We start from the raw sequence: 55,984 nt of genomic DNA, 5'->3' as shown, positions 1-55,984 counted from the left end.
GCCGCGCTCGAGCGCACGGACGCCGACAGCGTCGACGTCGTCGGCTACTCCGCCGGCGGCGTCGTCGCGCGGCTGTGGGTCACCGGCGACGGCGCGGAGGTGGCCCGCCGGGTGGTGACGCTCGGCTCGCCGCACCACGGGACCACGCTGGCCGACCTCGCCGCCGGCGTCGCGCCGGGCCAGTGCCCCGAGGCGTGCCGGCAGCTGGCCACCGACAGCGACCTGCTCGCCGGCCTCAACGCCGGCGACGAGACGCCCGCCGGACCGACCTGGGTGTCGGTGTGGACGACGCAGGACGAGACGGTGACCCCGCCGGACTCCGCCCGCCTCGACGGCGCGCTCAACCTGACCGTGCAGTCGGTGTGCGCGCAGGCCCGCGTCGGCCACGGCGACCTGCCGCGCGACCCGCTGGTGCAGGGCATCGTGCTGGCCGAGCTCGCGCCGGGCGACCCCGTGCCGCTGGGCCCCGCCGACTGCGCCCGCCTCGGCGGCTAGCTGGTCACGTCCTTGGTGGTGAAGTTCGCCCACGCCGCGGTCAGCAGCACGCCCACGTACACGCCCTGCAGCGCCAGCCCGCGGACGACGTCGCGCCACAGGACCGGGTCGCGGAACAGGTCGACGAACGCCAGCCAGTAGCGCGTCGGCAGGTAGGGCGCGATCGGCGAGGCGGCGTCGAGGGTGAACAGCAGCGACGAGGCGACCAGCACCGCCAGCGCGCCGAGCGCGGCGGCCAGCGGCGAGTCGGTGAGCGTGGAGAAGAACAGCCCGAACGCCGCGACGCCGAGCATCGACACCGCGACGTAGCCGATCGCCACCAGCGTCCGGCCGGCCAGCTCCTCCGGCGTCAGCGAGGTCCCCGACACCGACGTCCCGGCCGCGACCGGCTGCGCGTCGAACAGCAGCGTGCCCACCAGGTAGCCGACGGCGGCGACCACCACGACGGTCACGACGACGAACGCCAGCACCGCGACCAGCTTGGCCACCAGCAGCCGGGTCCGGCCGGCCGGGCGGGCGAGCAGGTAGCGCAGCGTCCCGGCCTGCGCCTCCCCCGCGACGGCGTCGCCGCTGACCACCGCGACCGCGATCGGCAGGAACAGCGGCAGCACGATCGCCAGCGCCGCGAGCGGGAACAGCTGCCCGTTGGTGAGGACGGCGGACAGGAACGGCGGGCCCTCGCCCGGCCGCGGCGCGAGGTCGGTCACCTGCAGCAGCACCGCGACCAGCACCGGCAGCGCGTTGAGGACGGCGATCGTCGCCCAGGTCCGCGGCCGGCCGAAGGTCTTGCGCAGCTCGGTGCCGATCACGCCCGCTCCACCCGGTCGGCGCTGGCGCCCGCGGCGGCGAGCACGACCTCCTCGAGCGTGGGCCGCTGCAGCGCCAGCCCCGCCACCGGGACGCCGGCGCCGACCAGCAGCGCGTTGACCTCCGCCGGGTCCGCCCCGCGCACCACGACCCGGCCGCCGTCGGTGCCCAGGACCCGCCCGTCGAGCACCGCGCGCACCCGCTCGGGCGCCGGGGTGTCGACGACGGTGGCGCCGGTGGGCGCGGTGAGGTGCGCGATCCGGTCCTGCAGCACGAGCCGGCCGCGGTCGAGGACGCCGACCCGGGTGCACAGCTGCTCGACCTCGGCCAGCAGGTGGCTGGAGAGGAACACCGTCGTCCCGCCGCGGTGCAGCTCGAGCAGCAGCTCGCGGATCTCGTGGATGCCCTGCGGGTCCAGGCCGTTGGTGGGCTCGTCGAGGACCAGCAGCTCCGGCCGGCGCAGCAGCGCCCCGGCCAGGCCCAGCCGCTGCCGCATGCCGAGCGAGTAGGCGCCGACCTTCCGCCGGCCCACCCCGCCCAGGCCGACCTGGTCGAGCACCTCGGCGATCCGCCGCCGCCGCGTGCGGCGCGAGCCGCCCGGGCCGGCGGCGTCGAGCAGCGCCAGGTTGGCCGCGCCGGACAGGTGCCGGTGGTGCGCCGGGCCCTCGATGAGCGCGCCCACGCGGGGCAGCACCCGGCGCCCGGCGCGCGGCATCCGCTCGCCCAGCAGCTCGACCTCGCCGCGGGTGGGCAGCACCAGGCCCAGCAGCATGCGCACCGTCGTCGTCTTGCCCGAGCCGTTGGCGCCGAGGAAGCCGTAGACGTCCCCGGCGCGGACGTCGAGGTCGATGCCGTCCACCGCGCGCACCCGGCCGTACTGCTTGACCAGCCCCCGCGTGGTGATCACCGAGGTCACGACGGCGCCCCGGGGAGCCCGGCCGCGGCGTCGGCCAGCGCGTCGAGGGTGACGGTCCCGGTCAGCAGGTAGGTGCCGGCGGCCCGGGTGTCGACCAGCATCAGCCCGAGCGGGCCGACGGCGACCCGGGTGCCGCGCTCGTCGCGCACGGCGTCGGGGGCGGCGTCCAGCGCGGAGCGGACGGCTGCGGCCAACCGGCCGGGGACCGGCGCCACGGCCAGCAGCGTCACGCCGCTGCCGTACAGGCCCACGGTCTCCGGCGCCCCGGCCAGCGCCCGCTGCGGCAGGCCGGCCAGCTCGCGGGGCAGCGGGACGAGCCGCAGCCGGCGGTCGGCCTCGCGCAGCAGCCCCTCGGCGTCCTGGCCGGCCCGGGCGCGGACGTCGGCCGGAGGGACGAACGCGACGACGCCCGCCGGCGGGGCGGTGGGGTGGAGGTCGAGGAAGCGGGTGTCGAGCGCGGGGACCGACGCGCCGTCGGCGACGACCTCCACGGCCAGCGGCAGGCCGGTCGCCGCGTCGGCCCAGACGTCGACGCGCGCCACCGAGGCCGCCGGCGCCGCGGGCACCAGGCGCAGGCCGAGCGCGTCGCGCCCGGCGACCCGCCGGGCGCCGATGCGGGCGAGCTCGTCGTCGGCGGCCTCCGACAGCAGCCGCCGGCCCAGGGTCGCCGGCACCAGGTCCGGCGGGGCGGGCAGGGCGAGCGGGGCCGGGGCGGTGCGGGTGGCGGTCGCGGACTCGTACTCCCAGGTCCACGTGCCGCCGGTGTCGACGTGCACGCCGGTCTCCCCCGTCGCCGACACGACGTCGACCCGGTGTTCCTCGGGGCCGCGCCACCAGACGCGCATCGCGGTGCGGTCGCTGAGCAGGTCGGCGACGGCAGGCAGCTGGTCGGCCACCGGCAGCGCGAGCCCGCCGGCCGAGACGGCGTAGCCGGAGAAGCCGACACCCGCGCTGGCGAGGACGGCGTCCCGCAGGTCGGCGGCGGCGACGTCGGCGTCGTCGGCCGGCAGCGCGCCCACGAGCGCGGGCAGCGACGCGAGGACGGCGACCAGCCCGACCACGACCGTCCAGCGGCGGGCGCGCCCGTACCCGCGTGCGGCCATGACGGCCACGGTACGAGCGCCGCGCCACGGGTAGCTCACGGACATGGCACCTCCGTTGAGCGACGCCGTCGTCGTCGACGTCCTGCGCCGGCTGGACCGGCTCACCACCCCGCTCGTGCGGCGGCTGGCCCGTCCACCGGGCCTCCCGACCTCCCAGCGCGACGCCTGGTGGGGCGAGCAGGCCGCCCAGGTGGGCGCGGTCGCGAGCAGCCTGCCGCGGCTGGCCGGCCGGCTGGCCGACCTCCTGCCGCTGCAGAACACCGTCGGGACGGCGGTCCAGTCGCTCGTGGTGCTCGGCGTGGCCAACGAGCACGGCGTCACCGACCCCGCCGAGCGGGTCTCCCTGCTGTCGGAGGTGCTGCTCGACCGCTACCTGCCGCCCGGCCGGGTCCGCCCACTGCTGGAACGGGTGCGCGGCGCCTACACCGAGACCGCGATCGGCGCGAAGGAGGAGCGGGCCGGCCTGCGCGGCGTCGTCCGCACGATCTGGCGGGCCTCCCGGCTGCTCGGCCGCATCGACGAGGCGCTCGACGCGCGCCCCAAGGGGCGCATCGGCGCGCGGGCGCTGTCCCAGCTGCCGGTGGTCGGCGTCCTCGGCGGGTACGCGGCCGAGCGCGAGGCGCTGCGCCAGGCCGCCCGGATGACCGCCGAGCTGCTCGAGCCCGGCCGCCGCGTCAGCGTGCAGTGAGGTCGATGGGTCGGCCGCCCCACCGGTAGGAGCACAGCAGCGCGCGGAGCATGCCGGCGACGTCCTCGAGGACGCCGTCGAGGTCCGTCAGGTCGCCTCACTCCCGCCGGACGGGTCGGTCGCGACGCCGCCGCGGGCGGCTCCGGAGCCGGGAGGTCGGGCACGGCGTGATGCTGTGTCCGCCATCGGTCCCCGACGACTCGTCGACTCGGACCACACCCTGCTGCCGGACTCGACTTGCAGTCATCCCGTTCAGCCGGATGCCCCACTGACCTGCGGGAACTGTCGTACCCCGGCCGTAGCGTGCGGGGTGTGCAGGAGGTCGCGGAGTACGTGTCGCCGGTGGAGCGGGCGCTCGTCGGCGTGCTCCTCGACCAGCCGGTCACGATCCCCCGGCTGCCGGTCTCCCTGCTGTCGCGGGAGCAGAAGGCCGCCGAAGTGCAACGGGTCGCGGCGATGGAGGCGATGACCGCCGCGTACAAGGCCGAGCTGGTCCTCGGCCTCGCCGACGACACCCCCGATGACGCCGACCCCGCACCCGGGGACCCCGGTGCCCGCTCCCGGTCGTGGGCGCCGGACACCGAGCTGCCCGGGGTGTCGGAGTTCTTCACCGCCGAACTCGCGGTGGTGCTCAACGTCGGCCGGGGCACCGCCGCCCACCTGGCGCACCGGGCGTGGACCTACCGGGAGAAGCTGCCCGCCACCTGGGCCGCACTGGCCACCGGCACCCTGGACGAGGCCCGCGCCAAGGCCCTGGTCGACGTCCTCGAACACACGAGCGCAGTCACCGCCCGCGCGATCGAGGCGGCGCTGCTGCCGGAGGCCACGCAGCTGACGGTGCGCAAGCTCAAGGACCGCGCCCTGGCGCTGCTGCTCGACGCCGACGCCGACGCCATCGACGGCCGCCGCCAGCAGGCCGAACGGCACGCCGACGTGCGGCTGTACGACTGCCCGTTCGACGGCATGGCCACCCTCGCCGCCGACCTGCCCGCCGACGTCGCCGCCGCCTGCCACGCCGTCGTCGACGCACTCGCCCGGATGCGCAAGGCCGACGGTGATCCCCGCCCGATCGGGCAGCTGCGCACGGTGGTCCTCGCCGACCTGCTGCAGCGCCCGTGGGAGAGCGGCCGGCCGGCGGTGACCGCGCACCTGCAGGTCATCGCCACCCTCAGCGCGCTGGCCGGCCGCAGCACCGAGGCCGGCCAGGTCAACGGGTTTCCGATCACCGCCGCCCACCTGCGCGAACTGCTGCAGCAGATGGAGGCGCTCGGCATGCAGGCGCCTGAGGGCGGGTCGGTGACGCTGGCTCTCGTGGAGGATGACGGCACGCCGCGCGCCACCACGACGCTGGACCAGCTCCGCCGGCTGGCCCGGGTCGGCTGCCCCGCGCATCCGGACGGGGCATGTGACTGCGCGGTGCTGGACCGGCCCGAAGAGGTCGACCGCTACGAGCCCTCCGCATCCCAGCAGGCCTTCGTGCACACCCGGGACCGCACCTGCCGCTTCCCCGCCTGCGGCCAGCGGGCCGGCTGGGCCGACGCCGACCACGTCGTCCCGCACGCCCACGGCGGCGCCACCGACTGCGCCAACCTGTGCTGCCTGTGCCGCAGCCACCACCGCCTCAAGACCTTCGCCCGCGGCTGGCGGTTCCACATGAGCGAAGACGGGACCCTGACCGTGACCACCCCGTCGGGGATCACGCGGACCACCCGACCCCCGGGCCTGCGACCACCCCCGGCCGAGTCGGACCCACCACCGGACCCCGGACCACGAACGCCGGCGGCCCCGGACGACCCGCCACCGTTCTGACCCAGGTCCAGGTACTGGTCGACGCCACGTCGCAGGGTGTCGGCTCGTCCGCACTGCGGTGAGCCGACACCCGGAACGGCCGTGCCTCGCGCGGTTCTCGGGAGCCGCGCCGGTCGCTCACGCCCCGCGTCGATCGCCCTCCCGGCGTCCGGGATCAGCGGCCGGGGAGCGCTCCGCCGGTCAGGGGGTGGCGGCCAGCGTCGAGGGCACCGAGGTCCCGGTGCCGGCGTCGGTGAGGTTGGTGAAGACCTCCCGCGTCGCCGTCGACCGGTTCATGGTGATGAAGTGGATGCCGGGCACGCCCTCGTCCAGCAGTCGCCGGCACATCGCCGTCGCCACCTCGACGCCGTAGGCGCGCACCGCCGCCTTCTCCTCGGGTGAGTCGCCGTCGAGCTCGGCGAACCGGGAGGCCAGCTCCTCGGGGAACGCCTGGCCCGACAGCTGCACGATCCGGGTGATCTGCCGCGCGTTGGTGACCGGCATGACCCCGGCGATGACCGGCACGTCGCAGCCGCGGGCCACGACCCGGTCGCGCAGCCGCAGGTAGTCCTCGACGCGGAAGAACATCTGCGTGATCGCGAAGTCCGCGCCGGCGCGGCACTTGCGCACGAACATCTCGACGTCGGTCTCGAAGTCCGGCGAGCGCGGGTGCCGCTCGGGGAAGGCCGCGACGCCGACGGAGAAGTCGCCCATCGAGCGGATCAGCTCCACCAGCTCCGAGGCGTACTCCAAGCCCTCGGGGTGCCGGACCCACTGAGCCTGGGGGTCGCTGCCCGGCGGGTCGCCCCGCAGCGCCAGCAGGTTGCGCACGCCCGCGGCGGCCAGCCGGCTGACCACGTGCCGCAGCTCGGCGACCGAGTGGTCGACGGCGGTCAGGTGCGCCAGCGGGGTCATCGTCGTCTCGGCCGCGATCCGCTCGGTGACGGCGACGGTGCCCTCGCGGGTGGAGCCCCCGGCACCGTAGGTGACCGACACGAACGACGGCCGCAGGCGCTCGAGCTGCCGCAGCGCCGTCCACAGCTGGGCCTCGGCCTCGGGCGTCTTCGGGGGGAAGAACTCGAACGACCACGTGGGCCGCGACGAGGCGAGCAGCTCGCGGACGCTTCGGGTCATAGGTGCCGAGGGTACGGGGAGCCCCAGCCACTGCATCCGTCCACGCGCTCCCGGCAGAAGAGCCGGGGAAGACGACGACTCAGCGGCGAGGAGGTCCCGTGAGCGCCCACCACCGGCCCCTGGACAGGACGCGCACGACTCGATGGGGCGATACTGGCCGCGTGATCACCGGGGCGGCGCAGACAGAGTCCGTGGTCCGGCCGCTGGCACCGCCCCTGGAGGCCGCCGACCTGGACCGGATCCGCGGCGCGGTGTCCGCGGCGCTGACCGGCTTCCTCGAGGAGCAGCGGACGACGCTCGCGGGGATGGCGCCGGCGCTGACCCCCGTCGTCGACGAGGTCTGCGCGCTCGCCGACGGCGGCAAGCGGCTGCGCCCGGCGTTCGCCTACTGGGGCTGGCGCGGGGTCACCGAGGACGTCGGCGGCCCGGCCGAGGACGACGCCGCGGTGCTGCGCGCGGTCGCCGCGCTGGAGTTCGTGCACGCCAGCGCCCTCGTGCACGACGACGTCATGGACGGCGCGCTCACCCGCCGCGGCCGGCCGGCCACCCACGTCGGTTTCGCCGAGCGGCACGGCGACGGCGGCCTGTCCGGCGACGGCGCGGCGTTCGGCGTCGGCGCGGCCATCCTCGTCGGCGACCTCGCGCTGGTCTGGTCCGACGAGCTGCTGCGCCGCTCCGGCATCAGCGCCCCGGCGCTGGCCCGCGCCCGCTCGGTGTGGGACACCATGCGCACCGAGGTCACCGCCGGGCAGTACCTCGACCTGCTGCGCGCCGCCGGCGGCCTGCCCGGCGCCCAGGGCGCGCTCACCGTCGCCCGCTACAAGAGCGCCGGCTACACCGTCCAGCGGCCGCTGCAGCTCGGCGCCGCCATCGCCGGCGCCGGACCGCGTGCCGCCGACGTCTACACCGCCGTCGGCCTGCCGCTGGGCGAGGCTTTCCAGCTGCGCGACGACGTCCTCGGCGTGTTCGGCGACCCCGCCGTCACCGGCAAGTCCGCCGACGACGACCTGCGCGAGGGCAAGCAGACGCTGCTGGTCGCCCTCGCCGAGGAGGCCGCCGACGACGCGGGCCGCCGGCTGCTGCGCACCTGCCTGGGCAACCCCGACTGCGACGCCGAGCAGCTGGACGCGCTGCGCCGGCTGATGGAGGCCACCGGCGCCCGCGCCCGGGTCGAGGAGCGGATCGCCGAGCGCACCGCCACCGCCCGCCGCGCGATCGCCGACGCCCCCATCGCCGACGAGGCCCGCGCCGCCCTCGACGCGCTCGCCGTCGCGGCGACCTCGCGGACCGCCTGAGCGTGCGCACCGTCCCCGGGCCGACCGACCGGGTCGTCGTCGTCGGTGCCGGCCTCGCCGGCCTCGCGACGGCGCTGCGGCTGCGCGGCGCCGGCCGCGAGGTGACCGTCGTCGAGCGCGGTGACGGTCCCGGCGGGCGCGCCGGCGTCGTCGCGCGCGACGGCTACGTCCTCGACACCGGCCCCTCGGTGTTCACCGCGCCGGAGCTGGTCGCCGACACGCTGGCCGCCGTCGGCGAGAAGCTCGAGGACCGGCTGACGCTGGTGCCGCTGGAGACCACCTACCGGGCGCAGTTCGCCGACGGCTCGCACCTGGACGTGCACGCCGACGTCGACCGGTTCGCCGCCGAGGTGGAGGCCCTGGCCGGCCCGGCCGAGGCCGCCGCGCTGCGCCGCTACCTCGCCGACCTCGCCGAGCTGTACCGGCTGCAGCTGGACACCTTCATCGACCGCAACCTCGACACCCCGCTGGACCTGCTCGGCCCCGAGCTGTGGGCGCTGGTCCGGCGCGGCGGTTTCGGGCGGCTGTCGGGCCACGTGGCGCGGTTCTTCTCCGACGACCGGCTGCGCCGGCTGTTCAGCTTCCAGGCGCTCTACGCCGGGGTCTCCCCGTTCCGGGCGATCGCCGCCTACGCCGTGATCGCGCAGCTCGACATCGGTGCCGGCGTCTGGCACCCGGTCGGCGGGATCGGCGCGGTGCCGCGGGCGATGGCGGCCGCGGCCGCGGACGCCGGCGTGGCGTTCCGCCACGGCGCGACCGTCGAGCGGCTCGACGTCCGCGGCCGGCGGGTCACCGGCGTCTGCCTCGCGGGCGGCGAACGGCTGCCGGCCGACGCCGTCGTCGTCACCACCGACGTGCCCGAGCGGCTGGTGCCCGGGTTCGCCCGCCGCCGGCGGCCGGTGTACTCGCCCTCGTGCGTGACGCTGCACCTCGGCGTCCGCGACGAGCTGCCCGGGCAGGCGCACCACACGATCAGCTTCGGCGCGGCCTGGCAGCAGGTGTTCGACGAGCTCACCCGCGACGGCCGGCCGATGAGCGATCCCAGCCTGCTGGTGAGCATGCCCTCGGTCACCGACCGGTCGCTGGTGCCCGGGCGCGGGCAGGTGCTCAGCGTCGTCGCGCCGGCGCCGAACCTCGACCCGCACAGCGGCGGCAACCCGGGCATCGACTGGGACGCGCTGGCCCCCCGCTACCGCGAGGAGGTGCTCGGCGTGCTGGAGGCCCGCGGCTGGACGGGGATCACCGACGCGATCGAGGTGGAGCACGTGGACACCCCGCTGACCTGGGCGCGGCAGGGCATGGCGGCCGGGACGCCGTTCGCCCTGGCCCACACCTTCGGCCAGACCGGCCCGTTCCGGACGCCGACGCTGCCCCGCCGCGGCCCGGAGAACGTGGTGCTGGCCGGCTCGTCGGTGCAGCCGGGCGTCGGCGTCCCGATGGTGGTGATCAGCGGCCGCCTGGCCGCCGAGCGGATCACGGGGCCGGTGACGCGGTGACGGCGACCGAGCGGCCGCTGACGCAGGCCGAGCGGCAGGAGCGGCTCGACGCCGCCTACCGGTACTGCGCCGCGGTCAACGCCGAGCACGGCAAGAGCTACCACCTGGCCACCCGGCTGCTCACCGCCGACCGGCGACCGGCGATCCACGCGCTCTACGCCGCCGCGCGCACCGCCGACGACCTGGTCGACCACCCCGGCGCCGACCCCGAGGCCGACCTCGCCGACTGGTCGCGGGCGCTGCTGGACGAGCTCGAGGCCGGCTGGTCCGACGACCCGGTGCGGCTCGCGACGGTGCACACCTACCGCCGCTACCGCATCCCGGTCGAGCACCTCGTCGACTTCCTCGCCGCGATGACCAGCGACCTCACCGTCACGGGCTACGCCGACATCGCCGCGCTCGACCGGTACATGTGGGGCTCGGCGTCGGTGATCGGCCTGCAGGTGCTGCCGGTGCTCGGCACCGCGCCCGGCGTCACGCAGGAGGAGGCCGCGCCGCACGCCATCGCGCTCGGCGAGGCGTTCCAGCTGACCAACTTCCTGCGCGACGTCGCCGAGGACGCCGACCGCGGCCGGGTCTACCTGCCCGCCGACGTCATGGCCGCCCACGGCGTGACCCGCGAGCAGATCGAGGCCAAGCGGTACGACGCCCGGTTCCGCGCGCTGATGCAGGAGATGGTGGCGATCGTGCGCCGCCGCTACGACGACGCCGCCCCCGGGACGCCGATGCTCGCGCCGGAGTCCCGGGACTGCGTGCGCGCGGCGACGGCGCTCTACGGCGGCATCCTCACCGAGATCGAGCGCGCCGACCACCGGGTGCTCGACCGCCGGGTGACGGTGTCCAAGCCGCGCCGGCTCGGGATCTTCGCCCGCCGCCTCGCCTCCGCCCAGGCGGTGCGGCTCAGAACGCGGCGTCCCTAGAAGGCGAGGGCCTGCGCGCGCCGGGTGACCTCGGTGTGCCGGTCGCCGCGCAGCGCCTCGACCGGCGTCCCGGGCAGCGACTCGTCGGCGCGGAACAGCCACTCGAACACCTCGGCGTCGCTGAACCCGCCGTCCCTGAGGACGGTGATCAGCCCGGGCAGGTGCCGCAGGACCGCGCCGTCCTGGATGAAGTCGGCCGGGATGCGGCTGTTGCCGCTGCCCGGGACGGCGAGGAGCTTCCCCTCGCGGACGAGCTGCCGGACCTTGTTGGGCGAGACACCGAGGACGTCGGCGACCTCGGCGGGGGTGAGCGTCTGCATGCGGTCGGACTGCACGGGCCGAGCCTAGGACGCCGCGCGGGCGGTTAGGATCGGCGGCGGGCCGTGACTGGCGCATCGAGGTGGGGCACCACCGGGGAGCGGCCTGCACTCCCCCGCCGGGCGCCTGGGCACCGCTGACGCCGACACCCGCCAGGAGCCCCCATGAGCGACGTGACCCCCTCCTTCGACGCCGCCGCCGCGTCCACCGCCTACCGCAGCGCCCTGTCGGTCATCGCCGGGGTCGAGCCGCGGGTGGCCGACGCGATCGGCGCGGAGCTCGCCGACCAGCGCGCCTCCCTCAAGCTCATCGCGAGCGAGAACTACGCCAGCCCCGCGGTGCTGCTGACCATGGGCAACTGGTTCAGCGACAAGTACGCCGAGGGCACGGTCGGGCACCGCTTCTACGCCGGCTGCCAGAACGTCGACACCGTCGAGGCGCTGGCCGCCGAGCACGCCCGCGAGCTGTTCGGGGCCCCCTACGCCTACGTCCAGCCGCACTCGGGCATCGACGCCAACCTGGTCGCGTTCTGGGCGGTGCTCGCCCAGCGGATCGAGTCCCCCGCGCTCGAGCGGGCCGGCGTCCGGCACGTCAACGACCTCACCGACGAGGACTGGGCCACCCTCCGGCACGCCCTCGGCGACCAGCGGATGCTCGGCATGAGCCTGGACGCCGGCGGCCACCTCACCCACGGCTTCCGCCCGAACATCAGCGGCAAGATGTTCGCCCAGTCCTCCTACGGCACCGACCCGGGGACGGGGCTGCTGGACTACGACGCCGTCGCCGCCCGCGCCCGCGAGTTCCGGCCGCTGATCCTCATGGCCGGCTACTCCGCCTACCCGCGCAAGGTCGACTTCGCGAGGATGCGCGAGATCGCCGACGAGGTCGGCGCGACGCTCGTGGTGGACATGAGCCACTTCGCCGGCCTGGTCGCCGGGAAGGTGTTCACCGGCGACTTCGACCCGGTGCCGCACGCCCACGTGGTCACCAGCACCAGCCACAAGTCGCTGCGCGGCCCCCGCGGCGGGTTCGTGCTGGCCCAGCCCGAGTACAGCGACGCCGTCGACCGCGGCTGCCCGATGGTGCTCGGCGGCCCGCTGCCGCACGTCATGGCCGCCAAGGCGGTCGCCTTCGCCGAGGCCCGCCGCCCCCTGTTCGCCGGCTACGCGCAGGCCGTCGTCGACAACGCCGTCTCCCTCGCCGAGGGCCTGTCCCGCCGCGGCGCCCGGCTGGTCACCGGCGGCACCGACAACCACATCGTGCTGCTCGACGTCTCGGGCTTCGGCCTCACCGGCCGGCAGGCCGAGTCCGCGCTGCTCGACGCCGGCATCGTCACCAACCGCAACGCGATCCCGGCCGACCCCAACGGCGCCTGGTACACCTCCGGCGTCCGGCTGGGCACCCCAGCGCTGACCACCCGCGGGTTCGGCGCCGCCGAGTTCGACCGCACCGCCGAGCTCATCGTCGACGTGCTGTCGCACACCACCCCGACCGCGACGAAGGACGGCTCGCCGTCGAAGGCGAAGTACGTCGTCGACGGCGGCGTGGCCGAGAAGACCCGCGCGGCCGCGGCCGAGCTGGTCGCCGCGCACCCGCTCTACCCCGGGCTCGAGCTGGCCTGAGCCCGCGACGGCGACCCGGCCCGGGGCGGGTGCCCCGGGCCGGGACCGTCAGACGTCGCTGTCGCGGTCCTCGGGCTTCTTCGACGTCTCCACCTCGGTCTCGGTGACCGGGGCGCCGCTGGCCTCGTCCGCCCCGCCCCGCTCGACCGGGTCCTGCGGGCCCGTCTCCGGTGTCTGCTCGCTCACGCGCTCGTCCTCTCCGTCGTCGGTCGGTGCCCGCACGCCTACCCGCAGCGGGACGGGTGCACGCGGGCGCGCCCTCCCGTGACCGGTGTGACGGGAGGGTGCGCCGGCCCGCCTGCCTGCGCGTGTGCGGACCGCTCCGGGGCCGGGCGCTCCTAGACTCCTGCTCGTGGACACCGCCGTGACCGACCCCGTGGTCGGCCTGGTCCTCGAGGGGCGCTACCGCCTCGAGGAGCGGCTCGCGCGCGGCGGCATGTCCACCGTCTACGCCGCCACCGACCTCCGGCTGCACCGCACGGTCGCGGTCAAGGTCATGGCCGAGCACCTGGCGCACGACCCGACGTTCGTCGGCCGGTTCACCCGCGAGGCCCGCGCCGCAGCGATGCTCAGCCACCCCAACGTCGTCGGGGTCAGCGACCAGGGCAGCGACCAGGGGCTGGTCTTCCTGGTGATGGAGCTGGTGCGCGGCCGCACGCTGCGCGACCTGCTGCAGGCGCGCGGCCGGCTGACCGTCGCCGAGGCCTTCGCCGTGCTCGAGCCGGTGCTGGCCGGGCTGTCGGCCGCGCACCGCGCCGGCATCGTGCACCGCGACGTCAAGCCCGAGAACGTGCTCATCGGCCACGACGGCACGGTGAAGGTCGCCGACTTCGGCCTGGCCCGCGCGCTCACCGGCACCGGCCAGACCAGCCACACCGGCGGCGTGCTCATCGGCACGGTCGCCTACCTGTCCCCCGAGCAGCTCGAGCGCGGCCGCGCCGACGCCCGCAGCGACGTCTACGCCGCCGGGCTGGTGCTGTTCGAGATGCTCACCGGCCACCCGCCCTACGGCGGCGACACCCCGCTGGCGGTGGCCTACCAGCACGTGCACCACGACGTGCCCCTGCCCTCGGCCGAGGTGCCGACCGTGCCGTGGCAGGTCGACGAACTGGTCAAGCGGACGACGCGCCGCGACCCCGCCGTCCGCCCGCTCGACGCCGGCGCCTTCCTCGCCGACCTCGAGGACGTGCGCAGCGACCTGGGCCTCGCCCGCGTGCCGGTGCCCACCGGGCGCAGCTCCGCGGGCCCGGCCACCATCCGCCCGACCAACCGGCCTCCGCGCCGGCACCCCAGCGACCCCGGGGACGGCAGCGAGCCGGGCACCGAGGTGCTCGGCGGCAGCCACCCCTCCCGCGCCGGCCGCACCAGCCTGCTGCCGAACGTGGGCACCGGCTCGACGGCCGACGTCGGCGGGCGGCGGCCCGCCCCGCCGCAGCGCAGCGGCGTCTCGCCGCAGGTGCGGCGCCGCCGCGCGCGGCTGGCCGTCGCGGTCGTGCTGTTGCTGGCGGTCACCATCGGCGCGATCGGCTGGTGGATGGGCTCCGGCCGCTGGACGCAGGTGCCCTCGCTGGTCGGCAGCGACCGCGCGGCCGCCGTCGACCTGCTGCAGGAGGCGGGCCTGGACCCGGTCTTCGGCGAGGAGCAGTTCAGCGAGACCGTGCCCGAGGGCGTCGTCATCTCCGCCGACCCCGACGGCGGCGAGGCGATCCGCAACAGCGACGTCGAGCTGGTCGTCTCCAAGGGGCCCGAGCGGTTCACCGTGCCCACCGACCTGGTCGGCCGGCCGATCGAGGCGGTGCGCGAGGCGCTGGCCGGCATCCCCGTCGTCCCCACCGAGCAGCAGGACTACGACGAGGACGTCCCAGTCGGGTCGGTCACCGGCTTCGAGCCGGAGGCCGGCACGGAGGTCAAGCGCGGCGACCCGGTGGTCGTCTACGTCAGCCGCGGGCCGGCGCCGGTGGCGATCCCGAACGTGGTCGGCCAGCCCGCCGACGCCGCGCAGGCCAACCTGGAGGCCGCGGACTTCACCGTCGTCCGCACCGAGGGCCGCAGCGCCGACGTCCCCACCGGGGCGGTCATGGCGGTCAGCCCGGGGCCGGGCACCGAGGCGCCCTACGGCAGCGAGGTGACCATCCAGGTCTCCATCGGCGTGCCGCAGGTGACCGTGCCCGACGTGACCGGCATGAGCGAGGACGAGGCGACCGCGGCCCTGGAGTCCGCCGGCCTGACGGTCACCACCTCGACCTTCATCACCGGCGACCGCGTGTACCGGCAGAGCCCGGGCGCGGGCACCGTCGTCGACCAGGGCAGCCAGGTGAGCCTGCTGCTCAGCTTCGGGTGAGCGGCGTCCCCTCCACCCCGGTCGGTGCGCACATCCAGGTCGCGGGGGGCCTGGCCGCCGGCGGGCTGCGCTACACCGACGACGTCGGGGCGCAGGCGGTGCAGGTCTTCGTGGGCAACCCGCGCGGCTGGAAGCGGTCGGCCGGCGATCCCGCGCAGGACGCCGCGTTCGTCGCGGGCCTGGCCGAGCGCGGCGTCCCGTCGTTCGTGCACACGCCGTTCCTGGTGAACGTCGGCTCGCCCACCCCGGCGACGGTCGACCGCTCGATCGAGACGATCGCCGCCGACCTGGCGCGCGGCGTCCGGCTCGGCGTGCGCGGCGTCGTCGTGCACGCGGGGTCCGCCGTCGGCGAGGACCGCTACGAGGCCGCGCTGCGCCAGCTGCACGAGCGGCTGCTGCCGGTGCTCGACGCCCTCCCCGACGACGGCCCGCGGCTGCTGGTCGAGCCGACGGCCGGCGGCGGCCGGTCGCTGGCGGCCACCGTCGAGGACCTCGGCCCCTACCTCGCGGCGCTGGACTGGCACCCGAGGGTCGGCGTCTGCCTGGACACCTGCCACGCCTGGGCGGCCGGTCACGACCTGGCCACCCCGGGCGGGACGACGGCGACGCTGGACGCGCTGGAGGCCACCGTGGGCGCGGGCCGGCTCGGGCTGGTGCACGCCAACGACTCCCTCGACGAGCGCGGCTCCAAGCGGGACCGGCACACCACCATCGGCGAGGGCTCGATCGGCGTCGGCGCCTTCGGCGAGCTGATGGCGCACCCGTCGATGGCCGGGGTGCCGGTCGTCGTCGAGACGCCGAGCGCCGACCGCGGCCACGCGCGCGACATCGCCCTGCTGTGCGCCCTCCGCGACGGCCTCCGCGACGGCCTCCGCGACGGCCTCCGCGCCGGCCTCGGCGACGGCACTGTCGTGACCGGGGCCTCCACCGCCGCCTGAGCGGCGCGCCCGGGGAGGGCGACACGCCGCAGTCACCCTGCGGGTTCGCACCTTCACTTGCGGTGATCTACGACACGGGATTGGCTCGCATCCCCCCGCGGTCGCCCGGCCGCGGAGAGTCACCCCGAGGAGCCGTCCTTGCCCACTCGTCGCACCCTGGCCGCCGGCGTCGTCGCGCTGGCGACCGCCGGCCTCGGCGTCACCGCCGGCCCCGCCTCCGCCGCTCCCGCCGACGGCGGCCCGCGGGCCACCTACGTGGTCACCGTCGACCGCTCGACCCTCCCCGACCAGGCGGCGGACCGGGCGCGCGGCCTCGGCGGGCGGATCGCCCACGTCTACACCGCGGCGCTCACCGGCTTCGCCGTCGACCTGCCCGAGGCCGCGGCCAGCCGGCTGTCGGCCATCCCGGGCGTGGTCGCCGTCGAGCGCGACCGGGTGGTCACCGCCGAGGGCACGCAGTCCGGCGCGCCGTGGGGCCTGGACCGCACCGACCAGCGCGACCTGCCGCTGTCCGGCACGTTCGGCTGGACCGCGACCGGCAGCGGCGTCACCGCCTACGTCATCGACACCGGCATCAACTACGCCCACACCGACCTCGGCGGCCGGGCGGTCTCCGGCTACGACGCCGTCGACGGCGGCTCGGCCGACGACTGCAACGGCCACGGCACGCACGTCGCGGGCACCGTGGGCGGCACCACCTACGGCGTCGCCAGGGGCGTGCGGCTGGTGGGCGTGCGGGTGCTCGGCTGCGACGGCAGCGGCACCACCTCCGGCGTGGTCGCCGGCATCGACTGGGTGACCGCGAACCACGCGGCGGGCGCGCCGGCGGTGGCCAACATGAGCCTGGGCGGCGGGGCGAGCACGGCGATCGACACCGCCGTCCGCAACTCCATCGCCGACGGCGTCACGTACGCCGTCGCGGCCGGCAACGGCAACAGCGCGGGCGTGGCCCAGGACGCCTGCGCCTCCTCCCCCGCACGGGTGCCGGCCGCGCTCACCGTGGGCGCCACCGACCGCACCGACACCGCCGCGTCGTTCAGCAACTACGGCGCCTGCGTGGACCTGCTCGCGCCCGGCGTCGGGATCACCAGCGCCTGGCACACCTCTCCGACGGCGACCAGCACGATCAGCGGCACCTCGATGGCCACGCCGCACGTCGCGGGCGTCGCCGCGCTGTACCTGCAGGGCAACACCGGCGCCGCGCCGGCCACGGTCGCCGGGGCGGTCACCGCGGCCGCGACGACGAACCACGTCACGCTCTCGCGCACCGCCACCCGGGCCGGCACGCCGAACCGGCTGCTGTTCAGCTCCTGGTGAGCCGCGGCGCCCGCCGGCCACCTCAGGGGTGACCGGCGGGCGTCTCAGCGGTCGAGGAGGTCGGCGAGGACGTCGCCGGCGCGGTCGACCGCCGCCCGGTCGACGTCGAGGTGGGTGACCAGGCGGATCCGCCGCGGGCTCACCTGCGAGACCAGCACGCCGCGCGCCTTGGCGGCCTCGGCGACGACGGGCGCCGGGACGTCGTCGACGACGACCATGTTGGTCTCGACCGTGGCCGGGTCGACGCCCAGGCGCTTGGCCAGCAGCCGGGCGTGCTCGTGGTCCTCGGCCAGCCGGGCGAGGTGGTGGTCCAGCGCGTACAGCCCGGCCGCGGCCAGCACCCCGGCCTGCCGCATGCCGCCGCCGAGGCGCTTGCGCCACAGCCGGGCGGCGGCGATCCGCTCGGCGGAGGCGACCAGCACCGACCCGACCGGCGCGCCCAGGCCCTTGGACAGGCAGACCGACGCGGTGTCGGCCAGCCGCCCGTAGGTCGCCAGGTCCACGCCGGAGGCGGCGGACGCGTTCCAGATCCGGGCGCCGTCGAGGTGCACGGCGACGTCGGCGTCGCGGGACCAGGCGAACAGCCGCTGCAGCTCGGCCAGCGGCTGCACCCGCCCGCCGCCGCGGTTGTGGGTGTTCTCGACGGCGACGGCGGCGGTGGCGGTCAGGTGCCAGTCGCCGCGCGGGCGCACCTGCTCGACCAGCGCGTCCGCGGACAGCAGCCCGCCGTCGCTGACCACCGTGCGGGTGGAGATGCCGAACACCGCGGCCGCGGCACCCATCTCGTAGGTGACCACGTGCGCGTCGGCGTCGCAGAGCACCTCCTGGCCGGGCTCGCACACCAGCCGCATGCCGATCTGGTTGCCCATCGTCCCGGACGGCACGAACAGCGCGGCCTCGTGGCCGAACAGGTCCGCGACCCGCTCCTCGAGCGCGCGGATGACCGGGTCCTCGCCGTAGACGTCGTCGCCGACCTCGGCCTCGGCCATCGCCCGGCGCATGCCGGGCGTGGGCTTCGTGACGGTGTCGGAGCGCAGGTCGACCAGCCCGGGAGACACGGGCTCAGCCACGCAGCATCTCCGCCACGAGGAAGGCCAGCTCCAGCGACTGCCCGGTGTTCAGCCGCGGGTCGCAGGCGGTCTCGTACCGGCTGTTGAGGTCCTCGTCGCTGATCTCCATCGCCCCGCCGAGGCACTCGGTGACGTCCTCGCCGGTGAGCTCGACGTGGATGCCGCCGGGCCAGGTGCCCAGCGCGCGGTGCACGTCGAAGAAGCCGAGGACCTCGTCGACGACCCGGTCGAAGTGCCGGGTCTTGTAGCCGGTCGGGGACTCGTGGGTGTTGCCGTGCATCGGGTCGCACTGCCACACGACCTGGTGGCCGCTGGCGGTGACCTTCTCGACGATCGGCGGCAGGACGTCGCGGATCTTGCCGTTGCCCATGCGGCTGATCAGCGTCAGCCGGCCGGGGACGCCCTCGGGGTCCAGCCGCTCGACCAGCTCGGTGGCCTGCTCCGGCGTCGTCGTCGGCCCGATCTTGACGCCGATCGGGTTGGCGATGCGCGACATGAACTCCACGTGCGCGCCGTCGAGCTGGCGGGTGCGCTCGCCGATCCACACGAAGTGCGCCGAGGCGGCGTAGGGCCGGCCCTCGTGCACCCGCAGCAGCGCGGCCTCGTAGTCGAGGATCAGCGCCTCGTGGCTGTTGTAGAGCTCGACGCCGCGCAGCGCGCTGTCGTCGACCCCGCAGGCCTTCATGAACGCGAGCGCCCGGTCGATCTCGCGGGCGATGACCTCGTAGCGGACGCCGGCCGGCGAGTTGGCGACGAAGTCCTTGTTCCAGTCGTGCACGGCGTGCAGGTCGGCCAGGCCGCCGTGCGCGTAGGCGCGGATCATATTCATCGCCGCGGCCGAGTTGGCGTAGGCGCGCACCAGCCGGTTCGGGTCGGGGATGCGCTTCTCGAGCACCGGCTCCAGCGAGTTGACCATGTCGCCGCGGTAGGACGGCAGGCCCAGGGCGTCGGTGTCCGACGAGCGCGGCTTGGCGTACTGCCCGGCCACCCGGCCGACCTTGACCACCGGCACGCTCGCGCCGTAGGTGAGGACGACGGCCATCTGCAGCAGCGTGCGGGTGGTGCTCTGCAGGTGCGCGTCGGTGTTGAGGTCGAAGGTCTCCGCGCAGTCCCCGCCCTGCAGCAGGAACGCCCGCCCCTGCGCCACCTCGGCCAGCCGGCCGCGCAGCTCGTCCACCTCGCTGGGCGCCACGATCGGCGGCACGGACGACAGCGTCGTCAGGACGCCGTCGAGGGCGGCGCGGTCGGGCCAGGCCGGCTGCTGGGCGGCGGGGAGCTCCCGCCACCGGTCGGGACCGGGCACCGGCTGCGGGGATCGGGACAGGCTCACACCGTCGAGGGTACGGCGGTCGCCCCCCTCACCCGAAGAACACCTCGACCTCGGCGTACCGCTCCAGGGGGACCAGCTTGAGCCGCGCCGTGGCCTCGGCGATCGGCACCGGGACGACGTCGGTCCCGCGCAGGGCCACCATGACACCGGAGCGCCCCTCGTGCAGCGCGGCGACCGCGGCGAGGCCGAACCGGGTGGCCAGCACCCGGTCGAACGCCGACGGCGTGCCGCCGCGCTGGATGTGCCCGAGCACCACCGCGCGCGCCTCCCGGCCGGTGCGCTCCTCCAGCAGCGCGGCCAGCGCGGCGCCGATGCCGCCGAGCCGGACGTGGCCGAAGGCGTCGCGCTCGCCGGTGGCGGTCACCAGGTCGCCGTCGGCCGGCCGCGCCCCCTCGGAGACGACGACGATCGGCGAGTAGCCGGACTCGAAGCGGTGCAGGCAGTGCGCGACGACGGCCTCGACGTCGAACGGGCGCTCGGGCACGAGCACGACGGTGGCGCCGCCGGCCATGCCCGCGTGCAGCGCGATCCAGCCGGCGTGCCGCCCCATCACCTCGACGACCAGCGTCCGGTGGTGGCTGTCGCCGGTGGTGTGCAGCCGGTCGATGGCCTCCGTCGCGACGCCGACCGCGGTGTCGAAGCCGAAGGTGTAGTCGGTGCCGTCGAGGTCGTTGTCGATCGTCTTGGGGACGCCGACGACCCGCACCCCCTCCCCCGCCAGCTTGGCCGCGACACCGAGGGTGTCCTCGCCGCCCACCGGCACCAGCGCCTCGATCCCGTGCCGCTCGAGGGTGGCCGTCACCCGCGCGGGCCCGCCGTCGATGGCGTAGGGGTTGGTGCGGGAGGTGCCGAGCACGGTGCCGCCGCGGGGCAGCAGCCCGCGGACGGCGGCCAGGTCCAGGGGGACGGCGTCGTCGTCGAGCAGGCCGCGCCAGCCGTCGCGGAAGCCCACCACCTCGTCCCCGGAGCGGATGCCGCACCGGACCACGGCCCGGATGACCGCGTTGAGGCCGGGGCAGTCGCCCCCGCCGGTCAGGATGCCGATGCGCACGACGCCTCCCTGGAGGGACGAACCGCAGGTCAGGACGATCCTGCACCCGATCCGCGGCCGCGGTCACCGTCTGCGCGCCGGAACCGGCAGGATCCCCGCCGTGGAGCCCGCCGAACTGCTCGCGCTCATGCCCTTCGCCGTCGCCACCGGCGTCGAGCTGGACCGCGCCGCGCCGGACGAGGTCGCCGGCCGGCTGCCGTGGGCGCCGCAGCGGTGCACCGCCGGCGGGGTGCTGCACGGCGGCGCGCTGATGACGCTGGCCGACACCGTCGGCGCCGTCTGCGCCTTCCTCAACCTGCCGGCCGGGGCGTCGACGTCGACCCTCGCGTCGTCGACGTCGCTGCTGCGCGCGGTCCGCTCCGGCACGGCGCACGCGACCGCGCGCCCGCTGCACGTCGGCCGCTCGACGGTCGTCGTCCTCACCGAGGTGACCGACGACGACGGCCGCCCGGTGGCCTCGGTCACCCAGACCCAGGCGGTGCTGGGGCCGGCGTAGCCGCGGCCGTCAGCGGCGGGCGGCCTCCATCGCCTCCCAGCGGGCGAGGTTGTAGCGGGCGTCGACCAGCGCGTCGTGCGTGCCGGCGGGCCTGGGCGGCAGCTCCGGGCGGCCGACGTCGTCCCACCGCTGCCGCAGCTCCCGGGTGAACCGGGGCACCGCCCGCGGCAGCGCCGTCATCGGCCCCCACAGCTGGGCCAGCGCCACGTGGTCGTAGGCGGCGAACCACGCCCACAGCTCGACCTCCTCCCCCGGGCCGGTGAGGAAGGCGAGCAGGTCGTCGCGGATGCGCCGGCGGCTGCGCCAGGCCCGGTCGGCCGGCGGCGGGAGCCGGTCGAGCACGTTGCGGCGCACCCACGGGATGGCGCGGCGCTCGTCGAACTCGGTGCTGACGGCGTAGAACTCGCGGCCGGTCTCGTCGACGACGCCGATCGAGACGAGGTCGATCGTCGTCCCGTCCTCGATGAACTCGGTGTCGTAGAAGAACCGCCGCACACCGCCCACCGTAGGTGCGCTCAGCCCGCCCGGCGGCCGCCCACCGAGGAGCGGCCGAACTCCTGCCCCTGCAGCGCCGCGACGTCCCGCTCGAGCTGCGGCACGCGGGCGGCCGACAGCCGGAGCACCACCCTCTCCGCCACCGCCCCGGTGACCGCCTGGCGCAGCGCCGAGACGACGCCGACCGAGCGCGGCACGAACACCCGGCGGCCGCGGGTCTCCAGGTTCTTCATGCACTCCGCGCGCTGGGACGACGGCCACGACCTCACCGGCGAGCGGGTCGCCGTCGTCGGCACCGGCGCCTCGGCGATCCAGATCGTCCCGGCGATCCAGCCGCGCGTCGGCAGCCTCGCCGTCTACCAGCGCACGCCGCCGTGGATCGTGCCGCGCACCGACCACCCGGTGTCCCCGCGGGTGCAGCGGCTGTACCGGCTGGTCCCCGGCTTCCAGCGGCTGGTCCGCGCGGTGCTCTACCTGGTCCGTGAGGTCCTCGTCCTCGGCCTGGCGAAGAACCGCCGCTTCCTGAGGCCGGTGGGCCGGGTCGCGAGGGCGCACCTGGAGCGGCAGGTCCGCGACCCGCGGCTGCGCGAGGCCCTGACGCCGGACTACACGATCGGCTGCAAGCGGATCCTGATCAGCAACGACTGCTACCCGGCGGTCTCGGCACCGGGCGTCGAGCTGGTCACCGCGGGCATCGCCGAGGTCCGGCCGCACTCGGTCGTCACCGTCGACGGCGTCGAGCGGCCCACCGACACGATCGTGCTGGCCACCGGCTTCCACGTCACCGACCTGCCGATCGCCCGGCGGATCACCGGCCGCGACGGCCGCACCCTCGCGCAGGTCTGGGACGAGGGCACGGTCACCAACCGGGGCAGCACCGTCGCCGGCTTCCCCAACCTCTTCCTGCTGGTCGGGCCGAACGTCGGCGTCGGCCACACGTCGATGGTCTACATGATCGAGTCGCAGGTGGCCTACGTCGACGACGCGCTGCGCACCCTGGCCGCCGAGGGCCTGGACACGCTCGAGACCACCCCGGAGGCGCAGGAGGCCTACCGCGAGCTCGTCGCCCGCCGGTCCCGCGGCACGGTGTGGCTGGCCGGCGGCTGCGGCAGCTGGTACCTCGACCGGCACGGCCACAACACCACGCTCTGGCCGGACTTCACCTTCCGCTTCCGCCGGCTGACCCGGCGGCTGGACCGGGAGGACTACGTCGGCACCCCCGCGGCCGTCCCGACCCGGACCCCGGAGGTGGCCGCGTGAGCACGACCGCTCCCCTGCGCCTGCGCCGCACCGCCGCCGTCGCCACCCCGGACGGGGCGCTGCTGCACGCCACCGTCGAGGGCTCCGACGACGCCCCGGTCACGCTGGTCCTCGCGCACGGCTGGACGCTGTCGCAGGCCGCGTGGGACGACGTCGCCGCGCTGCTGACCGGGCAGGTGGCCGACGGGCGGCTGCGCCTGGTCTGCTACGACCAGCGCGGCCACGGCCGCTCGACCTGGGGTTCGCCCGCCCACCCGACGGCCGACGTCTCCATCGACCGGCTCGGGGCCGACCTCGCCACCGTGCTCGACTGCCTGGCGCCGTCCGGCCCGGTGGTGCTGGCCGGCCACTCGATGGGCCGCATGACGGTCATGTGCCTGGCCGCGGCCCGGCCGGAGCTGTTCGGCGACCGCGTGCGCGGCGTCTCGCTCGTGTCGACGTCGGCCGGGGACCTGCAGCCGGCCCCGCGCACCCGTGCCGAGCGGGTGCAGCAGCGGCTCACCCCCGGCGCGCTGTCGCTCGCGCTGGCCGGCGCCCGCGTCGTCGAGCGGCTGCGCCGGCTGGTGCCGCCGGAGCACCCGCGGCACCGGGCGCTCGTGCGCGACCTGCTCTACGGCGCCGACGCCAGCGACGCGGTGGTCCGCGCGGGGGCGGAGATCGTGCACGCGACCACCGTGCGGGCGTTCACCGCGTTCCTGCCCGCGCTGGGTGACCACGACAAGACCGCCGAGCTCGCCGCGCTCACCCGCGTGCCGGTCGAGGTGCTGGTCGGCGACTCCGACAAGCTGACCCCCGTGCGCCACACCCGCCGGATCGCCGAGGCCCTGGCCGGCGCGCACGTGCAGGTGGTCCCGCGGACCGGGCACATGCTCCCGAACGAGCGGCCGTCGCTGGTGACCGCGTCGATCGCGCGGCTGCTCACCGAGGCCGCGGCGTCCCGGGCCGCCGCCTGAGCGGTCCGGCCGTGCCCTCCTCCCCCGCGCGCTCCCGCCGGTCGGCCGCCGACCGGCGGGAGCAGCTGGTCGGGATCGGCCTGCAGCTGCTGCCCACGACACCGGTGCAGGAGCTGACCATCGACGAGGTGGCCCGGCGGGCGGGCATCAGCCGCAGCCTGCTGTTCCACTACTTCCCGTCCAAGCGGGAGTACTACCAGGCCGTGACGCGGGCGGCGGCGGACCTGCTGCGCGCCCACCTCACCCCGCCGGCGGACCTGCCGGCCGGAGAACGCCCGGCCTGGATGCTCGACCGCTACGTCGGCTGGGTGGAGACCTACCGGGAGTCGCACCTGGCGTTCGTCCGCGGCGCGGCCGGCGGCGACCCGTGGGTGGCCGAGGTCTACGAGGAGACCCGCGAGGCGCTGGTCGACCTCGGCATCGGCGCGCTCGGCGGCCTCGAGGACCCGCTGCGCCGGCAGCTGGTGCGCTCGTGGTTCGCCTTCACCGAGGACCTCGTCCACCAGTGGGTGCGCGAGCCCGCGACCAGCCGCGACGAGCTGCTGGCCCTGCTCACCGACCTGCTCGGCCGGCTCCTCGACCGCTAGCCGGCCAGGGTGTCCGGCGCCCGGTCACCGGCCTCGCCGGCGGGCGGCTGCAGCCGGCCGACGACGTCGGAGGCGCTGGCGCCGGTGGCCTGCATCGACTTCTTGACGGTGGCGCCGTAGACGTCGACGTACTCCTGGCCCGACATCGTCATGATCTCGTACATGATCTCGTCGGTGATCGACCGCTCGACGAAGCGGTCACCGGCCAGGCCCTCGTAGCGGGAGAAGTCCAGCGGCTCCCCGAAGCGCACGGTCACCCGGACCAGCTTCCTGCCGAACGGCATCCGCCGCGGCCGGTAGACCATCGCCAGGGGGATCACCGGGACGCCGGTCTCCAGCGCCATGCGCGCCACGCCGACCTTGCCGCGGTACAGGCGGCCGTCGGGCGAGCGGGTGCCCTCGGGGTAGATGCCCAGCAGCCGGCCCTGCCGGAGCATCCGGATGCCGGTGCGGATGGCGTCCTCGGCGGCCGTGGCGCTGGAGCGGTCGATGGGCACCTGCCCCGCGCCGGAGAAGAAGGCCCGCTGCAGCCGGCCCTTCACACCGGTGCCGGTGAAGTACTCCTGCTTGGCGAGGAAGGTGACCCGGCGCCGCAGCGACAGCGGCATGAAGATCCAGTCCGAGGCCGAGAGGTGGTTGCTCGCCAGGATCGCGGCGCCGTCGGCCGGTACGTGCTCGCGCCCCTCCGCCCGCGGGCGGAACACGAGCTTCACCAGCGGCCCGATGGCCACGAACTTGAGGAACCAGTAGAACAACACGCCTCCCTGTTGGGCTGCCAGACTAGGGATCCGGGTGCCCCGCCGACAATCGGCCCGCGTGTCACGTCGGCCGCACCCTCCGCCCGACCCCGGAGGAGGACCACCGTGGCTGCTGACCGGCCGCTCCCCCGGGGAGCCGCGGCGTGACGGGGCCGCGGCGCGGGCGGGGCCGTCGCGACAACGGCCTGGACGCCGCGCTCTGGGCCCCGCTGCGCGACGTCGACCCGCGCGTCGGCGAGCACCTGCTCGACGTGCTGCGCGAGGCCGGCATCCCCGCCTACCTGGAACCGGCCGCCGACGTCGGGCCCTACACCCGCACCGTCTTCCTCCCCAGCCCGCCGGCCGACCGGCTGTTCGTCGACCGCGCCCGCCTCGGCGAGGGCCGCTCCCTGGTCGAGCGGCACGCCGACGACCACGTCCCCGCCGCCGGCCCCGCCGCCGAGCGGCGCCCGCTGCGGCGCGACCTCGACGAGGACGCCGAGTGGGCGCGCATCGTCGCCGCCTACGAGGCCGAGCACGGGCGCACCGTCGTCGAGGACGCCGACCCCGCCGGGCCCGCCGTCGTCCGGCCGGCCGCGCCGCCGGCCGACGACGAGGAGGACGACCCGCTCGACGAGGAGCACTACGAGCCCCCGCCGGCCCCGCCGGTGCCGATGCCCTCGCCCTCGACGCTGTACGCGGTGCTGCTGGCCGCCGCCGGCGTGGTGCTGGTCGGCGCGCCCGGCGTGCTGGGCCTGCGGACCGAGACCGGCCTGGTGCTCGGCGTCGCGGCCCTGGTCGGCAGCGCCGCGCTGGCGCTGTCCCGGATGCGCGACCGCGACGACGACGGCGACGACGGCGCGGTCGTCTAGCGGTCGTCGTCTAGAGCCCGGCGCAGACCGCCGCGCGCGCGAGGTCCGCGGCGCCGACCAGGCCGGCCGAGGCGCCGAGCGCCGCGGCGACCACCCGCGGACCCGGCCGGAAGCCGCGGCCGGGCAGCGCCCGCCCGAGCCGCTCGCGCGCCGGGTCGAGCACCATGTCGCCGAGCACGCTCACCCCGCCGCCGATGACGACGACGTCCGGGTCGAGCACGCTGGCCAGGTCGGCGATGCCCTGGCCGAGCCACTCCCCGACGTCGCTCACCAGGCTCAGCGCGACCGGGTCGCCGTCGGCCGCGGCGCGGGCCACGTCCTCGCCGGTCAGCTGCGCCGGGTCGCCGTCGACGCGGTCGAGCAGCCGCGCCGCCGCGGCCGGTGAGCGGGTGGCCACCTCGCGGGCGGTGGTCGCCAGGGCGCTGCCGCTGGCGTACTGCTCCCAGCAGCCGCGGTTGCCGCAGGCGCACAGCCGCCCGTCGGGGACCACCCGCATGTGCCCCCACTCCCCCGCCACCCCGTGCGCGCCGCGCTGCAGCCGGCCGCCGGCGACGATCCCGCCGCCGATGCCGGTGCCGAGGGTGATGCACAGGGCCAGCTCCGCCCCGCGGGCGGCGCCGAAGCGGTACTCGGCCCAGGCCGCGGCGTCGGCGTCGTTGCCCACCCACAGCGGCCGCTGCAGGCGGGCAGCGAGGTCGCGGCGCAGCGCGGTGTGCCGCCAGGCCAGGTGCGGGCTGAACAGCACGACGTCACCCGTGCGGTCGAACCAGCCCGCCGCGCCGACGCCGACCGCCGCCAGCGGGCCGCCGTGCCGGACGGCGAGCTCCTCGACCACCCCGGCGATCGCGGCCTCGGTCTCGGTCACCGACGCGGTCGGCGTCGAGCGGCGGGCGGTGTCCAGCAGCGTGCCGTCCGGCGCGACGACACCGCCGGCCACCTTGGTGCCGCCGACGTCGACGCCGAGCGCGGGCAGCGCAGCGGGACCGGTCCGGTCGCCGGCCACTCAGCCGAGCTCGATGTGCTGGACCGGCGCCGGCTCCGGCGCGGGGGCCGGCTCCGGCGCGGGCGGCGCCGGCGGGGTGGCCACCGACCGCAGCGCGCCCGCGGCGCTGGTCAGCAGGTCCGCGAGCGCCTCGCTGACGTCCGGCCGGCGGGCGACGGCGGCCGCCCGGCACAGCGGGCACCAGCGGCAGTCCCCGCCCGGCACGTGCCCGGACGTCTCCCCCTCCGCGGCGGCGCCGGTCTCGGCCCAGGCCTGCCCCAGCCCGGCGACCAGCCGCCGCGCCTGATCGAGCCAGTCGGCTCCCTCGGTCACCGTGTCCCCCTGTCGTCCGCCGGGCCGCCCGCCGACGTGCTCGACGGCGCCCCCTCCGCACTGTCCGCCCCGACGGCCGCCAGCAGGTCGGCCGGCCACTGCTGCGGGTCGGCGGCGAAGCCGACCTCCAGCCGCGCGGTGGCGGTGCCCGGCTCGGCCAGGGTGCCCGAGGTGACCAGGCACCGGCGCAGCAGGGCGTCCAGGCGCAGCGAGCGGCGGGTGCCGGCGGCGGTCACCACCAGGTCGTCGTCCCAGCGGGTGAGCCGCACCCCGGCGCGCTCGGCGAAGGGCAGCGGGAGCGTCAGCCGCCAGCCGCCGTCGACGCGCTCGGGGGCGGGCACCGGCGGGACGGGGTCCCCGGTGGGCCCGGGCAGGTCGGGCAGGAGCGCGGCGAGCGCCTCGGCGCCGGCCGGCTCGACCGGGGCCTCGGTCACCTCCCGCACCGGCGCGATCCCGGCCAGCGCGGCGAGCGCGGCGTCCTCCTCGGCCGCCCGGGCGGCCGCCCAGTCCGCCGGCCCGCCCCCGGGCGGCCGGCGGGCGAGCACGCCCACCGGGCGCTGCCCGTGCACGGCCAGCGCGGTGGTCGCGGCCCGCAGCGCGGCGACGGCGGAGGGCCGCGGCCGGCCCACCAGCCAGACCGCGGTCGCGCCGGGGTCGGTCAGGGTCAGCCGGTCGAGCAGCGCCTCGAGGTCGGGCAGCGCGTCGAGGGCGAGGTCCGCGGGGCCCCGGCGCACCGTGCCCGCGCGGACGGCGGCGGTGCGGACGGCGGCGAGCACCCGCACCCGGGTGGTCAGCACCTGCTCCAGCCACCAGCGCAGCGCGCCGGGCAGCGCGACCAGCCCGGTGGCGGCGGGCAGCGGCCCGGCGTCGAGGACGACGAGGTCGGTGTCCGGCCGCACGCGGCCGAGCGCGGCGAGGACCCCGAGCTCGCCGGCGCCGGGCAGCGGCACGACCGAGCTCGCGGGCGGCAGCTCGAGGTCGGGCAGCGCCGCCGCCGGGCCGGCCACCCGCTCGGCCCACAGCGCCTCGAGCCCGGCCTGCGGCTCGGCGGTGACCACCTCGACGCCCGCCGCCGTCCCGTCGGGGACCGGCTGGCGGGTCACCAGCACCACCCGGCGCCCGTCCCGGGCGGCCCGCACCGCGACCGCGGCGGCGAGCGTGGTCGTGCCGGCCCCGCCGGGGCCGGTGAGCAGCAGTGTGCGCACGGGGGTCAGCCCTCGACGCGCTTCTTGAGCTCCTTGAGCGCGGTGTCGAGGATGACCTTCTCCGCGCGGCGCTTCATCATCCCGAGCATCGGGACGCCGATGTCGACGGCGAGCCGGTAGGTCACCTCGGTGCCGCCGCCGGTCTCGCGCAGCGTGTACGAGCCGTCCTGGCGCTTCATGATCTTGCTGGTCACCAGCGTCCAGGAGACCTGCCGGTCGTCGTCCCAGGTGTAGTCGAGGACGTACTCGTCGGTGAGGACGGTGGCGTCGATGACGAACCGGACCCGGCGGGCGCGGCCGTCGGGCCCGCGCTCCTGCACCTCGACGGTCCGGGCCGCCTTCACCCACTGCGGATAGGCCTCGAAGTCGGCGATCACGGCCATCACGTCGGCCGCCGGCGCGGAGACGACGATCGACTGGGTGGACTGCTCCGCCATGGGCCTGAGGCTAGCCGTTCACCCGAAAGCCGCAGGGTGGGTGGCCCGGGCTCGGCTACTCACCGGTAGGCCCAGCCGGTAGATTCGGCGGGACGTGTCCCGTGCGGGGACCGCGGGCAGCGGCGCCCCGGCCGCACGGGGAGGAGAGGACGGAGCGTGCGCGAGTACAGCGTCCCGGCGACGACCGAGGTGGGCCCTTCGGAGGCGCTCACCGACATGCTGGCCGAGAACGTCGCCGAGCACGGCGACGAGGTCGGCCTGCGCAGGCAGCGGGACGGCCGGTGGGTCGACGTCACCTGGCGGGAGTTCGGCGAGCAGGTCGCCGGCGTCGCCAAGGGGCTGGTCGCCGCCGGCGTGCAGCCCGGCGACCGGGTCGCCCTGCAGGCCAAGACCCGCTACGAGTGGACGGTCATCGACTTCGCCATCTGGACGGCCGGCGCGGTCACCGTCCCGGTGTACGAGACCTCCAGCCCCGACCAGGTCGCCTGGATCCTCTCCGACTCCGGCGCGGTCGCCGCGATCGTCGAGAAGGCCGAGCACGCCACCGCCGTCGACTCGGTGCGCGACCAGGCCCCCGACCTCGGCCCGCTGTACGTCATCGAGGACGACGCCGTCGGCACGCTCACCGCCGCGGGCGAGAGCGTCCCCGACAGCGAGCTCGAGGCCCGCCGCGCGACCCTGAACGCCGACAGCCTGGCCACGCTCATCTACACCTCGGGCACCACCGGCCGGCCCAAGGGCTGCGAGCTCACCCACGGCAACTTCCTGTTCGAGATCGGCAACGGGATGAGCCTGCTCGACCGGTTCATGAACGTGCAGGGCTCGCTGCTGCTGTTCATCCCGCTGGCGCACGTGCTGGCCCGCGTCCTGCAGGTCGGCGCGGTGCGGACCCGCACCGTCATCGGCCACACGCCGGACGTGAAGAACCTGGTCGAGGACCTCGGCGGGTTCAAGCCGACGTTCGTCCTGGCCGTCCCGCGCGTGTTCGAGAAGGTGTTCAACCAGGCCAAGGCCAAGGCCGAGGCGGACAGCCCGGTCAAGGGGCGGATCTTCGACCGGGCCGCCCAGGTGGCCATCGCCTGGTCCCGCGCCCAGGACACCGGCGGCGCGGGCCTCGGCCTGCGCGTCCAGCACGCGCTGTTCGACCGGCTCGTCTACAGCAAGCTGCGCGCCGCGCTCGGCGGCCGCTGCCTCGGCGCCATCTCCGGCGGGGCCCCCCTCGGCGAGCGGCTCGGCCACTTCTTCCGCGGCGCCGGCGTGACCGTCTACGAGGGCTACGGCCTGACCGAGACCACCGCCGCCGCCTCGGTCAACCACGACCGCGCGCTGCGGATCGGCACCGTCGGCCGCCCGCTGCCCGGCGTCTCGTTCCGCATCGCCGACGACGGCGAGATCCTCATCCGCGGCGGCGTCGTCATGCGCGGCTACTGGAAGAACGAGCAGGCCACCGCCGAGGCGATCGACCCCGACGGCTGGTTCCACTCCGGGGACATCGGCGAGATCGACGCCGACGGCTTCACCCGGATCACCGGCCGCAAGAAGGAGATCCTGGTGACCGCCGGCGGCAAGAACGTCGCCCCCGCGGTGCTCGAGGACCGGCTGCGCGCCCACCGGCTGGTCAGCCAGTGCATCGTCGTCGGCGACCAGCGGCCGTTCATCGCGGCGCTGGTCACCCTCGACGCCGAGGCCCTGCCCGCCTGGCTGGAGAGCAAGGGCAAGCCGGCCGGCACCCCGCCCTCCGCGCTGGTCGACGACCCCGACGTCAAGGCCGAGATCGACGCCGCCGTCGCCGACGCCAACAAGGCGGTGTCCCAGGCCGAGGCGATCAAGAAGTACCGCGTCCTCACCACGGACTTCACCGAGGACAACGGGATGCTGACGCCGAGCCTGAAGCTCAAGCGCGCGGTGGTCATGAAGGAGTTCGACCAGGAGGTCGAGGCGCTCTACAGCCGCTGACCCCGGATCGACCGAGCCCCGTCCCGCCCCCGCGGGGCGGGGCTCAGTCGTGTGCGGGCTCCAGCAGCGCCGCGAGGTCGGCGGCGATCGTCGTCCACGACCAGCGCCGCTCCACCCACGCCCGCCCCGCGGCGCCCATGGCGCGGGCGCGGGCGGGGTCGTCGAGCAGCGCGCTGACCGCGGCGGCGACCGCGTCCGGGGAGCGGGGGTCGGCGACGACGGTGCCGGTCTCGCCGTCGCGCACCGCCTCCGGCGCGCCGCCCGAGGTGCCCGCGACGACGGGCAGCCCGACCGCGGCGGCCTCCAGGTAGACCATGCCCAGCCCCTCGACGTCCAGGCCGCCGCGGCGGGTGCGGCAGGGCATGGCGAACACGTCCCCCGCCGCGTAGTGCTCGGGCAGCCGGTCGGGGGGCACCGGGCCGGTCAGCACCACCGAGTCGCCCAGCCGCCGGTCGGCCACCGCGCGGCGCAGCCGGGCCTCGTCCGGGCCGCCACCGACCAGCAGCAGCCGCGCGCCGGGGTGCTCCGCGAGGACCCGCGGCCAGGCGGCCACGAGCACGTCCTGCCCCTTGCGCGGCACCAGCCGGGACACGCAGACGACGACCGGCGCCTCCCCCAGCCCGTGCCGCCGCCGCACCGCGGTGCCGTCGACCGCGGGGGTGAACCGGTCGACGTCGACCCCGGGCGACAGCTGCGCCAGCCGGGTGCGCCCGCCGAGGGCCGGCTCCAGGCGGCTGCGGGTGTACTCGCTGATGTAGGTCAGGACGTCCAGCCCGCCGGCGATGCGGCGCATGAGCTGCCGGGCGCCGGGCAGCGCGACCCACCCGGTCTCGTGCCCGTGGGTGGCCCCGACCAGGTGCCGCACCCCGGCGTCGCGGAGGGCGGGCGCCAGCAGGCCCAGCGGTGCGGCGGCGCCGAAGAAGGCGGTGTCGCAGCCGTGCTCGGCGGCCAGCGCCGTCGCGGCCCGGGCGGTCGCCGGCGTGGGCAGCAGCACCGCCGTCCGCTGCCGGACCACCCGGTAGGGCAACCGCGCGTCGTACGCCTCCCACCCCGGCGAGCGGGAGGCCAGCACGACGAGGGAGTCCGGCGGGCGGCGCTCGAGCAGCGCCGCGACGAAGGTCTGGATGCCGCCCTGCCGCGGCGGGAAGTCGTTGGTGACGACGAGCGTGCGGCCGTGGTCGCTCACCGGTCGCCCAGCCGCAGCCAGTCCTCGGCCATCGCGATCCGCTGTGCCGCCGTCGGGTGGGAGCCGAAGAACCACTGCCACGGCGCCGGCGGGCTCGGGTCGGAGACGTTGGTCTCGGCCAGCCGGCGCTGCATCTCGACGAAGGCGGCGGCGTCCCGGGTGAGGTCGAGCGCGTGCAGGTCCGCCCGGGCCTCGACGTGCCGCGAGACGAGGTTCTGCACCGGCGTCGCCACCAGGGACCCGACCGCGACGAGGAACAGCACCAGCGGCACCACGCGCGGGTCGCCCGCCGAGTCCGCGCCGGCCCGGCGCAGCAGCGGCGCCCAGGTCAGCAGCCAGCCGAGGAGGGCGACGGCGGCGGCCGCGCCGAGCGCCCCGATGAGCGTGCCGGTGAGGACGTCGTCGGTGGCCACGTGCCCGAGCTCGTGGGCGACGATCGACTCGATCTCGTCCGGGGGCACGTCGGCCAGCAGGGTGTCGTAGAGGACCACCCGGCGGGTGGAGCCGAACCCGGACACGTAGGCGTTGAGCGACGTCGTCCGGCGGGAGGCGTCGGCGACCAGGACGTCCTCGACCGGGGAGCCGCTCTCCTCGGCCAGCCGCAGCAGGTCGGTGCGCAGCTCGCCGGCCGGCAGGGGGGTGAAGCTGTTGAACGCCGGCTCGATGACCACCGGGTAGAGGAAGGAGCCGGCGACGACCAGCGCGGCCGCGCCACCGGCGGCCCACGCCCACCAGGTGCGGGGCGCGCGGCGGGCCAGCGCGACGAGCACCAGCAGGCCGAGGGCGGTGAGCGCGGCGTCGATGGCGGTGGAGACCGCGACGTCGCGCAGCCACAGGGGCCAGGAGCGGGTGGACAGCCCGTAGCGGTGCCGCACCACCTCGCCGTAGGCGGAGATCGGCAGCGTCGCCAGCCGGCCGAGGACGACGATCGCGACCGTGCCCAGCAGCACGGTGAGCGGCCGGCGCCGGCCTCCCGCGCGGCCGACCGCGGTGACCAGCCGGCTGCCGAGCCGGGTGAGGCCGAGCAGCGCCGAGACCGCCAGGCCGAGTACCAGGTTGGTCAGCGACGCGGGACGGATGTCGGCGGCGAGGGCCTCGGCGCGCCGGACGACGTCGGCGGGCAGGCCGGCGTCGTCGGTGACCGGGGACGCGCCGCCGGGTGGGGTGGGCAGCAGCGTCCAGGGCGTGCGGACGGCGATGACCACGACGAGCGCCACGCCGAGGGCGAGCGCGACCAGCAGTGCCACCCGGCGGGGGCCGGTGCGGTCGGGCGGAGTGGCCTCGGGGCTGGAGCGGGTGCTCGTCCCGCCCGCCCTGCTCACCCGGCCGATCCTAGGCGGGCGCCCGCGCCGCACCGCGATCTCCCTCCGCGGACGCCGGGGGCCGGCGACCCGGACGGGTCACCGGCCCCCGGCCCGTGAGGTGCCGTCTCCTAGGCGATGCGGCGCATGGCGGTGATGCCGCCCATCGAGTCGACCGACACGACCTTCACCGGCTGCCCCGACGTGGAGGCGTGCACCATCTGGCCGTTGCCGATGTACATCGAGACGTGGCTGACCGGGCTGTAGTAGAAGATCAGGTCGCCCGGCTGCAGGTCCGCCCGCGAGACGGCGGTGCCCATCCGCGACTGCATGCTGCTGGAGTGCGGGAGGCTGATCCCGGCCGCCGCGTAGGCGTACTGGGTCAGGCCCGAGCAGTCGAAGGCGTCCGGCCCGCCGGCACCCCACACGTAGGGGTCGCCCACCTGGGCCAGAGCGGTCTGCACCGCGGTCTGCGCGGCACCGCTGCCACCACTGCCCGCGGACGGGGCCGGGGCCGGGGCCGGGGCCGGAGCCGGGGCGGCGGTCGCGGCCTGCGTGCCGGTCGCGGCGGGAGCGCTGTCGCCGCCGGAGTCGCTCTCGCCGTCCTCGGCGGTGTCGGAGCCGGCCTGCGCGCCGGCGGCCAGGCCGGCCTCCTGCGCGGCGAGCGCCGCCTGCCGCTGCGCCTCGGTGAGCGCGGCGAACTGCGCCTGGTAGTCGGCGATGTCGTCCTGGAGCTGCGCCTCCTGGGCGCTCAGGTCGTCGAGGGTGCGCTGCGCCTCGGCCTCGGCGGCCTCGGCGTCGGCCTGCGCCTGCCGGGCGGCGACGGCCGCCTCGCCCACCTGGTCGAGGACCGAGGTGGTGTGGTCGGCGATCTGACCGAGGGTGGCCAGCGAGGCGACGAAGTCCTCGGCGGAGTCGCTGGTCATCAGCAGGTCGAGCCCGGCGAAGCCGTCGCTGTTGCCGGCGGTGTAGGCGCTGCGGGCCACCTGGCGGATCTGGCCGTCGAGGTCCTGCAGCTGCTCCTGCGCCTCGGCGGCGGCCCGGTCGGCCTCGTCGGCGGCGGCCTGCTGCTGGGCGAGGACCTCGCGGGCCTCGTTGACCCGCTCGGTGACGACCTCGAGCCGGTGGCCGGCCTCGGCGGCGAGCTGGGCGGCCTGCTCCGGGGTGCCGGCCCGCTCGGGGTCGGCGGCCGCGGTGCCGGACAGCAGGGTGCCGGACAGCAGGGTGAGGGTCAGCGCGGCGGTGGTGCCGACCAGGGTGACCCGGCCGAGGTGGCGGGCCCGCGACGGGCGGTGCGGGCCGGCGGTGCGGGGGGCGGATGTGGACTTCTCGCGTGCGTGCCCCAGGACGGGGCGGGGGGTCGCCACGGTCGGCGGCTCTCCGTTTCTTCCTCAGCAACCGCCTACCGAGTTAGCTGACGGGTTCGGGCTGGGAAGACGTGCCCTATCTCTGCACCCCGGTCGGGACCGGCGCGCACGAGAACTCACCCCAGTGCTGCGGTGGGTCCCCGGCTCACCTCGCGCACCTCCGGGGAGGGCGTCCGGTGACTCGGCGGTGTCGGCCGAGGTCACCCTGCGTCGAGTGACGACCACCCGGCCGGACGGCGCCACAGTACGGACGTGATGCAGTTGTGACAAACGGGAGGTGCGTGGACTGTGAGAACACACACGGTCAGCAGCCGCGCCACTCCGGTGCGTACCCGATCGGGGTCCCGGCGCAGGTCAGCCCGTGCGCCGGCGCCCGTCCCGTGACGGCCGGTGCCGCAGCGGCGGCACCAGGCCGCCCTCGGCCAGCGCCCGCACGGCCCGCCGCTCGACGTCGTCGAGGTCCACGACGACGCCCGGCCGCGGCACCGCGCCGTCGGCGGTGCGGGCCGCCGGGACGGGGGGCACCGGCAGCAGCACGGGGCCGGTGTCCCGCTCCGCGGGCGGGGCGCCCAGCAGGGCGGTGACGACGCAGTCGGCGCAGCCGGCGCCGCGCGCGGTGCACGAGTCGCAGTCGATGAGCATGCCGTGTCCCTCCGGTGCCCCGGTCGCGCCGCCCGGTGCCGGGCCGCGGTCGGGACGGGTCTCCCTGTCGGTCGGCCGGCACGCTAGGGACGACCACCGACAGTCCCGGCTCAGCCGCCCGCGTACTCCCAGTGCCAGGGCTCCTCGCGGCCGTTGCCGGGATCGGCCCAGGTCGGGTGCAGCCACCCGAACCGGCCGGCGTTGGCGACCATCCACGCGTACTGCGGCGTGCCGAAGCCGTCGATGCCGCCGCACAGGTCGACCGCCAGCCCCCAGCCGTGGTTGCTGGTGCCCGGGACCGCGGCCAGCGCCGGCTTCTCCCCGTACAGGCGGACCTGGCCGGCGTAGGTGCGGTAGGAGTCGGTGATGCAGATCGGCTGCCCGAACGCCGTCGCGAACGCCGCGCTCATCGCCCGCCAGGCCGCCGCGGCGTCGCAGCGCAGCGAGTGGCCGCCCACGCCGATCGGGCACAGCGCGCTCGGCGGGATGAGGCCGTTGGGGTAGCCGCCCCAGGACCGGGCGCCGTCGAAGCTCGGCGGGTAGACGGTGTTGCCGCACTCGACCCGCAGGGCGCCGTCGGCCGGGCCGGGGGCGGGCACCTCCGGCCGCGGGCCGAGGCTCGGCCGCCCGACGTGGAGGACCTGGTCGGCGGGCAGCCGGCGGACGACGACGGCGCCGGCCCGCGCGTCGGCGGCGAGCATGGTCTGCGCGTCCAGCGCGATGCCGACGTGGCCCAGGCCCGACTCGGGGGTGCCGAGGAAGACCAGGTCGCCGGGCAGGACGTCGGCCGGGTCGACGGGCGTGGTGACCGCGAACAGCCCGGCCTGGTCACCGGGCAGGTCGATGCCGGCGTCGCGGTAGACGGTGGAGACCAGCGAGCCGCAGTCCCAGGAGTCCGGGCCGGCCGTCCCCGGCGCGTACGGCCTGCCGAGGGCGTCCATGGCCGCGGTGACCGCGGCCAGCGTCTCCGCGGGCAGCACGAGCACGGACACCGGCCGGCGCGGCAGCTGCGCGGCGCCCCGCTGGGCGCCGCCGGCGGCCGCCCCGACCGGGGTGAGCCCCGCGGGCAGGCCCCGCACGGGGTCGAGCAGCTCCGCCGCCGGGGGTGCGGCCACCCCGGCCTCGCGCAGCTGGTCGAGGTAGGCCCGCCAGTTGGCCGCCGTCTGGGTGTTGACGTCGACCTGCTGGCGCTGCAGGTCCGACAGCTGCCGGTCGACGTCGCCGAGCGCGACGTCGAGCTCCGCGGTCACCGCGTCGGCGGAGGCCTCCAGGTCGGCCACCTCCGCGGCCAGCCGGTCGGCCCGCTGCCGCGCCTCGGCGAGGACGGCGTCGGCGGAGGTCTGCTGGGCGACCGCGGCCTGCCGCTGCTGCTCGGCGGTGCGGACCACCTCGGCGGTATGCGCGTCGACGGCCTCCAGGTAGCCCAGCGCCGCGACGACGTCGGCCGGGTCGCCGCCGGTGAGCAGCACGGTGAGCGGGGTCAGCGCGCCGCCGTCCCGGTAGACCGCCGACGCGTACCGCGCCACCACCGCCTGGTACTGCGCCAGCTCGCCCTCGGCGGCGTCGACCGTGGCGCGCGCGGCGTCGACGTCGGCCTGCGCGTCGGCCAACTGCTCCCGCGCGGCGGCCACCTCGGTCTGCCGCTGCTGCAGGTCGGCCTGGACCTCGGCGGCGCGCTGCTGCAGCCGGTCCAGCGCCTCGCTGTCGAGGACCCCGCTGGTCCCGCCGGGCTGGTCGCTGGGCTCCGCGGCCGCCGGGGCCGCGAGCAGGACGGCGGCCACCGCCGTGACCAGCACGGACACCACGCCCCGCCGGGTGCGCCCCAGGGAACGCGCGTGCATCGGACCACCTCTGCCGTTCCGGACCCCGCCGGTCCGCCGGGGGATCGTCATCTCCCCGGAGCCGCCGCCGCAAGCGGGACACGCACCGCCGGTCCCCCGGTCGGGCGAGGGCTCCCCCGGGCGCGCGTCCCCGGGACTGTCGGACCTCCGGCCTACCGTCCCGCCGTGCTCTTCCCCGCCAGCGGCACGGGCTCCTCGGTGCCGCGCCACGAGCAGGCACCCGCCCTCGGCGAGCGGCCGCTCCCCCGCACCCCCTACGTCCAGGCGAGCATCGAGGACCTCGGCACGCCGCTGGCCGGCGTCACCTTCGTCGTCGTCGACCTGGAGACCACCGGCGGGTCGCCGAAGGACAGCGCGATCACCGAGATCGGGGCGGTCAAGGTGCGCGGCGGCGAGGTGCTCGGGGAGTTCCAGACGCTGGTCGACCCCGGCTGCGAGGTGCCGCCCTACATCAGCGTGCTCACCGGCATCACCACGGCGATGGTCGCCACCGCCCCGCGGATCGACGCCGTGCTGCCGGCCTTCCTGGAGTTCGCCCGCGGCGCCGTCCTCGTGGCGCACAACGCCCCCTTCGACCTCGGGTTCCTGCGGGCGGCCTGCGAGCAGACCGGGACGCCGTGGCCCGCGGCCGCCTCGGTCGACACCGCGGTCCTCGCCCGGCGGCTGCTCTCCCGCGACGAGGTGCCCAACTGCAAGCTGGCCACCCTGGCGCCGTACTTCTCCGCCTCCACCTCGCCCTGCCACCGGGCCCTCGACGACGCCCGCGCGACCGTCGACGTCCTCCACGGCCTGTTCGAACGACTCGGCCCGCTCGGGGTGACGTCGCTCGAGGAGCTGCACGGGCTCACCCGCCAGGTCGACCCGGAACGCCGGAAGAAGCGCCACCTGGCCGACGGCGTCCCGCCCGGCCCGGGCGTCTACGTCTTCCGCGGCCCGCGCGAGGAGCCGCTCTACGTCGGGACGTCGAACGACCTGCGCACCCGCGTCCGCAGCTACTTCTCCTCCGGCGAGCAGCGCAGCCGGATGACCGAGATGGTCGCGCTGGCCCGGCGCGTCGAGGCCATCCCGTGCGCGCACGACCTCGAGGCCGCCGTCCGGGAGCTGCGGCTGATCGCCGAGCACAAGCCGCGCTACAACCGCCGCTCCCGCTTCCCCGAGCGCGCGCTGTGGCTGCGGCTGACCGAGGAGCCCTTCCCCCGGCTGTCGACCGTGCGGCGGGTGCGGCCCGACGCGGGGCTCTTCCTCGGCCCGTTCGCCGACCGGCGGGCCGCGGAGATGGCCACCGCCGCCATCCACGAGGCGCTGCCGCTGCGGCAGTGCACCACCCGGCTGTCCCCGCGGGTGCCCACGAGCACCTGCGCCCTGTTCGGCATGGGCCGCTGCGGCGGCCCGTGCGCGGGCCACCAGTCGGTCGAGGAGTACGCCGCGATCGCCGCGGTGCTGCGCGCCGCGGTGGCCGGCGACCCGAGCGCCCTGGTCGCGCCGCTGCTGGACCGGGTCGACCACCTCTCGGCCGCCCAGCGGTTCGAGGACGCCGGGGTGCTCCGCGACCGGGTCGCGGTCCTCGTGCGCGCGGTGCGCCGACGGCAGCGGCTGGAGTCGCTGGCCGCCGTCCCGGAGCTGGTCATCGCCCGGCCCGACGGCGCCGGCGGGTGGGCGCTGTCGGTCGTCCGGCGGGGCCGCCTGGTCGCCGCCGGGTGCGCCCCGCGCGGGACGTCGGTCCGCGACGCCCTCGCCGTCCTGCGCGCCACCGCCGAGACCACCCCCGACGACGGCGGGCTGGCCGCCACGGTCGACGAGACCGAGCTGGTGATGCGGTGGATGGAGAAGCCCGGCACCCGGCTGGTCGAGGTGACCGGCACGCTCGCCTGCGTCGCCCCGGGCACCGGCGGGCTCAGCGGCTTCCTCGCCCGGGTGGAGGCCGGCCGGGCGCTGCGCGACCCCTTCCACGACGGCCGGCAGCTGGGCACCCGCGCCCGCCCCGACCGGGTCTCGAGCGAGGGACCGGCCGCCGCGGGACCGGTACCCGGCGGCGCCGTGACGCACTGGAACGGCCCTCCTGCAGGGGCCCGCGCCGAGCGGAGCGAGGCGTGGGGGGCCGGAGGGTCCTTCAACTAGCATCGCCGGCGTGATCACCGCCATCGTGATGGTCGACGCGGCCACCGACGCGATCCCCGAGGTGGCGGCCGCGATCGCCGACCTCGACGGCGTGAGCGAGGTCTACTCGACCGCCGGGGAGGTCGACCTGATCGCGATCGTGCGGGTCCGCGAGTTCGACCAGGTGGCCGAGGTGATCGCCGGGCGGATCAACAAGGTGCCCGGCGTGCTGGAGACCGAGACGCACATCGCCTTCCGCGCCTACTCGCGGCACGACCTGGAGGCGGCGTTCTCCCTGGGGCTCGAGGGCGAGTGACTCGAGGGCGAGTGACCGGCCTCAGCGGCCGGCGGCCTCGCGGCTGACGGCCACCCACCGGTCCAGCAGCGCGGCAGCCCGGCCGTCGTCGACCGCGGCGGCGGCCCGTTCGATCCCGGCGCCGAGCAGGTCCCCGAGCTCCCCGCCGCGCTCGTCGAAGGCGGCCAGCGCGGCGGCGGCGTTGAGCAGGACGGCGTCGCGCACCGCCCCCGGCTCGCCGTCGAGGACCCGCCGGAAGACCGCCGCGTTGTGCGCCGGGTCCCCGCCGCGCAGCGCGTCCGGCCCCGCCGGGGCGATGCCGAGTGCGGCCGGGTCCACGCGCCCGGGCGTCACCGCGCCGTCGCGGGCCACCCACACGCTCGACGTCGTCGCGGTGGTCAGCTCGTCCAGCCCGTCGTCGCCGCGGAAGACCAGGGCGCGGGCGCCGCGGCCGGCGACCACCTCGGCCAGGACCGGCGCCATCCGCGCGTCGGCGCAACCGATCGCGGCGGCCACCGGCCGCGCCGGGTTGGTCAGCGGCCCGAGGAAATTGAAGACGGTCCCGATGCCCAGCTCCCGCCGCGGGGCCGCGGTGTGCCGGAAGCTCGGGTGGAACACCGGCGCGAAGAAGAACCCGATGCCGGCCTCCTGCACGCACCGGGCGACGGCCGGGGCCGGCAGGTCGATGACGACGCCGAGCGCCTCGAGCACGTCGGCGGCGCCCGAGGACGACGACGCGGCGCGGTTGCCGTGCTTGGCCACCGGCACCCCCGCGGCCGCGGTCACGACGGCGGCCATCGTCGAGATGTTCACCGTGTGCGCGCCGTCGCCGCCGGTGCCGACGATGTCGACGGTGGGCACCGGCACCTCGACCGGCGTCGCGCGCTCGAGCATCGTGGCCGCGAGGCCCGCGACCTCCTCCGGCGCCTCGCCCTTGGCGCGCAGGGCGACGGCGAACCCGGCCACCTGCGCCGGCGTCGCCTCGCCGGACATCACCTCGCGCATCGCCCACGCCGTGTCCGCGGCGGTGAGGTCCTGGCGGCTCAGCAGGCGCGTCAGCAGGCCGGGCCACGTCGGCCCGGCGGTGGTGCCCGCGCTCACCGCGAGACGGGACGGCGGCCCGCGTGCGCGCGCAGCAGGCCGGCGACGACCTCGGGGGCGGCCAGCGGGTCGACCGGGAACGCGAGGGTGGCGTCGGCCTGCGACCAGTGGGCCAGCCAGCGGTCGGGCTGCCGGGCGATCAGCACGCACAGGGCCGGCCGGTCGGCGACCTCGACGGTCAACTGCCGGGACAGCGCCAGGCCGCCGGTCGGCTGCGCCTCGCCGTCGAGGATGCACAGGTCCACGCCGCCGCCGTCGACGGTGTCGACGACGTCCTCGCCGGTGGCGCACTCGATCCAGGTCAGCGGCCCGACGTCGGGCGCCGGCCGGCGGCCGACGGCGGTGCGGACGGCCTCGCGGACCTCGGGCCGGGAGCTGTAGACCAGGACGGTGGCCGGCGCGTCGCTCACGCCCGGCAGCCTAGTGCCCGCGCGGCTCCCGTCCGGGTGGGCGCGACCCCCGTCCGGGGGACGGTCTCGGGCGGGTCACGGCGCGGCCACGCCGTGCCACCCACGGTCTGTGCACGTCGGCGGCCGATGCCATGATGGGCGACGTGACAACGGCCCCCGTGGCGAGCAGCACCTTCGACACCTCGCGGGTGCACTCCCTGACCCGACCGAACATGGTCAGCGTCGGCACGATCATCTGGCTCTCCAGCGAGCTGATGTTCTTCGCCGGGCTGTTCGCCATGTACTTCACCGCGCGGGCGCGCTCGACCGAGGGCTGGCCCCCGGAACCCACCGAACTGAACCTGCCGTACGCGCTGGTCTTCACGCTGATCCTGGTGGCCTCCTCGGTCACCTGCCAGATCGGCGTGTTCGCGGCCGAGAGCGGCAACGTCTACGGCCTGCGCCGGTGGTTCACGATCACCTTCGTCATGGGGCTGGTCTTCGTGCTGGGCCAGGCGAACGAGTACCGGGTGCTCGTCACCGACCACGCGACCACCATCTCGAGCAGCACCTACGGCTCGGTCTTCTACCTGACGACCGGCTTCCACGCCCTGCACGTCATCGGCGGCCTCGTGGCCTTCGTCTACGTGCTCATCCGGTCCACCATGGGCCGCTTCACGCCGGCGCAGGCGACCTCGGCGATCGTGGTCTCCTACTACTGGCACTTCGTCGACGTCGTGTGGGTCGGGCTCTTCGCCACGATCTACCTGATCCGCTAGGGAACCGGTGTCCACCACGAACCCGCAGTCCGACACCCTGCCCGACGAGGAGCCGCGGCGGTCGCGCTGGTCGCGCCGCCGCCCGGCCGAGGGGACCCCGGCTGCCGCCGCCCGCGCCCGCCGCCGCTCGAAGCAGCGCCGCCGCGTCGGCAACGTCGCCGCCCTGATGGCCGGGCTGGTCCTGACCGGCGCGCTCTACTCGACCCTCGCCCCGGGCGCCCAGGCCGCCGACGAGGGCAGCGAGTCCAGCGCCGAGGCCGCCGGCCGCGAGCTGTACGAGCGCAGCTGCATCAGCTGCCACGGCGAGAACCTCGAGGGCGTGCCCAACCGCGGCCCCTCGCTCATCGGCGTCGGCGAGGCCTCCGTGTACTTCCAGGTGCACACCGGCCGCATGCCGCTGGTCCGCCAGAGCGCCCAGGCCCCCGACAAGCCGGCCATCTTCTCCGACGAGGAGATCGACCAGCTGATGGCCTACGTCCAGGCCAACGGCGGCGGCCCGACCCTCCCCTCGGGCGACCTGCGCGACGGCGACCTGGCCGCCGGCGGTGAGCTGTTCCGGCTCAACTGCGCGCAGTGCCACAACTTCGTCGGCGAGGGTGGCGCGCTCTCCTCGGGCAAGTACGCGCCCAGCCTCGAGGACGCCAACGACCTCGAGATCTACACCGCCATGCTCTCCGGCCCCGAGAACATGCCGGTCTTCGGGGACAACCAGATCACCCCGGAGGAGAAGCGGGCGATCATCAACTACATCCAGACGATCACCGACATGCCCGACCCGGGCGGCGCGGGCATCGGCCGCATCGGCCCGGTCAGCGAGGGCCTGGTCATCTGGACCGTCGCGATCTCCGCGCTGATGTTCGGGATCTTCTGGATGGGGAGCAAGGCGTGACCACGCACGACACCCGCCCCGGCTCGACCGGCGGGGCGGACACCCCGGGCCCGCTGCACGGCGGCCCGGACGACGACTACACCCCCGAGCAGCTCGCGGCCCTCCCCCGCGAGGAGCTCGACCGCCTCGGCGCCCGGTACGACGGCGTGGAGGTGCTCCACGTCGAGCCGGGCCCCGAGCCCGGGTCGGCGCTGGAGCGGCGCGCCGTCCGCCAGGTGGGCCTGACGTTCGGCCTGGCCGGGCTGTCCGCGTTCGCCTTCGTCGTCGTCTACGCCGGCGCCGGCTGGTTCCTGCCCGACTGGCAGTGGGAGCTGGGCAGCGGCACCTTCAGCACGCTCTACACCCCGCTGCTCGGCGCACTCATGGGCCTCGCGTTCACCTTCTTCGGCGTGGGCCTGGTGCTCTACACGAAGAAGCTGCTGCCGCACGAGACGGCGGTGCAGGACAAGCACGACGGCTCGCACTTCGACCGCGTCACCACCGGCGCCACGCTCGTCGGCGGCCTGCACAACAGCGGCCTGAAGCGGCGCAAGCTCCTCACCCGCAGCCTGCTGTTCATGGGCGGCGGCCTGGGCCTGATGCTGATCGCCCCGCTCGGCGGCCTGATCAAGAACCCGAACCGCGGCAACCCGCTGGGTACCACCGAGTGGGCCGAGGGCGTCCGCCTCGTCCGCGACGACGGCACCCCGATCCGCCCCGGCGACCAGGTGCCCGGCTCGCTGGAGACCGTCTTCCCGGCCGTCCCCGGCGGCAACCGGCTGTCCGACGCCGCCACGATGCTGATCCGGCTGCGCCCCGCGCAGCAGGCCGAGGCGGTCCCGCGCGAGGGCCAGGAGGGCTTCGGCTACGGCGACTACGTCGCCTTCTCCAAGATCTGCACGCACGCCGGCTGCCCGGTGTCGCTGTACGAGCAGGAGACCAGCCGGATCCTCTGCCCGTGCCACCAGTCGCAGTTCGACGTCACACAGGGCGCCAAGCCGGTCTTCGGGCCCGCCACCCGCTCGCTGCCGCAGCTGCCCATCACGGTCGACGACGAGGGCTTCTTCGTCGCGCGCAGCGACTACATTGAGGCCGTGGGTCCCACTTACTGGAACCGGGAGCGCATCTGATGGCTCGCACCGCCACCGCGCCGGGGGCGCCCACCACGCGCCTCGGCAAGGCCGCTCTCGAGGTCGACGACCGGCTCATCGTCGCCGGTCCGCTCCGCCGGACGCTGAACAAGGTCTTCCCCGACCACTGGTCGTTCCTCCTCGGGGAGATCGCGCTCTACTCGTTCATCATCCTGTTGCTCACCGGCACGTACCTGACGTTCTTCTTCCAGGCCTCGATGACCGAGGTCACCTACGACGGCTCGTACGCGCCCCTGCGCGGCGTCGACATGTCGATCGCGTACGCCTCGACGCTGGACATCTCGTTCGACGTCCGCGGCGGCCTGCTCATGCGGCAGATGCACCACTGGGCCGCGCTGCTGTTCATGGCCGCGATCGTCTGCCACATGCTGCGGATCTTCTTCACCGGCGCGTTCCGCCGGCCGCGCGAGACCAACTGGCTCATCGGTGTCGCGCTGCTGATCCTCGGCATCTTCGAGGGCTTCGCCGGCTACTCGATGCCGGACGACCTGCTCTCGGGCACCGGCCTCCGGATCATGTCGGCGATCATCCTGTCGATCCCGGTCGTGGGCACCTGGGTGCACTGGGCGGTCTTCGGCGGTGACTACGTCGGGGACCTGATCGTCGGGCGGCTCTACATCGCCCACGTGCTGCTCATCCCGGCGATCATCCTGGCGCTGATCGCGCTGCACCTGCTGATCCTGGTCAAGCAGAAGCACACCCAGTTCCCCGGCCCGGGCCGCACCGAGCACAACGTGGTCGGCAACCGGCTCTTCCCGACCTTCGCCGGCAAGGCGACCGGTCTGCTGCTGGTGGTCTTCGGTGTCTGCGCGGCCCTCGGTGGCCTCGTGCAGATCAACCCGGTGTGGCTGTGGGGCCCGTACAACCCGGCGCAGGTGTCCTCGGCGTCGCAGCCCGACTGGTACGTCATGTTCCTCGACGGCTCGACCCGTCTGTTCCCGGCCTGGGACATCTACCTGCCGGGCAACTACAACATCCCGGCGCTGTTCTGGCCGACGGTCGTGCTCCCCGGCATCATCTTCACGCTCCTGCTCGCCTACCCGGTGCTGGAGCGGAAGCTGACCGGCGACACCGCCTCGCACCACCTGCTCCAGCGCCCGCGCGACGTCCCCGTGCGCACCTCGCTCGGCCTGATGGCGCTCACCTTCTACGTGGTGCTGCTGCTGTCGGGTGCGAACGACGTCATCGCCGACAAGTTCGACATCAGCCTGAACGCGATGACCTGGATGGGCCGCATCGGCCTGATCGTCCTGCCGCCCATCGCGTACGTGCTCACCTACCGGATCTGCCTCGGTCTGCAGCAGCACGACCGTGAGGTCCTCGAGCACGGCATCGAGACCGGTGTCATCCGCCGGCTGCCGCACGGTGAGTTCATCGAGGTCCACCAGCCCCTCGGCCCGGTGGACGCGCACGGCCACAGCGAGCTGGCCTACGGCGGCGCTCCGGTGCCCAAGAAGATGAACCAGGTCGGTGGCGCCCGTCGCGCCATCCGCGGGTTCTTCTCGCCGATCGAGGAGCCGTCGGCGGTGGAGATCGAGCAGCGTGCCGAGGAGCGGGGCCTGTCCGCGGCCGAGCCGGGCCGCGAGCTCACCACCAGCGGCCGTCCGGCCGACGGTGGGCGCCCGGCCGAGGGTGGCCGTCCCGCCGAGGGGGGTCGCCCCTCCGAGGGCGGACGCCCACAGGAGCCGCGCGACTGACGCGACGCACTCAGCACGCAGGGCCCCGGTGGAGCACTCCACCGGGGCCCTGCTGCATCTCCGGGACGAGCGCCCCAGTCGGCCGGACGGGCTGAGCCCCGGGCCGTAGCGCCGGAGACCGCGCGGCGTGGGGTGTGCGGGCCGCGCACAGCCCGCACACCTCGACGGCACCGCACCCCGTCTCCCGGCCGGAGGCGACGCCGGCCGACGACGGTCGGGCCCGCCACGGCACCCACGGCGTGCGGGGACCAGCGGCGCAGCGCCCGACCCAGGCCCGCCGTCGGGGGACGGGTCGCCAGGGCCCACTCCCCCGTCCCGGGGAGCGACCGCCGCGGCCACCACCGCAGCCGTCGTAGCCCCCACGGGGTCGTCGGACGCCCCGCCACGACGGCGACCGTGCTCCGCCCGGGCGCCGTGGCGGCGTACCCCCCGCCGCTCGTCAGCGGGTCTCGTGGGCCCGTGGGCGCCCCTCCGTCATCGATGGCCTCGGCACCGCTCTCGCGGCGTCCCAGGAGCGGCTCAGCACCTGCCCGGACTCCCTCGTGACGAGCAGCGCGGGGAGGCCGGCGCTCTCCCCCGCACCGGAGCGCAGCTCCCGTCCGGCCTGCAGATGCACGAGGGCCCCCTCCCGCGGTGCGGGAGGGGGCCCTCGTCAGCGACGGGACGTCAGCTGGACTGCGCGTTCTGCCCGACGTAGAACTCGAACAGCAGGCCGGCGATGGTCACGAGCAGGCTCACGACGCCGAGGATGATCAGCCAGTCGTACCAGAAGGCCAGACCGAGGCCCGTGACGGCCGCGGAGAGAGCCAGGCCGAAGGGCCAGTAGCTGGCCGGCGGGAAGAAGCCCAGCTCACCGGCGCCCTCGGCGATCTCGGCGTCCTTGCGGTCCTCGGGCCGGGCGTCGATGCGGCGGGAGATGAACCAGAAGAACCCGCCGATGAGGCCGGTGAGCCCCCCGGACAGGATCAGCGCCGTCGTGCCGATCGGCTCCTGCGCCCAGAAGCCGTACACGGCCGCCGCGACGATGCAGAAGACCGCGATGAGGTTGAAGATGAGCGCCTCGACCTTCACGGCCGTCCTCCCTGCGCAGCGTCGGTGCGGTGGTCCTCGGTGCCGGTGGACACGTCAGTCGGCCGCACGCTGGTAGTAGCCGTCGCCCACGCGGAACGGCTCGGTCGTGATGGCCTCGCCGTCCTGGCCGATGCTCTCGAGCGCCTCGCGGGTGTCCTGGCCCGACTCACGGGCGGCCAGGTAGGCCTCGTAGTCCTCGGCGCTGACCACGCGGACCTCGAAGTTCATGTACGCGTGGTACGAGCCGCAGAGCTCCGCGCAGCGCCCGACGTAGGCGCCCTCCTCGTTCGGGTGCAGCTCGAAGACGTTGTCCCGGCCGTTCTCGTTGCCCGGGATGACGTCGAGCTTGAAGAGGAACTCCGGCACCCAGAACGAGTGGATGACGTCGGCGGAGGCGACCTCGAAGCGGATGTCCTGGTCGACCGGCAGCACGAGGATCGGGATCTCGTCGGTCGCGCCGACGGTGTTCACCGGCTCGCCGTCGGGACCGGTGGTCTCCGGGTAGACGAACTGCCAGTTCCACTTGAAGGCGTTGACCGCGATCGTCGTGTCGGGGTCGTCGCTGCGCTCCTGCACGTCGTTCTGCACCGAGACGGTGAAGAAGAACAGGGCCGCGATGATGATGAACGGGAAGATCGAGTACGCGATCTCCAGCGGCAGGTTGTACGCCGTCTGCCGCGGCAGGTCGTCGCCCTTCTTCCGGTGCATGACCACCGACCAGATGATCAGACCCCACACGATGAAGCCGACGATCAGCGCCGCGATGACCGAGCCGGTCCACAGCTGACGGATCTCCGTCGCTTCCTCGGTCACGCCCTCGGGGAACCCGAAGCGCCAGAACTCGTTGTTGAGGTCGCACCCGGTGAGGGTGAGCACCCCCAGGAGACCGAGCGCGGCGACCCGCGCGAGCCTGCTGCGTCGAGCCACTGCCCGCTGCCTCCTCGTCCTCCGCCCGGCGGTTCCCGGGCGGCTCTCCCGGCGCGGCCGCGGGCGGGGTGCCCGCCCTGGTCCGTGCGCCGACCTCAGTCTGGGCCGAGACTAGCCGACCCCGCACGGCGGCCGACCACCGGAGACCCGGTACCGGCGGGTCGGCCGGGACCACCGGGACGCCGGTGACCGGGCCGCTCGTGGGCCTGCTCACCGTGCCGCCTCGACCGCGATGGAGGCGGTTAGAGTCGAGGGCGTGTGGACGCGGCTGCTGACCCCCCGGTGGGTGCTGCTGCACCTGCTGGTGGCCGCCCTGTTCGTCGCCACCTTCTTCCTCGGCTACTGGCAGCTGACCAAGGCCGAAGCCGGCGGTGGAGCGGTCAACTGGAGCTACGCGCTGCAGTGGCCGCTGTACGGGTTCATGGGCCTGTGGTTCTACGTCCGGATGGTCCGCGTCGAGCTGAACCGCCACCCCGACGAGGACGAGCCGACCACCGCCGTCGTCCTGTACCAGCGGCCGCGGGTGGACACCAGCGGGGACCCGGAGCTGGCCGCCTACAACGCCTACCTCGCCGAGCTCAACGAGCGGGCGCTCGGTCAGCGGGGTCCGGGTGGCCGCTGAGCCGCAGCAGGCGACGCTGACCCCCCAGGTGGCCGGCGCGCTCACCCGCTACCGCGTCATGGCCTACGCCGTCGGCGTGATGCTCCTGGTGCTCGTCGCCGTCGCCATCCCGCTGCGCTACGCGGCCGGGATCCCCGAGGTGTCCGCGGTCGTCTCACCCGTCCACGGGCTGCTCTACATCGTCTACCTCGCGACGGCGTTCGACCTGGCCCTCAAGGCGCGGTTCACCGCCAAGGGCACCCTCCTGGTGCTGCTGGCCGGCGTCGTCCCCCTCGTGTCGTTCGTCGCGGAGCGCCGGGTGACCACCCGCGTCCGCGCCGGCCGACCCCTCTGACCGTCCTCCTCACTCCCCGGAGAACCCCGCATGTGCGGCCTGCTGGCCTACCTGTCCACCGACGCGCCCCGGGTCTCCGAGGCCCACGTCGACGACGTCCGCGCGGCGCTGCACTGCCTGCACCACCGCGGGCCGGACGACACCGCCGTGTGGTCCGACGGCAACGTCGTCCTCGGCTTCAACCGGCTGTCGATCATCGACGTCGAGGGCAGCCCCCAGCCCCTCCCCTACGCCGGTGACCGCTACCGGATCCTGTTCAACGGGGAGATCTACAACTACGTCGAGCTGCGCGAGGAGCTGCAGGCCGCGGGCGCACAGCTGGCCACGCACGGCGACACCGAGACGATCGTCGCGGGCTACCACCTGTGGGGCCAGGACGTCGTCCGGCGGCTGCGCGGGATGTTCTCCTTCGTCATCTGGGACACCGAGACCCGCACCGCCTTCGGCGCCCGCGACCCGTTCGGCATCAAGCCGCTGTTCACCGCGCGCCTGGCCGACGGCGGGCTGGTCTTCAGCTCGGAGAAGAAGGCGCTCCTGCAGCTGCTCGGCGGCAGCGCGGCCGCGGGCGGCGTCGACCCGGCGTCGCTGCAGCACTACCTGACGCTGCAGTACGTGCCGGAGCCGGCGACGCTGCACCGCGGCATCCGCCGGATCGAGAGCGGCACGACCTTCACCGTCGTCGACGGCGAGCTGTCCACCGCGCGCTACTTCCACCCCGCCTGGACGCCGCAGCCGGTGCCCGCCGGCCGGGAGCAGGAGCTCTACGACCGCATCGCCGAGGTGCTCGACGAGTCGGTGGCCAAGCACATGCGCGCCGACGTCACCGTCGGCTCGTTCCTCTCCAGCGGCATCGACTCCACCGCGATCGCCGCGCTCGCGCACCGGTACAACCCGGACCTGCTGACGTTCACGGTCGGCTTCCAGCGGCAGGCGCAGTCGGAGATCGAGATCGCCGCCGAGTCGGCGTCGATCCTCGGCGTCAAGCACGTGCCGGTGGAGGTCACCGCCGAGCAGTTCGCCGCGGCCATCCCCGAGGTGGTCTGGTACCTCGACGACCCGGTCGCCGACCCCGCGCTGGTGCCGCTGTACTTCGTGGCCCGCGAGGCGCGCAAGCACGTCAAGGTCGTGCTGTCCGGCGAGGGCGCCGACGAGCTGTTCGGCGGCTACACCATCTACCGCGAGCCGATCAGCCTCGCGTGGGCGTCGAAGCTGCCGCCGGCCGCCCGCCGGGCGATGGCCCGGATCGCCGACGTGCTGCCCGAGGGCGTCCGCGGGCAGGACCTGCTGCGCCGGGCGTCGATCCCGCTCGAGCAGCGGTACTACGGCAACGCCCGCAACCTGCGCGACGACGAGCTGGCCGCGCTGCTGCCCGGCCGCGACCCCGACCTCTCGCACGTCGCGGTCACCGAGGACCTGTACCGGCGCACCCGCGAGGCCGGCTACGACGACGTGACGGCGATGCAGTACGTCGACCTGTTCACCTGGCTGCGCGGCGACATCCTGGTCAAGGCCGACAAGATGACCATGGCCAACTCGCTCGAGCTGCGGGTGCCGTTCCTCGACCCCGAGGTGTTCGCCATCGCGAGCTCGCTCCCGGTCGGGCAGCGGGTGCCGCGCCGCGGCGACGCGACCAAGTACGCGCTGCGCCAGGCGATGCGCCAGATCGTGCCGCCGCGGATCATGAACCGGCGCAAGCTCGGCTTCCCCGTGCCGACGGCGGAGTTCCTCGCCGGCCCGCTGCACGACTGGGCCCGCGGGATCGTCACCGAGAGCCAGACGCAGGAGTGGCTGGACCGCGACGTCGTCCTCGGCCTGCTCGACCGGCTGCGCACCGAGGAGGTGCCGAGCAAGCGCATCGCCCGTCAGCTGTGGTCGGTGCTGGTCTTCATGGTGTGGCACGGGATCTTCGTCGAGGAGCGGATCGTCGTCGACGTCCCGGAGACGGTCTACCCCGTCAAGCTCTGAGAACGCGGAACGGCGCCCGTCCCCTCCCGGGGACGGGCGCCGTTCTGCGTTCTGCTGTTCGGCCCCTCTGCAGGGTCCCGGCGCCGAGGTACGAGGTGCCGGGGGGCAGAGGGGTCCTTCCTCAGTGGAACGAGTCGCCGCACGCGCAGGAGCCCTGCGCGTTCGGGTTGTCGATCGTGAAGCCCTGCTTCTCGATGGTGTCGACGAAGTCGATCACCGCGCCGCCCAGGTACGGCCCGCTCATCCGGTCGACGATGACCTCGACGCCACCGAACTCGTAGGTCTGGTCGCCGTCGAGGAACCGCTCGTCGAAGAAGAGCTGGTAGCGCAGGCCGGAGCAGCCACCGGGCTGGACGGCGATGCGCAGACGCAGGTCGTCGCGGCCCTCCTGGTCCAGCAGCGCCTTGACCTTGGCGGCCGCCGGGTCGCTGAGCAGCACCCCGGTGCTGCCGGTGGTCTCGGTGTCCTGCACCGTCATGTCTGTCCTCCCACATCCGAGGGCGTCCGTTGCGGCACTCCCTGCCGCGGGTCAACACCGCCGTGGCGGCCCCTCTTCCCACTGTACGGCGCGCACCGCGGGAGGCCAGTCCCTCGCGGGGACGCACGTAGACTCGCGGACGTGAAGCTCCGCCTGCCCGGGCGCCGGGACCGCGCCGCCGAGACCGCCCCGGACACCGCCGCCGACCTGACCGAGCAGCAGCTGGTGAAGGCCGGCGGCAAGGGCCGCCCGACGCCCAAGCGCGCCGAGGCGCAGGGCCGCCGTCCCGGCCCTCCCCCGCCGCCGCCCACCACGCGCAAGGAGGCCTACGCCCGCATGCGCCAGCAGCAGGCGCAGCGGCGGGCCGACACCCGGGCGGGCATGGCCCGCGGCGACGACGCCTACCTCCCGGCGCGCGACCGCGGCCCGGTGCGCAAGCTCGTCCGCGACCTGGTCGACGCGCGCCGCAACGCCGGCAGCTTCTTCCTCCCGGTCGCCGCGCTGGTGCTGGTCGGGTACTTCATCCCGAACCCCGCGGTGCAGAACTACACGGTCTTCGTCTGGTTCCTGTTCTTCCTGGTGATCATCGTGGACTCGGTGTTCCTGGGGCGGCGGATCTCGAAGACCGTGCGCCGGCGCTTCCCCGACCAGCCGCACCGGATGAAGGGCCTGGTCTGGTACGGCGTCAGCCGGGCGACGATGATCCGCCGCTGGCGCTTCCCGAAGCCCGAGGTCGCGGTCGGCGCGGAGGTCTGAGGGCGCCGGTCACCCCACGGCCGCGCCGACGACGGAGCGCACGGCCGCGGCGACGGCGTCCGGGCGGTCCCACGGCACGAACGTCAGCGCGTCGTCGAGCCAGGTGACGGAGGTGCCGAGCAGCTGCGCGAGCCGCTCGGCGTCCCGTGGCGGGAAGACCCGGTCGCGGCGGCCCCACGCGACCGCGGCGGGCACGCCGAGCGCCCCGAGGGCCGGGACCGCGGCCAGCAGCGGCCCGGGCCGGGTGGCGGCCACGAACGCGGCCAAGTCGGCCCGCACGCCGGGATCGGTGCGCGCCGGCCGCAGCCAGTCGGCGACCAGCGGCCGGCCGAACCCGCGGGCGGTGAACGGGTTCAGGACCCCCGGCCGGGCCAGCACCCGGGGGACGGCGAGCACCCGGAGCACCGCCGGTACGACCCCGGGCACCCGGGCGACGCGCGGGAGCGGACGCAGCAGCGGCGGCGGGAAGTGCTCGAAGGCGTCGCAGCCGGCCAGCACCAGCCCGGCGACCCGCTCGGGCACCGCCGCGGCGGCCAGCTGCACCAGCGCCCCGCCGGTGTCGTTGCCCACCAGCACGGCCCGCTCGGCGTCCACCCCGTCGAGCACGTCGGCCAGCGCGCCGGCGACCTGCTCCGGCGTGAGCACGCCCCGGTCGGGCACCGCCTGCCGGTGGGCCCCGAGCGGCAGGTCGGGGACCACGATCCTCACGCCTCCCCCGAGCCGCTCGGCCACCGGGTCCCACAGCCGGCCGTCCAGGAGCAGGCCGTGCACCGCCAGCACCGCGGGCTCCCCCACCGCGCCCGTCTGCCGCACCCGGACCGGCCCGACCCGGGTGGGCACCGTCGTCTCCCGCATGGTTGCCTCCTCGTGCCGAGGGGTGTGTAGCAGTCGCTACACACCCGTGAATGTAGCGTCTGCTACATGAGCGCGGCAAGGCACGGCGAGCAGCGTGCGGCGTACCTGGCGGGAGCGGTCGAGCACGTCCTGCGCGAGGGGGTGGCCACCCTCTCGCTGCGGCCGCTGGCCGCGGCCCTGGGCACCAGCGACCGGATGCTCCTCTACTACTTCGGCACCCGCGACGACCTCCTGGCCGCGGTCCTCGGAGCTGTCGGCGAGCAGCTGCAGGCCGGGCTCACCGGCGCCCTCCCCGACGGGGCCGTCCCGCCCGGGCGACTCCTGCCGCTGGTGTGGGCCGCCCTGCAGGAGTCCGGGGCCGAGGCGCACGTCCGGCTCTACCTGGAGGTGTGCGGACTGGCCGCCCGCGGGCGGCAGCCCCACGCCGACCTCGCCCGCCGGGTGGCCGAGGACTGGCTGGGCTGGGTGGGCCCGCGGCTGGCCGTCGACGACGGCGAGCGCGAGGCGGCCGCCGCCGGCCTGCTGGCGGCCCTCGACGGCGTCCTGCTCGTCCGCGCCGTGGCCGGGCCCGACCGCGCGGAGGCGGCCGCGGGCTGGCTGGCGGGGAGGCTGGCCCGGGCCTGAGCAGGTGGGTGCGGGGGTCCGGGGCTAGCGTCGGGCCACGTGGAGTACCGACGCCTCGGCCGTTCCGGCCTGACCATCTCCGAGATCGCCTACGGCAACTGGCTCACCCACGGGGGCCAGGTCGAGGAGGACGCCGCGCAGGCCTGCGTGCGCGCCGCCCTCGACGCCGGCATCACGACCTTCGACACCGCCGACGTCTACGCCGGCACCCGCGCCGAGTCGGTGCTCGGCCGCGCCCTGGCCGGCCAGCGCCGCGAGGGCCTGGAGATCTTCACCAAGGTCTACTGGCCCACCGGCCCCGGCCCCAACGACCGCGGTCTGGGCCGCAAGCACGTCCTGGAGAGCTGCTACGCCTCGCTGCGGCGGCTGCAGACCGACCACATCGACCTCTACCAGGCGCACCGCTACGACGAGACGGTGCCGCTCGAGGAGACGATGGGCGCCTTCGCCGACCTGGTGCGGGCGGGCAAGGTCCTCTACGTCGGCGTCTCCGAGTGGCGGGCCGAGGAGATCGCCGCCGGCGCGGCGCTGGCGCGCGAGCTCGGCATCCAGCTGATCAGCAACCAGCCGCAGTACTCGATGCTGTGGCGGGTCATCGAGGACGAGGTCGTCCCGACGTCGCAGCGCGAGGGCGTCTCGCAGATCGTGTGGTCCCCGCTCGCCCAGGGCGTGCTCACCGGCAAGTACCGGCCCGGCGAGCAGCCGCCCGCCGGCAGCCGGGCCACCGACCCCGAGGCCGGCCGGTTCATCCAGCGCCTCATGACCGACGACGTCCTCACCCGCGTGCAGGACCTGCGCGCGGTCGCCGACGACCTCGGCCTGTCGATGGCCCAGCTCGCCGTCGCCTGGGTGCTGCAGAACGAGAACGTGGCCGCGGCGATCATCGGCGCGACCCGCCCGGAGCAGGTGCACGACAACGTGAAGGCCGCGGGCGTCCGCCTCGAGGACGACGTGATGGCGCGCATCGACGAGGTGCTCGGCGACGTCGTCGAGCGCGACCCGGCGAAGACCGCCCGGGGCTGAACGGCACCGCCCCGGTCTGGACCTCCACCGGAGGTTCAGGCCGGGGCCAGCGCCATCGGCCCGTAGGCCCGGGTCTCGCCGTCGAACAGGCTGACCGCGGCCACGCCCCGGGCCAGCAGGTCCCGCCAGTTCTCGCCCAGCCACGACTCGGCGTCGCCCTGGTTGTCCGCGGGCGGCACCTCGACACCGAGCGCGGCCGGGTCCAGGGTCGCGCCGGTCGGGTCCTCCAGCCGCCACGTCCAGCTCATGGCGCGAGGGTAGTGACCCCGCCGTCCGCCCGCGCCGTGTCCGGGGTGTGACCACCTGCGTGGTTACGCCCCGGATCTCCGCGGGAATGGGAGGTCATCGACCGCCCCGTTCTCCCGGAGGACCGATGACCGTGCCCCCCGCGGGCGCCTCGCGCGCCACGACCCCGCCGCCGTCGACCGACGAGGCCTCGACCGGTCAGCTGATCAGCCAGCTGACCGAGCAGGTGTCCCGCCTGGTCCGCGACGAGGCCCGGCTGGCCCAGGCCGAGATGACGCAGAAGGCCAAGCGGCTGGGCATCGGCGCGGGCCTGTTCGGCGGCGCCGGCCTGTTCGGCTTCCTCGGGCTGTGCGTGCTGGTCGCAACCGCCGTCCTGGCCCTGGACGTCGTCCTGCCCGCGTGGCTCGCCGCGCTGATCGTGGCGGTCGTGCTGTTCGCCGTCGCCGGGATCCTGGCGCTGGTCGGCAAGAAGGACGTGCAGAAGGGCACGCCGCCGGTGCCCACGGAGGCGATCGCCAGCACCAAGGCCGACATCGCGACGGTGAAGGAGAGTGCGCGCCGATGAGCACCCCGTCCGGCAGCTCCCGTCCCGACGACGCCGCCTCCGCGAACGGCCCGACCGACCCCGAGGCCATCAAGGCCGAGATCGAGGCCACCCGCGAGGAACTCGGCCGCACCGTCGACGAGCTCAGCCACCGCCTCGACGTCCCCGCCCGGGCCAAGGAGGGCGCCGCGCGGGCCAAGGACACCGCCGTCGAGACCTACCGCGAGAGCCCGCCCGCCGTCATCGGCGCGGGCGCCGCGCTCGCCGGCCTCGTCGGGCTGGTCGTGTGGCGGCGGCGCCGCAAGCGCCGTCGGGCCGCGGCCGCCGCCACCGGGGCGGGCGCCGCCGTGGCGCAGGCCCGCGCCGAGGCGCGCCGGGCCCGCAAGGAGGCGGCCCGCGAGGCGGCCCGGGCCCGCCGGGCGGTCGCGAGGAACGCGCGGAGGACGAAGGACCGGACCCGCCGGTCCGCGAGGAGGGTGCGGAAGTGAGCAGCAAGGGCGCGAAGCTCGTCTACCGCCCGGTCGGCCTGCTGGGGGGCATCCTCGCCGGCGTCGTCTCCGGGGCGGTCTTCAAACAGGTGTGGAAGCGCATCTCCGGGGAGGACGACGCCCCCGACGCGCTGCAGAGCGAGTACCGCATGCGCGAGGTGGTCCTCGCCGCGGCGATCCAGGGCGCCATCTTCGCCGCCACCAAGGCGGCGATCGACCGGGCCGGCGCGCGCGGCTTCACCAAGCTCACCGGCAGCTGGCCGGGCGACTGACGCCGCCCGGCGCGATGTCGACCGACGGGAGGAGGCCGCAGATGAGCGGCACCAGGCAGCGCGACAGCGCGGTCGACCGGATCCGCGAGCGGGTCGAGGAGAAGGCGGCCCGGCGGGCGGCCG

Annotated in this window: 60 protein-coding genes and 2 riboswitches (2 of these 62 only partly in view); of the genes, 32 read left to right on the top strand and 28 right to left on the bottom strand. The window is 75.7% G+C overall.

From position 1 onward, the window contains the following. A protein-coding gene (locus tag ACI798_RS04300; protein ID WP_456943532.1) for a lipase family alpha/beta hydrolase crosses the window boundary here: on the top strand, positions 1-495 show its 3' portion. It extends 312 nt beyond the left edge of the window; 495 of the gene's 807 nt are visible here — the last part of the coding sequence; its start codon lies beyond the left edge, outside the window; it ends in the stop codon at positions 493-495. Here the strand turns inward: ACI798_RS04300 and ACI798_RS04295 are convergent. The 3 genes from ACI798_RS04295 to ACI798_RS04285 are packed head-to-tail and all read right to left on the bottom strand — an operon-like array spanning position 492 to position 3,321. Then, positions 492-1,304, bottom strand: a complete 813-nt coding sequence (locus ACI798_RS04295) for an ABC transporter permease (RefSeq protein ID WP_456943533.1) — start codon at positions 1,302-1,304, stop codon at positions 492-494. The genes ACI798_RS04300 and ACI798_RS04295 overlap by 4 nt on opposite strands. Continuing rightward, positions 1,301-2,218 (bottom strand): ABC transporter ATP-binding protein, encoded by a 918-nt coding sequence (locus ACI798_RS04290; RefSeq protein ID WP_456943534.1) that lies wholly within the window; start codon positions 2,216-2,218, stop codon positions 1,301-1,303. The genes ACI798_RS04295 and ACI798_RS04290 overlap by 4 nt, the downstream gene beginning before the upstream one ends. Continuing rightward, entirely contained in the window at positions 2,215-3,321 is a 1,107-nt protein-coding gene (locus ACI798_RS04285; protein ID WP_457047323.1) for a transcriptional regulator, read from the bottom strand. The genes ACI798_RS04290 and ACI798_RS04285 overlap by 4 nt, the downstream gene beginning before the upstream one ends. Before the next feature lie 43 nt (positions 3,322-3,364). On the opposite strand from ACI798_RS04285, the gene ACI798_RS04280 reads away from it, so the two are divergent. Further along, positions 3,365-4,009 (top strand): hypothetical protein, encoded by a 645-nt coding sequence (locus ACI798_RS04280; RefSeq protein ID WP_456943536.1) that lies wholly within the window; start codon positions 3,365-3,367, stop codon positions 4,007-4,009. A gap of 312 nt (positions 4,010-4,321) precedes the next feature. Next, a complete protein-coding gene (locus ACI798_RS04275) occupies positions 4,322-5,818 on the top strand; it encodes a DUF222 domain-containing protein (protein WP_457047322.1) in 1,497 nt (498 codons plus the stop codon). A gap of 180 nt (positions 5,819-5,998) precedes the next feature. Here ACI798_RS04275 and metF read toward each other — a convergent pair whose 3' ends face one another. Further along, the gene (gene metF, locus ACI798_RS04270) at positions 5,999-6,931 is read right to left on the bottom strand and encodes a methylenetetrahydrofolate reductase [NAD(P)H] (protein WP_457047321.1); all 933 of its coding nucleotides are present in this window, start codon (positions 6,929-6,931) and stop codon (positions 5,999-6,001) included. Between the two features lie 161 nt (positions 6,932-7,092). Between metF and ACI798_RS04265 the strand changes: the two genes are divergently transcribed. From ACI798_RS04265 to ACI798_RS04255, 3 genes are read left to right on the top strand one after another with little or no spacing between them, the layout of a single operon-like run. Then, a complete protein-coding gene (locus ACI798_RS04265; protein ID WP_456943142.1) occupies positions 7,093-8,226 on the top strand; it encodes a polyprenyl synthetase family protein in 1,134 nt (377 codons plus the stop codon). A 2-nt stretch (positions 8,227-8,228) separates the two neighbouring features. Continuing rightward, the gene (gene crtI, locus ACI798_RS04260) at positions 8,229-9,722 is read left to right on the top strand and encodes a phytoene desaturase family protein (RefSeq protein WP_457047320.1); all 1,494 of its coding nucleotides are present in this window, start codon (positions 8,229-8,231) and stop codon (positions 9,720-9,722) included. Beyond that, positions 9,719-10,642, top strand: coding sequence for a phytoene/squalene synthase family protein (locus ACI798_RS04255; protein ID WP_457047319.1), 924 nt, complete (start codon positions 9,719-9,721; stop codon positions 10,640-10,642). The genes crtI and ACI798_RS04255 overlap by 4 nt, the downstream gene beginning before the upstream one ends. Here ACI798_RS04255 and ACI798_RS04250 read toward each other — a convergent pair. Then, positions 10,639-10,977 (bottom strand): Rv2175c family DNA-binding protein, encoded by a 339-nt coding sequence (locus ACI798_RS04250; RefSeq protein ID WP_456943145.1) that lies wholly within the window; start codon positions 10,975-10,977, stop codon positions 10,639-10,641. The two genes, ACI798_RS04255 and ACI798_RS04250, sit on opposite strands and share 4 nt — an antisense overlap. A 38-nt stretch (positions 10,978-11,015) precedes the next feature. Beyond that, positions 11,016-11,099, top strand: a riboswitch (ZMP/ZTP riboswitch). A 25-nt stretch (positions 11,100-11,124) separates the two neighbouring features. Between ACI798_RS04250 and ACI798_RS04245 the strand changes: the two genes are divergently transcribed. Further along, entirely contained in the window at positions 11,125-12,582 is a 1,458-nt protein-coding gene (locus tag ACI798_RS04245; protein ID WP_457047318.1) for a glycine hydroxymethyltransferase, read from the top strand. 48 nt (positions 12,583-12,630) lie between these two features. Here the strand turns inward: ACI798_RS04245 and ACI798_RS04240 are convergent, their stop codons facing one another. Beyond that, on the bottom strand, positions 12,631-12,768 hold the full coding sequence (locus ACI798_RS04240; protein WP_457047317.1) for a hypothetical protein: 138 nt from the start codon (positions 12,766-12,768) through the stop codon (positions 12,631-12,633). 166 nt (positions 12,769-12,934) lie between these two features. Here ACI798_RS04240 and pknB point away from each other — a divergent pair, with 166 nt between their 5' ends. The 3 genes from pknB to ACI798_RS04225 all read left to right on the top strand — a co-directional run bounded on the left by pknB (position 12,935) and on the right by ACI798_RS04225 (position 17,178). After that, a complete protein-coding gene (pknB, locus tag ACI798_RS04235) occupies positions 12,935-14,923 on the top strand; it encodes a Stk1 family PASTA domain-containing Ser/Thr kinase (RefSeq protein ID WP_457047316.1) in 1,989 nt (662 codons plus the stop codon). After that, a complete protein-coding gene (locus tag ACI798_RS04230; protein WP_456943149.1) occupies positions 14,920-15,861 on the top strand; it encodes a deoxyribonuclease IV in 942 nt (313 codons plus the stop codon). Before pknB ends, ACI798_RS04230 begins: the two co-directional genes overlap by 4 nt. Positions 15,862-15,999: 138 nt before the next feature. Then, the gene (locus ACI798_RS04225) at positions 16,000-17,178 is read left to right on the top strand and encodes a S8 family peptidase (RefSeq protein WP_456943150.1); all 1,179 of its coding nucleotides are present in this window, start codon (positions 16,000-16,002) and stop codon (positions 17,176-17,178) included. A 44-nt stretch (positions 17,179-17,222) separates the two neighbouring features. On the opposite strand, the gene ACI798_RS04220 is transcribed toward ACI798_RS04225, so the two are convergent. From ACI798_RS04220 to ACI798_RS04210, 3 genes are read right to left on the bottom strand one after another with little or no spacing between them, the layout of a single operon-like run. Next, positions 17,223-18,248, bottom strand: coding sequence for a threonine aldolase family protein (locus ACI798_RS04220; protein WP_457047315.1), 1,026 nt, complete (start codon positions 18,246-18,248; stop codon positions 17,223-17,225). Continuing rightward, on the bottom strand, positions 18,241-19,578 hold the full coding sequence (locus ACI798_RS04215; RefSeq protein WP_457047314.1) for a class II 3-deoxy-7-phosphoheptulonate synthase: 1,338 nt from the start codon (positions 19,576-19,578) through the stop codon (positions 18,241-18,243). Before ACI798_RS04215 ends, ACI798_RS04220 begins: the two co-directional genes overlap by 8 nt. Before the next feature lie 28 nt (positions 19,579-19,606). Next, positions 19,607-20,629: an ATP-dependent 6-phosphofructokinase gene (locus ACI798_RS04210; RefSeq protein ID WP_456943153.1), complete on the bottom strand. Its 1,023-nt coding sequence runs from the start codon at positions 20,627-20,629 to the stop codon at positions 19,607-19,609. A 100-nt stretch (positions 20,630-20,729) separates the two neighbouring features. Here ACI798_RS04210 and ACI798_RS04205 point away from each other — a divergent pair, with 100 nt between their 5' ends. After that, complete coding sequence (locus tag ACI798_RS04205; RefSeq protein ID WP_456943154.1) at positions 20,730-21,125, top strand: PaaI family thioesterase; 396 nt, start codon at positions 20,730-20,732, stop codon at positions 21,123-21,125. Positions 21,126-21,134: 9 nt separating this feature from the next. Here ACI798_RS04205 and ACI798_RS04200 read toward each other — a convergent pair whose 3' ends face one another. Together ACI798_RS04200 and ACI798_RS04195 are read right to left on the bottom strand one after the other, a co-directional pair. Next, positions 21,135-21,620, bottom strand: a complete 486-nt coding sequence (locus tag ACI798_RS04200) for a polyadenylate-specific 3'-exoribonuclease AS (RefSeq protein ID WP_456943155.1) — start codon at positions 21,618-21,620, stop codon at positions 21,135-21,137. A 20-nt stretch (positions 21,621-21,640) separates the two neighbouring features. After that, a complete protein-coding gene (locus tag ACI798_RS04195; RefSeq protein ID WP_457047313.1) occupies positions 21,641-21,853 on the bottom strand; it encodes a hypothetical protein in 213 nt (70 codons plus the stop codon). On the opposite strand from ACI798_RS04195, the gene ACI798_RS04190 reads away from it, so the two are divergent. The 3 genes from ACI798_RS04190 to ACI798_RS04180 are packed head-to-tail and all read left to right on the top strand — an operon-like array spanning position 21,852 to position 24,420. Then, positions 21,852-22,880: a flavin-containing monooxygenase gene (locus ACI798_RS04190; RefSeq protein ID WP_457047312.1), complete on the top strand. Its 1,029-nt coding sequence runs from the start codon at positions 21,852-21,854 to the stop codon at positions 22,878-22,880. The two genes, ACI798_RS04195 and ACI798_RS04190, sit on opposite strands and share 2 nt — an antisense overlap. Then, on the top strand, positions 22,877-23,833 hold the full coding sequence (locus ACI798_RS04185; protein ID WP_457047311.1) for an alpha/beta fold hydrolase: 957 nt from the start codon (positions 22,877-22,879) through the stop codon (positions 23,831-23,833). The genes ACI798_RS04190 and ACI798_RS04185 overlap by 4 nt, the downstream gene beginning before the upstream one ends. A gap of 11 nt (positions 23,834-23,844) precedes the next feature. Further along, positions 23,845-24,420 (top strand): TetR/AcrR family transcriptional regulator, encoded by a 576-nt coding sequence (locus tag ACI798_RS04180; protein ID WP_457047310.1) that lies wholly within the window; start codon positions 23,845-23,847, stop codon positions 24,418-24,420. Here ACI798_RS04180 and ACI798_RS04175 read toward each other — a convergent pair. Continuing rightward, positions 24,417-25,178 (bottom strand): lysophospholipid acyltransferase family protein, encoded by a 762-nt coding sequence (locus ACI798_RS04175; protein WP_456943159.1) that lies wholly within the window; start codon positions 25,176-25,178, stop codon positions 24,417-24,419. The two genes, ACI798_RS04180 and ACI798_RS04175, sit on opposite strands and share 4 nt — an antisense overlap. A 143-nt stretch (positions 25,179-25,321) precedes the next feature. Between ACI798_RS04175 and ACI798_RS04170 the strand changes: the two genes are divergently transcribed. Further along, positions 25,322-26,029 carry a hypothetical protein gene (locus ACI798_RS04170; RefSeq protein ID WP_456943160.1) on the top strand — a complete coding sequence of 236 codons (708 nt, stop codon included), beginning with the start codon at positions 25,322-25,324 and terminating at the stop codon, positions 26,027-26,029. Between the two features lie 10 nt (positions 26,030-26,039). On the opposite strand, the gene ACI798_RS04165 is transcribed toward ACI798_RS04170, so the two are convergent. Genes ACI798_RS04165 through ACI798_RS04150 form a run of 4 tightly spaced genes read right to left on the bottom strand, consistent with a single transcriptional unit; the run spans position 26,040 to position 28,986 of the window. After that, positions 26,040-27,032: an ROK family glucokinase gene (locus ACI798_RS04165; RefSeq protein ID WP_456943161.1), complete on the bottom strand. Its 993-nt coding sequence runs from the start codon at positions 27,030-27,032 to the stop codon at positions 26,040-26,042. After that, positions 27,033-27,344 carry a hypothetical protein gene (locus ACI798_RS04160; protein WP_456943162.1) on the bottom strand — a complete coding sequence of 104 codons (312 nt, stop codon included), beginning with the start codon at positions 27,342-27,344 and terminating at the stop codon, positions 27,033-27,035. Beyond that, complete coding sequence (locus tag ACI798_RS04155) at positions 27,341-28,549, bottom strand: ArsA-related P-loop ATPase (protein ID WP_457047309.1); 1,209 nt, start codon at positions 28,547-28,549, stop codon at positions 27,341-27,343. Before ACI798_RS04155 ends, ACI798_RS04160 begins: the two co-directional genes overlap by 4 nt. A gap of 5 nt (positions 28,550-28,554) precedes the next feature. Beyond that, positions 28,555-28,986 carry an SRPBCC family protein gene (locus ACI798_RS04150; protein ID WP_456943164.1) on the bottom strand — a complete coding sequence of 144 codons (432 nt, stop codon included), beginning with the start codon at positions 28,984-28,986 and terminating at the stop codon, positions 28,555-28,557. 156 nt (positions 28,987-29,142) lie between these two features. Between ACI798_RS04150 and ACI798_RS04145 the strand changes: the two genes are divergently transcribed. Next, on the top strand, positions 29,143-30,942 hold the full coding sequence (locus ACI798_RS04145; RefSeq protein WP_456943165.1) for an AMP-dependent synthetase/ligase: 1,800 nt from the start codon (positions 29,143-29,145) through the stop codon (positions 30,940-30,942). Positions 30,943-30,985: 43 nt separating this feature from the next. On the opposite strand, the gene ACI798_RS04140 is transcribed toward ACI798_RS04145, so the two are convergent. The 5 genes from ACI798_RS04140 to ACI798_RS04120 all read right to left on the bottom strand — a co-directional run bounded on the left by ACI798_RS04140 (position 30,986) and on the right by ACI798_RS04120 (position 37,279). After that, a complete protein-coding gene (locus tag ACI798_RS04140) occupies positions 30,986-32,128 on the bottom strand; it encodes a glycosyltransferase family 4 protein (RefSeq protein WP_456943166.1) in 1,143 nt (380 codons plus the stop codon). Continuing rightward, a complete protein-coding gene (locus ACI798_RS04135) occupies positions 32,125-33,450 on the bottom strand; it encodes a M48 family metallopeptidase (protein WP_457047308.1) in 1,326 nt (441 codons plus the stop codon). Before ACI798_RS04135 ends, ACI798_RS04140 begins: the two co-directional genes overlap by 4 nt. A 110-nt stretch (positions 33,451-33,560) precedes the next feature. Continuing rightward, positions 33,561-34,796, bottom strand: coding sequence for an NlpC/P60 family protein (locus tag ACI798_RS04130; protein ID WP_457047307.1), 1,236 nt, complete (start codon positions 34,794-34,796; stop codon positions 33,561-33,563). Between the two features lie 16 nt (positions 34,797-34,812). After that, positions 34,813-34,993: riboswitch (cyclic di-AMP (ydaO/yuaA leader) on the bottom strand. 157 nt (positions 34,994-35,150) lie between these two features. Then, on the bottom strand, positions 35,151-35,438 hold the full coding sequence (locus tag ACI798_RS04125; protein ID WP_456943169.1) for a hypothetical protein: 288 nt from the start codon (positions 35,436-35,438) through the stop codon (positions 35,151-35,153). A gap of 110 nt (positions 35,439-35,548) precedes the next feature. Beyond that, the gene (locus ACI798_RS04120) at positions 35,549-37,279 is read right to left on the bottom strand and encodes an NlpC/P60 family protein (protein ID WP_456943170.1); all 1,731 of its coding nucleotides are present in this window, start codon (positions 37,277-37,279) and stop codon (positions 35,549-35,551) included. A gap of 165 nt (positions 37,280-37,444) precedes the next feature. Here ACI798_RS04120 and ACI798_RS04115 point away from each other — a divergent pair, with 165 nt between their 5' ends. After that, positions 37,445-39,397 (top strand): DEDD exonuclease domain-containing protein, encoded by a 1,953-nt coding sequence (locus tag ACI798_RS04115; protein ID WP_457047306.1) that lies wholly within the window; start codon positions 37,445-37,447, stop codon positions 39,395-39,397. 10 nt (positions 39,398-39,407) lie between these two features. Beyond that, positions 39,408-39,692, top strand: a complete 285-nt coding sequence (locus ACI798_RS04110; RefSeq protein ID WP_456938673.1) for an Lrp/AsnC family transcriptional regulator — start codon at positions 39,408-39,410, stop codon at positions 39,690-39,692. A gap of 21 nt (positions 39,693-39,713) precedes the next feature. Here ACI798_RS04110 and trpD read toward each other — a convergent pair whose 3' ends face one another. Then, entirely contained in the window at positions 39,714-40,772 is a 1,059-nt protein-coding gene (trpD, locus tag ACI798_RS04105) for an anthranilate phosphoribosyltransferase (RefSeq protein WP_457047305.1), read from the bottom strand. Further along, the gene (locus tag ACI798_RS04100) at positions 40,769-41,182 is read right to left on the bottom strand and encodes a hypothetical protein (protein WP_456926577.1); all 414 of its coding nucleotides are present in this window, start codon (positions 41,180-41,182) and stop codon (positions 40,769-40,771) included. The genes trpD and ACI798_RS04100 overlap by 4 nt, the downstream gene beginning before the upstream one ends. A 143-nt stretch (positions 41,183-41,325) precedes the next feature. Between ACI798_RS04100 and ctaE the strand changes: the two genes are divergently transcribed. From ctaE to qcrB, 4 genes are read left to right on the top strand one after another with little or no spacing between them, the layout of a single operon-like run. After that, entirely contained in the window at positions 41,326-41,940 is a 615-nt protein-coding gene (gene ctaE, locus ACI798_RS04095) for an aa3-type cytochrome oxidase subunit III (RefSeq protein ID WP_456903167.1), read from the top strand. 7 nt (positions 41,941-41,947) lie between these two features. After that, complete coding sequence (gene qcrC / locus ACI798_RS04090; protein WP_457047304.1) at positions 41,948-42,829, top strand: cytochrome bc1 complex diheme cytochrome c subunit; 882 nt, start codon at positions 41,948-41,950, stop codon at positions 42,827-42,829. Next, positions 42,826-43,938: a cytochrome bc1 complex Rieske iron-sulfur subunit gene (gene qcrA / locus ACI798_RS04085; RefSeq protein ID WP_456943175.1), complete on the top strand. Its 1,113-nt coding sequence runs from the start codon at positions 42,826-42,828 to the stop codon at positions 43,936-43,938. The genes qcrC and qcrA overlap by 4 nt, the downstream gene beginning before the upstream one ends. Then, positions 43,938-45,656 (top strand): cytochrome bc1 complex cytochrome b subunit, encoded by a 1,719-nt coding sequence (gene qcrB, locus ACI798_RS04080; RefSeq protein WP_457047303.1) that lies wholly within the window; start codon positions 43,938-43,940, stop codon positions 45,654-45,656. The genes qcrA and qcrB overlap by 1 nt, the downstream gene beginning before the upstream one ends. A gap of 666 nt (positions 45,657-46,322) precedes the next feature. On the opposite strand, the gene ACI798_RS04075 is transcribed toward qcrB, so the two are convergent. Continuing rightward, positions 46,323-46,727: a cytochrome c oxidase subunit 4 gene (locus ACI798_RS04075; protein ID WP_456943177.1), complete on the bottom strand. Its 405-nt coding sequence runs from the start codon at positions 46,725-46,727 to the stop codon at positions 46,323-46,325. Between the two features lie 54 nt (positions 46,728-46,781). Further along, positions 46,782-47,654 carry an aa3-type cytochrome oxidase subunit II gene (gene ctaC, locus ACI798_RS04070; protein ID WP_456943178.1) on the bottom strand — a complete coding sequence of 291 codons (873 nt, stop codon included), beginning with the start codon at positions 47,652-47,654 and terminating at the stop codon, positions 46,782-46,784. 256 nt (positions 47,655-47,910) lie between these two features. On the opposite strand from ctaC, the gene ACI798_RS04065 reads away from it, so the two are divergent. The 3 genes from ACI798_RS04065 to asnB are packed head-to-tail and all read left to right on the top strand — an operon-like array spanning position 47,911 to position 50,575. Then, positions 47,911-48,276, top strand: a complete 366-nt coding sequence (locus ACI798_RS04065) for a metalloprotease (protein WP_456943179.1) — start codon at positions 47,911-47,913, stop codon at positions 48,274-48,276. After that, a complete protein-coding gene (locus tag ACI798_RS04060; RefSeq protein ID WP_456943180.1) occupies positions 48,266-48,610 on the top strand; it encodes a DUF3817 domain-containing protein in 345 nt (114 codons plus the stop codon). Before ACI798_RS04065 ends, ACI798_RS04060 begins: the two co-directional genes overlap by 11 nt. Before the next feature lie 30 nt (positions 48,611-48,640). After that, positions 48,641-50,575: an asparagine synthase (glutamine-hydrolyzing) gene (asnB, locus tag ACI798_RS04055; RefSeq protein ID WP_456943181.1), complete on the top strand. Its 1,935-nt coding sequence runs from the start codon at positions 48,641-48,643 to the stop codon at positions 50,573-50,575. Between the two features lie 121 nt (positions 50,576-50,696). Here the strand turns inward: asnB and ACI798_RS04050 are convergent, their stop codons facing one another. Then, complete coding sequence (locus ACI798_RS04050) at positions 50,697-51,053, bottom strand: HesB/IscA family protein (RefSeq protein WP_456875500.1); 357 nt, start codon at positions 51,051-51,053, stop codon at positions 50,697-50,699. Positions 51,054-51,194: 141 nt separating this feature from the next. Here ACI798_RS04050 and ACI798_RS04045 point away from each other — a divergent pair, with 141 nt between their 5' ends. After that, positions 51,195-51,809 (top strand): DUF3043 domain-containing protein, encoded by a 615-nt coding sequence (locus ACI798_RS04045; RefSeq protein WP_457047302.1) that lies wholly within the window; start codon positions 51,195-51,197, stop codon positions 51,807-51,809. A 9-nt stretch (positions 51,810-51,818) separates the two neighbouring features. On the opposite strand, the gene ACI798_RS04040 is transcribed toward ACI798_RS04045, so the two are convergent. Further along, a complete protein-coding gene (locus ACI798_RS04040) occupies positions 51,819-52,664 on the bottom strand; it encodes an alpha/beta fold hydrolase (RefSeq protein WP_456941924.1) in 846 nt (281 codons plus the stop codon). Between the two features lie 66 nt (positions 52,665-52,730). Here ACI798_RS04040 and ACI798_RS04035 point away from each other — a divergent pair, with 66 nt between their 5' ends. Then, entirely contained in the window at positions 52,731-53,288 is a 558-nt protein-coding gene (locus ACI798_RS04035) for a TetR/AcrR family transcriptional regulator (protein WP_456941925.1), read from the top strand. Between the two features lie 39 nt (positions 53,289-53,327). Next, on the top strand, positions 53,328-54,311 hold the full coding sequence (locus ACI798_RS04030; protein ID WP_457047301.1) for an aldo/keto reductase family protein: 984 nt from the start codon (positions 53,328-53,330) through the stop codon (positions 54,309-54,311). Between the two features lie 35 nt (positions 54,312-54,346). Here ACI798_RS04030 and ACI798_RS04025 read toward each other — a convergent pair whose 3' ends face one another. Continuing rightward, complete coding sequence (locus ACI798_RS04025) at positions 54,347-54,559, bottom strand: hypothetical protein (protein WP_456941927.1); 213 nt, start codon at positions 54,557-54,559, stop codon at positions 54,347-54,349. Between the two features lie 125 nt (positions 54,560-54,684). Between ACI798_RS04025 and ACI798_RS04020 the strand changes: the two genes are divergently transcribed. The 4 genes in view from ACI798_RS04020 to ACI798_RS04005 are tightly spaced (at most 41 nt apart) and all read left to right on the top strand, a layout consistent with a single transcriptional unit that may run on beyond the window. Further along, positions 54,685-55,122, top strand: coding sequence for a phage holin family protein (locus ACI798_RS04020; protein WP_456941928.1), 438 nt, complete (start codon positions 54,685-54,687; stop codon positions 55,120-55,122). Further along, positions 55,119-55,589: a DUF3618 domain-containing protein gene (locus tag ACI798_RS04015; RefSeq protein ID WP_456941929.1), complete on the top strand. Its 471-nt coding sequence runs from the start codon at positions 55,119-55,121 to the stop codon at positions 55,587-55,589. The genes ACI798_RS04020 and ACI798_RS04015 overlap by 4 nt, the downstream gene beginning before the upstream one ends. Further along, entirely contained in the window at positions 55,586-55,861 is a 276-nt protein-coding gene (locus ACI798_RS04010; RefSeq protein ID WP_456941930.1) for a DUF4235 domain-containing protein, read from the top strand. Before ACI798_RS04015 ends, ACI798_RS04010 begins: the two co-directional genes overlap by 4 nt. Before the next feature lie 41 nt (positions 55,862-55,902). After that, positions 55,903-55,984, top strand: partial view of a YihY/virulence factor BrkB family protein gene (locus ACI798_RS04005; protein ID WP_457047300.1) — the 5' portion only. It continues 1,052 nt past the right edge of the window; 82 of the gene's 1,134 nt are visible here — the first part of the coding sequence; it begins with the start codon at positions 55,903-55,905; the stop codon falls past the right edge of the window.

Source organism: Geodermatophilus sp. SYSU D01045 (assembly GCF_054050295.1).
This window is presented reverse-complemented; position numbering and strand designations above follow the sequence as displayed.

Coding starts and splice junctions, on each gene's coding strand:
- ACI798_RS04285 (WP_457047323.1), bottom strand. CDS start 3,321: ATGGCCGCACGCGGGTACGGGCGCGCCCGCCGCTGGACGGTCGTGGTC.
- ACI798_RS04280 (WP_456943536.1), top strand. CDS start 3,365: ATGGCACCTCCGTTGAGCGACGCCGTCGTCGTCGACGTCCTGCGCCGG.
- metF (WP_457047321.1), bottom strand. CDS start 6,931: ATGACCCGAAGCGTCCGCGAGCTGCTCGCCTCGTCGCGGCCCACGTGG.
- ACI798_RS04245 (WP_457047318.1), top strand. CDS start 11,125: ATGAGCGACGTGACCCCCTCCTTCGACGCCGCCGCCGCGTCCACCGCC.
- ACI798_RS04190 (WP_457047312.1), top strand. CDS start 21,852: ATGCACTCCGCGCGCTGGGACGACGGCCACGACCTCACCGGCGAGCGG.
- ACI798_RS04195 (WP_457047313.1), bottom strand. CDS start 21,853: ATGAAGAACCTGGAGACCCGCGGCCGCCGGGTGTTCGTGCCGCGCTCG.
- ACI798_RS04150 (WP_456943164.1), bottom strand. CDS start 28,986: ATGGCGGAGCAGTCCACCCAGTCGATCGTCGTCTCCGCGCCGGCGGCC.
- ACI798_RS04125 (WP_456943169.1), bottom strand. CDS start 35,438: ATGCTCATCGACTGCGACTCGTGCACCGCGCGCGGCGCCGGCTGCGCC.
- ACI798_RS04120 (WP_456943170.1), bottom strand. CDS start 37,279: ATGCACGCGCGTTCCCTGGGGCGCACCCGGCGGGGCGTGGTGTCCGTG.
- qcrB (WP_457047303.1), top strand. CDS start 43,938: ATGGCTCGCACCGCCACCGCGCCGGGGGCGCCCACCACGCGCCTCGGC.
- asnB (WP_456943181.1), top strand. CDS start 48,641: ATGTGCGGCCTGCTGGCCTACCTGTCCACCGACGCGCCCCGGGTCTCC.
- ACI798_RS04050 (WP_456875500.1), bottom strand. CDS start 51,053: ATGACGGTGCAGGACACCGAGACCACCGGCAGCACCGGGGTGCTGCTC.
- ACI798_RS04040 (WP_456941924.1), bottom strand. CDS start 52,664: ATGCGGGAGACGACGGTGCCCACCCGGGTCGGGCCGGTCCGGGTGCGG.
- ACI798_RS04035 (WP_456941925.1), top strand. CDS start 52,731: ATGAGCGCGGCAAGGCACGGCGAGCAGCGTGCGGCGTACCTGGCGGGA.
- ACI798_RS04025 (WP_456941927.1), bottom strand. CDS start 54,559: ATGAGCTGGACGTGGCGGCTGGAGGACCCGACCGGCGCGACCCTGGAC.
- ACI798_RS04020 (WP_456941928.1), top strand. CDS start 54,685: ATGACCGTGCCCCCCGCGGGCGCCTCGCGCGCCACGACCCCGCCGCCG.
- ACI798_RS04015 (WP_456941929.1), top strand. CDS start 55,119: ATGAGCACCCCGTCCGGCAGCTCCCGTCCCGACGACGCCGCCTCCGCG.